The sequence below is a fragment of the Acetobacter pomorum genome (assembly GCF_002738225.1).
Taxonomy (GTDB): Bacteria; Pseudomonadota; Alphaproteobacteria; order Acetobacterales; family Acetobacteraceae; genus Acetobacter; species Acetobacter pomorum.
In genome coordinates this window covers 53,951-111,621 of record NZ_PEBQ01000093.1, presented here as the reverse complement: position 1 = coordinate 111,621, position 57,671 = coordinate 53,951, and the positions used below count along the sequence as shown (strand labels likewise).

Here is a 57,671-nt window from a genome sequence, read left to right as displayed (position 1 = left end):
CCCCCAGCAGGGCTAATGGCAGAAAAGCCAGCGGCTGACTTGGCCCATCCGATGCCCATGCAAACGTGCCATTAAATGCCCACAGCACAGCCCCCGCCAACACCACGCGCGCATCCATCCCCAGTTTACGCAACAGGGCGTACATGCAAAAACCTGCCAGAATTTGCAGCGCAATTTTAAGAAACAGCAGCCCACCGGGCAGCCCTAAAAGCAGCACAAAAGGCAGAAAGAACGCGCCGGGCTGATACTCCCCCGCAAGCGGCATGCCCACGCCGCTATACGGGTTCCACCACGGCAAAATGCCATGCCGCCAATCTGCCGCGGCCAAGTGCCCCAGCGCCTGCACAATCACACCCGCGCAGCCATCTATCCACCCCGGCAGGCCGGGCAGAATACCACCTTCCAGCCAGTTGCGCCGCGTTTGCGTACCTGCCGAAAGCACGGAAATGGGGTCTGACGTTGCACCACCCCACAGGGCCGGGCCCAGCAGTTCTGGCAGATGCACCAGCACAGGCAGCAGCACCAGCACAGCCATGTGCCACACAGGCCATTGTGAAAAAAACCGATGGCGGAGAGAAAAGAAAAAAGCGGGCATATGCCCGCCTTAGCAAAGGGGAGGCCGTATTCCTACACAATACGCCCCCTTGCATATGCGTTAATGTTGCAAAAACACGGGCACATCCGGGTGGGCCAGAATGTAATCCGTCGCACTACCCATAAGCCGGTTATACAACATGCTGTGCTGATACCCGCCCATTACCAGCAAATCGGCCCTTTGGGCATCTACGGCATCCAGAATGGCCTGTGCATCCGTATTGGCATCTCCGCGCGGGGTCAGTTCCAGCCGTTTGGGCGTAATGCCGGGCAGTATATCCATGGGCATGGGGGAATCCGGTGTTTGCAACACATCTACCTGCTTGGCCTGCGCCAGCAAAACCCGTGCGGAGGCAAACGCCTTGCGGCAGCCATCTGTATCCTTCCATGCCAGCAGAATATGGTCTCCGCTTGGGCGGTCCCAAAAAGGTGGCACAAACAGAACGGGGCGGCCTGTCTGAAAAATGGCCGAACGGGTGGCCAGTTTTTTCTGGTCACTGTCCCGGCTATCGGGAAAGTTCATAATCAGCAGATCGGCATCCTTGCCATAGCCGCTGATAATTCTGTCCACCGTAATTTCGGGGTCCAGCCAGTTTACTTCCACCTTGCTCAGCCGTTCTGCGCCAGAGCCATATTCCTCCGCCAGCCAGCGATGGAAGATGGTGTGCAGGTTATCGGCCCATTCGCGCTGGTTTGCACGCAGCACAGCGGCACTTTCATCTGTCAGGCCCATGTTGCCCAACACCTGTGTGGGTGGCTCCCGCGCGGCCAGCACATCCATACGGTTGCCGTTTACACGCGCCAGAAACTGTGCGGCCATGTTCAGCAGCACCTCTGCCTGATCCTGCTGGCTGAGAATAACAAGACATCTCTGCATTGCCTGCGCTCTCCCGTTTTTATCTGTGGCGTGTCACCACGCGCACTCATGGTGGGCCAGCGCCAGAAAGCATCGGAACCAAACGTGCCTGCCGGCTGAAAGATTGCCCATCCCCCCAACTGTGCCACGCCTACCCTCTCTCTGGAAGGTGAAGAAAAAACATGCCCTCCCCTCTCGCCTTTCGGGGCAAAGCGCGGCACAACCGGCAAAAGTACCTTGCCATGCCCAACATGTTAAAAACGCAGAAAAGGATACGGCCCCGTGTTGCTGAACGTGATTGAACGCGGCCCCGATGCCCCCTCTACCCTGCCACCGGTTGTGCTGCTGCACGGGCTGTTTGGCCGCGCGCGCAATTTGGGCTTTGTGCAACGCAAACTGGCCACCACCCGCAAAACGCTGGCAATGGATTTGCGCAACCACGGCAACAGCCCCCACGGCCCCATGAGCTACCCCGCCATGGCGCAGGATGTGCTGGAAACCATGCACCATTATGGGGTGGAAAAAGCTTTGGTGCTGGGCCATTCCATGGGGGGCAAAACCGCCATGATGCTCTCACTCATCACTCCAGAGGCCGTGCAGAGCCTGCTGGTGGTGGATATTGCCCCCGGCCAAGGCGGCTTTACACGCATGGATCTGCCCCCCGGACTGGACAAGCTGGCTTTTCCCCCACATCTGGATTTGCGCAGCGCAGATGAACTGCTGCGCCCGCTTATTCCCAACGATGCCGTGCGGCAGTTGATGGTGCAGAACATCAGGCTGGGAGATAACCCCGGCTGGGCCATTGGCATGCACGATATTCTGCAAGGTCTGCCCGCCATGATGGGCTGGCCCACCCTGCCTGCCAGCGCACAGTATAGCGGCCCCACCCTGTTTATCCGGGGGGAGGAATCCCCCTACATCCAGCCTACCAATTATCCGCAGATGCGCCATCTGTTTCCGCATTATCGGCTGGAAACCGTAAAGGGCGCAGGCCATTGGGTGCATGCAGATGCCCCCCGCCGGTTTATGGAACTGGTGGAAAACTTTGCCACCCAGACAGAAAACGCCTCCCCGGCCTGAAGGGCACAAAAGCTCACAAGGAACAGGCAGGGCAACCTAAGGGCAACAGGCGCATCTTTTTATACGCCTGTGCCCCGCCGGTTTTTAGCGTGGTGGCAGAATGGCCGGCTTGCCTGCCAGATTGAGCGCCACGGTCTCGGCAATGCGAATGCCATCCATGGAGGCAGAAAGAATGCCGCCCGCATATCCGGCCCCTTCACCCGCCGGATACAGGCCCGGCGTGTTGATGGATTGTCCGGCCTCATTACGCGGAATACGCAGGGGCGAGGACGTACGGGTTTCAACCCCCGTCATCACCGCATCTTCCATGGCAAAACCCCGGATCTTGCGGTCAAACTTTGGCAGGGCCTCACGCAGGGCCTCCACCACAAAATCCGGCAAGCATGTTGAAAGATCTGTTGGTGTAACGCCCGGTTTGTAAGAGGGCACCACATCCCCCAACGTGGTGGAGGGGCGGCCTGCCAGAAAATCTCCCACACGCTGGGCGGGGGCACGGTAATCTCCGCCACCGGCCTCAAACGCCTTGCGCTCCCACTTGCGCTGGAAAGCCATGCCTGCCAGCGGGTCATCGGGGTAATCCTCACCGGGGCGCAGTTCCACCACAATGCCGGAATTGGCGTTACGTTCGGCGCGGGAATACTGGCTCATGCCGTTGGTGACCACCTGCCCTTCTTCCGAGGTTGCCGCCACCACGGTGCCGCCGGGGCACATGCAAAAGGAATACACGCCTCGCCCGTTGCTGGCATGGTGCACCAGCCGATATTCCGCTGCTCCCAGCAGTTCGTTACCCGCGCTGGAGCCAAACTGCGCCACGTCTATAACAGATTGCGGGTGCTCTATGCGCACCCCAATGGAAAACGGCTTGGCCTGCATGGCCACATCTTCGGCCTGCAACATGGCAAACGTATCACGCGCACTGTGGCCCACGGCCAGAATAACGTGGTCGGAGTCTATAACCTCCCCATCAGCCGTGCGCACACCTTCCACCGCGCGGGTTTGCGGGTTGAGCACCAGCCCATCCACACGGGTTTGAAAACGGTATTCCCCACCCGCTTCCTCTACCTCACGCCGAATATGCTCCACCATGGAAACAAGGCGGAACGTGCCAATATGTGGGTGGGCCAGATACAGAATATCCTCCGGCGCGCCCGCCTTTACAAACTCCTCCAGCACCTTGCGGCCCAAAAAGCGCGGGTCCTTTACCTGGCTGTACAGCTTGCCGTCAGAAAAAGTACCGGCCCCGCCCTCACCAAACTGCACGTTGCTTTCTGGCGTCAGTTCAGAGCGGCGCCACAGGGCAAACGTATCCACCGTGCGTTCACGCACTACCTTGCCGCGTTCCAGCAGCAGCGGGCGCAGGCCCATGCGGGCCAGCACAAGGGCAGCCATAAACCCGCACGGCCCGGCACCTATAATAATGGGGCGCTTGTATCCGGGCTTTGCCGCCAGTTCCGCCCCATTGGTAATGGGGGGCACCCACTCCATGTTGGGGGAAGGCTGCACGTGGTTATCCTTGGGGTGGGCCGCGCGATAACGCGCCAGCACGGCGGCCTCGTCCTTCACGGTGCAATCCACGGCATATACCAGCTTGATGGCCACGCGCTTGCGGGCATCGTGCCCGCGTTTGAACACGCTGTAATGCTCTAGCGCATCTGGGCTGATGTTCAGCCGCTCACAAATGGCCTGTGCCAGTGCCTGTGGCGAATGGTCGAGCGGAAGCCGTAATTCGGTCAGTCGGAGCATGCGCTGTGCCCTTACCTTTCAAGCAGCCGTGAAAAAAATCTGTTCTTTCCCTAGGCCGCTCCGCCGTGTGGCGCAATATTGGCTTGGTGGGTCACAAAAAAGATGTTGCCCTTCCCTGCCATCCTCCGCAGACATAGATAAGACAGACCAGATTGGTACCCTTGCCGTGTGCCAGCCTGTGTTTCTATCGCCCTTTTCGTTCAGGAAAACGCCTTCCCATGCCTGCGCCGCACGATTCTACGCCCTCTTCCCAGCCTGCGGGTTCCGCCTGTGGTCATGCGCACCACACGCCGGGCCAGACAGACGGGCACAGCCATGCAGACACCTGCACCGCAGGGCATGATCACGCAGCAGATGCCCACGCCCACACGCATGCGTGCGGCACAGAAAAGCACGATCATCACCATGATGCGCATGATGACCATACCGGGCATGACCATGCAGCAGGCGGAAGCTGCGGGCACAGCCACGGTTTTGGGCACGCCCATGTGCATACTCCGGCCTCCTTCGGTAAGGCGTTTGCCATAGGTATTGCAGCCAACAGCCTTTATCTGGTGGCAGAGGCGCTGTGGGGCTTTTTCTCACACTCGCTCGCACTGCTGGCCGATGCGGGGCACAATCTTTCCGATGTGCTGGCGCTGGCCGCGGCATGGATGGCACAGCATCTTTCCCAACGCTCACCCTCTTTGCGGTTTACGTATGGGTTGCGCCGGTCTTCCATTCTGGCGGCGCTGGCCAATGCGCTGGTGCTTATGCTGGTAACAGGCGGCGTGGCGTGGGAAGCCATCACCCGGTTGTTTGACCCCGCCCCCGTGGCTGGCAAAACCATGATGGTTGTGGCCGCCCTTGGCATTGTGGTGAACGGCGCCACCGCCCTGCTTTTTGCCTCCGGGCAGAAGGGAGACCTCAACATTCGCGCGGCCTTCATGCACCTTATGGCAGATGCCGTTACCTCCCTTGCCGTGGTGATAGCGGGCGGGCTGGTGTTGCTGACAGGCCTGAACTGGATAGACCCTGCCATAAGCCTTGCCATTTCCGTTGTGGTAGTGGCCAGCACGTGGTCTTTGCTGCGCGATTCTCTGGATATGGCGCTGGATGCCGTGCCGCGCACGGTAGATGCCGGGGCCGTGGAAGGCTTTTTGCGCACGTTGCCCGGTGTAGCGGATTTGCATGACCTGCATATCTGGCCCATCAGCACCACGGAAACCGCGCTGACGGTGCATTTGGTGCGCACCTCCGCTCCGGCAACAGACAATGATACCGCGCTACTGGAAAAAGCCGCCGCCGCCCTGCGTGAACGGTTTGGCATTGTGCACCCCACCTTGCAGATAGAAGCCGCAGACTACGCCCCATCCTGCGCCTTAACAGACCCGCATACTGTCTGACACGCCAACCCACGCCCCCGCGCAGTTTACGCCGCCACGCCAGCCAGAGTTGTTTTTTACGTGCCAGAACTTCCCCTTCCCTCCAGCAATCGTGGCATTGCTGTTGTCAGCCTTGGTGTCAGCTTTGTTGCACTGGGGCTCAAATACGCCGCCTATGCCACCAGCGGCAGCATTGCCCTGTATGCCGATGCGCTAGAAACTATTATTAACGTGGTAGCCGCCGCCGGAGGGCTTTGGGCGCTCAGCGTGGCTGAAATGCCCGCAGATACCAACCACCCCTATGGCCACCACAAGGCGGAATATCTTTCTGCCGTGGCAGAAGGCGCGCTGGTGGTGGTGACAGCCTTTGTCATTGGGGATGAAGCCGTGCATGGCTGGCTGCACCCCAACCCACCCAAGGCCCCGTGGCTGGGGCTGGGGCTGAACGCGCTTGCCACCGTGGTGAATCTGGCATGGGGGCTGATTATGCTGCGGGTGGGGCAAAAGCGCCGCTCCCCCGCACTGGTGGCAGGCGGGCAGCATGTGCTTTCCGATGTATGGACAGGCGTTGCCCTTGTGGTGGGTGTGACCCTTATTCCGCTCACCGGCTGGGTGCGGCTGGATGCCATTCTGGCGGGGCTTTTGGCCATAAACGTGCTGCGCGTGGGCTGGGAAGTGATGCGCGAGTCTGTAGCCGGGCTGATGGATGAAGCCCCCGAACCTGAAACAATGGATGAAATTCGCGCCATTATTGCCGCCAACGGCAAAGGGGCGATTGAGGCGCACGATATCCGCACCCGCATTGTGGGGGCGGTGACGTTTTTGGAGTTCCATCTGGTTGTGCCCGGCACCATGAGCGTCAACACCGCCCATGATATCTGTGACCGCATAGAGGCCGCCCTGCGCGCCAGCATGGGCAGCACGCTGGTGCATATTCATGTTGAGCCAGACACGCACGCCAAGCGTGAGGGCATTGTATTCTGGAAAGGCCCGGCAGAAGCCTGCCCCACACCAGATACACCACCCCATAACAGCGTCAGCGCATAATAAAAGCGACCCGCGCCATAAATATTCGGCAATAAAGAACATCGCCTCTTTCATGTTGTGCATGAAATGCTACACTCGGTTGCATCCTTTTTTCCTGCCCTTATGCTTTTATGGATGCGTCCCATGCCCGCCAGCGTGTTCCCCACGACTGAATCCCTTCGTCATTTGCGAGAACATGCCAAAGCGGGCACCGTAAACTGGCGCAGAAAATTTATTTACTGGTCTGGCGCCATTATGGTGGGTGTGGTGGCCGTGGGTTTTGCCACACTGGCCGATGCCGCCGCCCATGTGCGTGACCACATTTTGAAAATAAGCCCGCTGCTGATGCTGCTGGTCACCCCCGGCGGGCTGGCACTTTCCACGTGGCTGACGCGCACATGGTTTAGGGGGGCGCAAGGCAGCGGTATTCCGCAAGCTATTGCGTGCATGCACCTCAACAACATTGCCATTGTGGATAAAGTGCTCTCGCTACGCATTGCCTTTGCCAAAATATTGCTCACCTGCCTTGGCCTGCTTTCTGGCGCCTCCATTGGGCGCGAGGGGCCAACCGTGCAGGTGGGAGCCTCCATTATGCATACGGTGGGGCATTACATGGGCATTACAGACCTTACCCGCCAACGTGCGCTTATCAAGGCTGGTGGGGCCGCAGGTGTGGCCGCCGCCTTTAACACCCCGCTGGCGGGCATTGTGTTTGGCATTGAGGAACTGGCCCATTCCTTCGAACAACGCACCAGCGGCACCATGCTGACCTGCGTGGTCATCTCCGGCGTTACGGCCATTGCCCTTGTGGGCAACTATACGTATTTCGGGCACACCTATTCCTCCGTGCCGGTGGGCACAAGCTGGCTGGCCGTGCTGGCCTGCGGCATTATGGGCGGGCTGTGCGGGGGTGGGTTTTCTGCCCTTTTGGTGCGTATGTCGCGCGGTATTCCAGGTGCTTTTGGCGCGTTTATTACACGCCACCCAGTGGCGTTTGCCGCCCTGTGCGGGCTGGTGCTGGCCTTTATCGGGCTGATTTCCGGCGGCATGACATACGGCACAGGCTATGTGCAGGCGCGCGACATCATTATGGGGTCAGACCAGTATCCGGCCTCGTTTTTTGTGCTCAAACTGCTGGCCACCATTGTGTCCTACTGTTCGGGCATTCCCGGCGGGCTGTTTGCGCCCTCGCTTTCCGTTGGGGCAGGCATGGGCGGCTGGGTGGCGCAGTTTTTGCCCCATACCGCACCGGGGGCCGTGGTGCTGCTGGGCACCGTGGCCTATTTTGCCGCCGTTACGCAGTCTCCCCTCACCGCCACGGTGATTGTGATGGAAATGTGCGATAACCAGCAGATCACCCTTGCCTTGCTGGCCAGCGCCTTTTTGGCCTTTGGGGTTTCACGCACTCTGTGCAGCCATGCCTTGTATGGCGCGCTGGCCGTGCGTTTTGTGCGCACCACTGCCCCCAAGCAGAACAGTGCATCCGTGGTAACGGCCACAGATACCGCACGCCACGCCGCACGTGGGCGCTCTTCCTCCTCAAAGCAGGGCTGATGCGCCGTTTGGCTTAGGTTCTGGCCTATGGCACTGTTGCACCCTATATGTTGCAACAGTTGTTTGTACTGGAAAGGTTATTACCCGATGTCCGACGCATCTTCAGCGCCTGCAAGTGCTGCCGCGCCCGATACCCGCATACCTGTAACCGTGCTGACCGGCTTTTTGGGCGCGGGCAAAACCACGCTGCTCAACCACATTCTTACCGCCGAGCATGGCCGCAAATACGCCGTGGTGATTAACGAGTTTGGCGAACTGGGCGTGGATAACGATCTGGTTGTGGATGCCGATGAAGAAGTGTTCGAAATGAACAATGGCTGCATCTGCTGCACCGTGCGCGGAGACCTGATCCGTATTTTGAACGGGCTGATGAAGCGGCGCGGCAAGTTTGATGGCATTATTGTAGAAACCACCGGTCTGGCAGACCCCGCCCCCGTGGCCCAGACCTTTTTTGCCGATGAAGATGTGCGCGCCAAAACCAAGCTGGATGCCGTGGTAACGGTGGTGGATGCCAGCAATTTTCTGGCCACCCTGAAGGACAGCCCCGAAGCGCGTGAGCAGGTGGCCTTTGCGGATGTGATTATCCTGAACAAGACAGACCTTGTGGATGCCGCCGAGCTGAAAACAGTGGAAGATGCCATCCGCAAGATCAACGCCGTAGCGCCCATCTACCCCGCCAAAAAAGGCAACGTGAAGCTGACAGACGTGATGGACCGTGGCGGGTTTGATCTGGAACGCGTTTTGGAAAACACCCCGGATTTTCTGGAACACACGCCCGAACACCATCATGAAGGAGACATCACCAGTGTCTCCCTTACCGTTAAAGAACCGCTGGATGCCGGGCGCTTTCAGGCATGGATTAGCGCCTTGTTGCAGGAAAAGGGTGGTGACATCCTGCGCACCAAGGGCATTCTGGACTTTGCAGGCCAGCCCGACCGCTTTGCCTTTCAGGCCGTGCACATGATGGCGGATGGAGACAACATCGGCCCGTGGAAGAAAGATGAACCGCGCGAAAGCCGCCTTGTGTTTATTGGTCGCAACCTCAACCGGCCCCAGCTGCGCCGCGGGCTTGAAAGCTGCATTGCCGCATGAGCACCGAGACACAGAGCCTGCGCGGCCTTATTGAAAAACGCGGTGCACACCGGCAGGTGGAAGGTGAAATTACCGCCTGTGCCGCCACGCGCGATAACAGCCGCTTTGCCTTTACCACTGGTGAAGGTGATGTGGTGGTAGTGCACCGTGAAGACCAGCTTACGCCAGAGGCATGGCACACCTATGCCGTGCATGATGGCCCCGCCCTTTCCCTTTCTGCCGATACGCTGCCCGATTGCTTTTTAACTGGCGGTGATGATGGCCGCCTGTGCCGGCTTGACCCATCGGGCGAGATTGAGGAGCTGGGCAAGGGCCGCCGCTGGGTGGAACATATTGCCACCTATGTGGATGCCAAATCTGCCATTATTGCCGCCGCCGCGGGCAAAAATGTGGAACTGCGCGATGCCACGGGCCGCACCGTAACCCGCACGCTGGAACACCCCACCACCGTAGGCGGCATTGTGTTTGACCCCAAAGGCAAGCGCATTGCGGTTTCGCACTACAACGGGGTTTCCGTGTGGTTCACCCAATCCAAGGATGGCAAGCCCCGCCAACTGGAATGGAAAGGCAGCCACCTTGATATTGCCATGCACCCGGCGGGAGAAGCCGTAGTAACCGCCATGCAGGATAATGACCTGCACGGCTGGCGCCTTTCTGATGGCCACAACATGCGCATGAGCGGCTACCCCACCAAGGTGCGCTCGCTCTCCTTTTCCAAAAACGGCAAATGGCTGGCCACCAGCGGTGCTGATATTGTTGTGATGTGGCCGTTCTTTGGGGGCGGCCCCATGGGCAAACCCCCAATGGAACTGCCGGGCGCGGGCGGTGCGCTGTGCACCCGCGTAGCGTTTCACCCCGAACAGGAGGTTGTAGCCGCTGGCTTTGCGGATGGGACCGTTGTAATGATGGAACCCTCCACCCAGCGGGTTCTGCCCGTATCACTGGGCAAGGCGGGGGCCATTACGGCGCTGGCCTATAGCCCGGATGGCTGCACGCTGGGTTTTGGCACAGAGGAAGGTGTAATTGGCGTGGTGGATCTGGCCGCTTCCTGATTACACCCGCCTCTGGTCATCAAAACTGCGCGTACCACGGTAGAACACAATAAACGGGTGCGTGAGATCAACAAGTAGTGGATTGCACGGCACGCCTCCGCACCGCATGGTGCGGGGCAAGGGGGATATTGTGGGATGAGTGATCGGTTTCGGGTGGTTATTGTTGGCGGCGGTGTTGCGGGCATGGCTATTGCAACGCGGCTGGGTAACAGCCTCGGGCGCTCTGGCAAGCTGGATATTACACTGGTGGACAAGGGCTTCAGCCATGTGTGGAAGCCCATGTTGCATTGCTTTGCGGCGGGCACGGCCAAAAACGAGAATGACCGCATCACCTTTATCTCTCATGCTGCGGCGCATGGGTTCCGCTTCTGCTATGGTGAGGTTGCGGGGATAGACCGCGCCAACAAGCGCCTGAAGCTGGCCCCGCTGGAAGAAGAAGACCACGAGGTGCTGCTGGATGAGCGGTATCTGGATTACAATGTGCTGATTTTTGCCATTGGCAGCCGCGCGAACGATTTTGGCACGCCGGGTGTGGTGGAAAACTGCATTTTTCTAGACAACATTGTAGAAGCCAACAACTTTAACGAGCGCTTCCGCCATGCGGTTATTCAGGCCTATGGGCGTGGCACGCCACTGGATATTGCCATTGTGGGTGGTGGCGCCACCGGCGTGCAGCTTGCGGCAGAACTGCACAAGGCACTAGATATTGGCTCGCTCTACAACTTCACGCCTGTTACGCCGGAAATGCGCGTAACATTGCTGGAGGCCGGGCCGCGTATTTTGCCCGCCTTCCCCGAAAACGTGTCGGCCGCAGCACAAAAGCAGCTTGAAGCGCTCAAGATCAAGGTGCTCACCAGCACCATGGTCAGCGGTGCGGATGAACACGGCTTTATGCTCAAGGATGGCAGCCGTGTGGATGCGCAGTTTCGCGTTTGGGCCGCAGGCGTAAAGGCCCCGGATGTTACCCGCCAGATGGATGGTCTGGAATGTGGGCGTGGGGGGCAGTTTTTGGTACGCCCCAATTTGCAAACCACGCTGGATGACAACATTTTTGCCGTGGGGGATTGCGCCTTTATCAGCGATAATCCGTTGGCCCCCACTGCGCAGGTGGCCCGCCAGCAGGCGCACCATCTGGCGCGTTACCTACCGGGCTTTATTTTTAACCAAAAGCCTGTGCCAGACTTTAAGTTTAGAAACCGCGGGGCCATTGTGGCCTTGGGGGACTATAACGGCTGGGGCGCGTTTGCAGATGGCAAAACCTTTGGCGGTGGCTTTATGCATGGCCTCAGCGCGCGGCTGGGCCATATGGCGCTGTATCGGCAACATCAGTTTGAACTGTATGGGCCCGTACGCGGCATGATTGCCTGTTTTACAGATTGGCTGGATGGCTTTGTACGCCCACCCGTGCGGATGGACTAAAAAATCCTAAAACCCAAATGCGGTTTAGGGGCAGTTTATAAAAAAGCATTCCCGCACCGGCCTGTTTGAAACATCAGCCAGTGCGGGAACCTGATAACGCTAACCTGCCACACAAGGGCTGGCCCACCCGTATAAGGGCCAGACCACAGGCAGGTTCACCGCATCCTGCCTGCCCTCTGTTTTTTAAAGCACCCGCCTGTGTGTTAAAATAAACCCCACAATGCGGGCCTTTACCTACCCTACCTTGCCAACAGCCAATTATCTGGCTTTCTGGTTTAGTCCAGATATTTGGCCTTGCCTTCATTCAGCAGGGTAATGAAGGAATCGCTGGTCATTTCTTCTACCGTGCCAGTGCTGTCCTTCAGGCGCACTTTGCTGTCACCATCATTAATAACACCCAGCATTTCGTATTTGGTGCTGCCAATCTGTACTGTTTTGTTTTTCGTGCTCATAAATCTTGTCTTTCCTGGCGGGGGAAAAACCCCCGCCTGTGTTTATCAGCCTGCCTTAACAGCAATCTGACGTTCTGCCGGTTTGGCTTCTGCCTTTTTAGGCATGGTGACTGTTAGCACACCATTTTTAATGCTGGCAGAGATTTTATCGACGTCCACATCTTCGGGAATAGCAAAGGAATCTTCAAACGCGGCAAACTGGCGGCCAGCAACGTGGTGCTTTGTGCCTTCTGCCAGTTCGGGCTTTTTCTTTTCCCCGCTAATGGTCAGCAGCCCGTTGGCTGTGCCCAGCTTGATATCATTTTCAGAACAACCCGGCACTTCTGTGGTCACCACATAGGCGCTGGCATTTTCTGTAATATCGGTTGCGCCCAGGCGGCTTGCAGCGGCGGCAGCCCCTTCTGGCGTTTTAAAATCTTCAAACAGACGGCTCATCTGCCGCTGCAGAACAGAAAACGGATCCGCCACCCGTACGGTGCCAACAGGAACACGCACAACGGGAGAGCGGCCTGTATTCACGTAACTGGTCATTTTATCCTCCTTGTTCTGGCACAAGGGCCCGGCACGCGGCGCCCTTGTGATCACGGTTTGGAGTATCACCGCTTTCTGATCGCCTCTCCCTTGATCCAGATCAATTTCACATGCCCTGATTCAGCGTGCCGGAAATGCGTGCATGTCATGACATGGCTTCCCATATCTAAAGAACAATGCAGCGTTTTTAACAAACAATATGCAGATGCCCTCTACACTTTATGTATAGAAGGCACCTGCATTGCGGGGCATATTAGGGCGGGTTTGGGGGCCTAGGCTGTGGCGTCCATCCGGGCCATGCTCAGCGCGGCTTCGGGGTCTTTTACAAATGTGGCAATTGCGGTGTTCACATCTGTTGCGCGTTCAAGCTGCGGCAGATGTCCTGTTTCTTCAAACACCTTTACGGGGATCATCTGTGGCAGGCCGGAGGCGTTGGAGACAGACAGGATTTCATCCTCCTTGCCCCAGAAAATCTGGGTCGGTGCGGCCCCTCCTGCCAGCACCGGGCGCAGATCATCTACCTGATGCCCATTGGGGAAGCACGCCTTGGCAATAACGCGCAGGGCATCACGCGCGCCATCCAGCCTGCGGGCGCGCAGCACGGCATCCACCATTCTGCGGCCCACAAGGGCCTTGTTATAAACCAGCATTTGCAAAACCGCCTTCATATCCCGGCTGCTTTCGCTCTCTACAAACGCGCTGATAAAATCTGCATTCACATCCTTGCCCAGCCCGGCGGGGGCCAGCAGGTTCAGGCTGGCTACCTGATCAGGGTGGTCACGCAGCAAAGTCAGCGCAATACCGCCCCCCAATGAATGGCCCACAATATGGGCTTTTTCTATCTTGAGCGTTTGCAGCAGATCACTCACCACACCAGCCAGAAAGGTCAGCGTGCCTGTGCCCACGTTTTTGGAGGAAGCCCCATGCCCCGGCAGGTCAAACGCTATTACGCGCCTGTCTGCGGCCAAGGCGTCCTGCGTAAGCAGCCAGTTGCTAATGTCTCCGCCAAAACCATGCACCAGCACAAGGGGGGTGCCTGCCTGTGTGCCCACATCACGCACATTCAGGGTGTGTTCCCCCACCGTTACCAGCTTGGGTTCCCCACTGTTGGCCTCTGGCGTGGCTGTGGCATCTGCTGGCGTGTCGGCATGAAAGTTCTTGATAAAGGCTTCAATATCCACATCTGGCGTATCAGCATCGGCCAGCACGCCTATCAGTGCGCCCACGGGCAGGGTTTCCCCCGCCTGCGCTACCTGCTTGCGCAGCACACCTGCGGCGGGGCTTTCATAACTGCTGGTAATTTTGGTGGTTTCAATATCCGCCAATTCATCACCCTGCTGCACGCTCTGGCCCACTTTGGCCGTCCATGATGCCAGCTTGCCTTCTGTCATGGCCAAGCCAAATTTGGGCATTGTCAGGGCTGTAATGGTATTGGGCATGGCTCATGCAACCTTCTGCTTCTGGCTGGAGGTAATGGAACGCACCGCGGCGGCAATTTTGGTGGCATCGGGCATGTACAGTTTTTCCAGCGGGGTGGAAAACGGCACAGGCGTATGCGGCGGCACCACACGGCGGATAGGCGCCTTGAGGCTGAAAAACGCCTTTTCCGCCACAAGGGCAGAAATATCACACGCCATGTTGCAGCGCGGGCTGGCCTCATCCACCACCACAAGGCGGCCTGTTTCTGAAACAGATTCCAAAATGGTTTCCTCATCCAGTGGGGATGTGGTGCGCGGGTCTATTACCGTGCAACCAATGCCCTGCTTTTCCAGCTCATCCGCTGCGGCGTTGGCCATATTTACCATGCGGCCAATGGCCACAATGGTCACATCATCTCCTTCACGCGTCACATTCGCTTCACCAAAGGGGATGGCGTAGGCTTCATCCGGCACGTCTTCCTCATCATCATACATCACTTTGTTTTCAAGGAAGATCACGGGGTCATTATCCCGTATGGCTTCTATCAGCAGGCCCTTGGCCTCATACGGGGAAGACGGAATCACCACCTTTAGCCCCGGAATATGCGTAAACAGCGGATACAACGCCTGGCTGTGCTGGGCGGCTGCACTAAATCCACCGCCATACATGGCGCGGATAACCAGCGGCGTGGTGGCCTTGCCGCCAAACATGTAGCGGAACTTGGCCGCCTGATTCATGATCTGGTCCAGACAGCAGCCCACAAAATCTACAAACATCAGCTCGGCCACGGGGCGCAGGCCGGTGGCAGCCGCACCTGCCGCAGCCCCAATATAAGAGGCCTCGGAAATGGGCGTGTCCAGCACACGGTCATCTCCAAACTCCTCCCACAGCCCTTTGGTCACACCCAGCACGCCACCCCAAGCATCCGTAATGCCCGCAGAGCCGCCACGGCCCCCGGCAATATCCTCACCCATCAGAATTACCCGTGGGTCTCGGCGCATTTCCTGCCGCAGGGCTTCGTTAATTGCCTGTCTAAAACTCTTTTTAGCCATTGTTCTGGTTTCCGTTTGCGTGTGTGGCTGAAAAATTGGTGAAAGGGTTAGTACCGCGCATACACATCGGCCATCAGGTCTTTATCCTGCGGCCACGGTGCCTGCTTGGCGGTTACAACCGCGCTTTCCACCTCGTCCGCCACGGCGGCGTCTATTTCATCCATATCGCCTTCTGGCAGCAGGTTTTCCGCCACCGCGCGGGCGCGAAACTTTTTGAGGCAATCATGGTCTTTCTTTTGCGCGGCCACTTCGCCCGCCTTGCGGTAGGTCATGGCATCGCCTTCAAAGTGCCCATACCAGCGGCTGAGCTGCACATGCAGCATCACCGGCCCCTTGCCGGAGCGTGCGTGATCTATGGCGTTGCGGGCGGTTTCATACACTTCAAAAAAATCATCTCCCGCGCAGGCAAAATACGGCAGGCCAAAGCCGGCGGCCCTGTCCTTTTGCGTGCCTGCACAGGCGTAGGCTGCCCCTGTGGCCTCGCCATACCCGTTGTCTTCCAGCACAAACACGGCGGGCAGATGCCATACGGAGGCAAGGTTCATGCTTTCCAGCGTTGTGCCCTCGTTAGAGGCGCCATCACCAAAAAACGCCACGGCCACACCGTTATCCTTGAGCGTTTTGTGTGAAAGGGCTGCCCCGCAAATCAGCGGTGGGCCGCCGCCCACAATGCCATTGGCCCCCAGCATACCCTTGGAAAGATCCGCAATGTGCATGGACCCTCCCTTGCCCCGGCACACGCCGGTATGGCGGCCGTAAATTTCGGCCATCATGCCGCCCACTTCCACACCCTTGGCAATGCAGTGCCCGTGGCCGCGATGGGTGCTGGCAATGGTATCGTTATCTGTAAGGTTGGCGCACACCCCCACGGCGGAGGCTTCCTCGCCACAATACAAGTGCACAAATCCGGGAATTTCCCCTGTGGCAAATTCCACGTGCAGGCGTTCTTCAAAAACGCGAATGGTACGCATGCTCCGATACGCACGCAGCAGGGCTTCTCTTGAAATCTGAACCGACATGTTCTGCCTGACCTTTCCATACATCTGCACAGCGTTACACGGGTGCCAACGTGGGGAGGAAAGGCGGCGTTCCGTGCCTGTGGCGGGCAATATATGCACTTAACGTATATGTGATATTGTTATATCAATATAATTCAGCGTTATCAGCCAGTTAGCATCACGGCTTTGCGAACCGTTCTCAGCGGTTGTCATGAAAGCGTCACGCACAATACGCCCGCAAGCGGCTAAAGGACTGCTCATCCTGTTTGGAGGAGAAGCAGACAATGTGTGCCGAACCCGTTATGGCCATGCAGCCCGATACACATAAGCCAAAGTGGCGTGAAGCCGTGCGTGAGCGCTGGCGCACCACCTTGTTATATGTGTGGGAACGCAACGGCACCCCGCACCCGTATGCCGCCCAGCCGCATACCGCACGCCGCAAGGCGTGTGCAGGTGCACGCCCTGCCTTGGCCGCCCATGGGGCCACCAAGCCGGCCCATGCCGTGTGAGCCCTGAGAGCAGGACGGGAAAAACATCTGCTTTTCCCCATAGAGTGAAATTGACAGTCAGGAAAAATCCATGTCCGGCACGTTGCTGAGCCCGGCTGCCGCACCACGCCCCAACATGAAGGGAGGCACCAACCAAGCCTTCCGCATGTTCTTTATGGGTGTAGTGACGGCAGCCCTTGTTTTTGTAGGATACAGTGTTCTGGGAGACCTGCGGTCTGCCGGGGAAAACGGCATGGCCGTTAGCGCTTTTGCGCTGCTGGCTCTGGCGCTACTGATTGCGCTGGGGTTTGAATTTGTAAACGGTTTTCATGATACGGCAAACGCCGTGGCCACCGTTATTTACACCAACAGCCTGCCCCCGCTGGTGGCGGTTGTGTGGTCTGGCATGTGGAACCTTGCTGGCGTTCTGGTTTCATCCGGGGCGGTGGCTTACAGTGTTGTCACACTTCTGCCGGTAGAGCTTATCCTGCAGGTTGGCAGCGGTGCCGGCCATGCCATGATTTTTGCCCTGCTGCTTTCCGCCATTATCTGGAACCTGGCCACATGGGCCTTTGGTATTCCCAACAGTTCCTCCCACGCGCTGGTGGGGTCCATCCTTGGTGTTGGGTTTGCCAACCAGCTGATGTCTCCTGCCGGTAGCGCCCTTTATGGGGTGGACTGGTCTCAGGTGCGCAAGGTGTTTTCCGCCCTGCTGTTCTCCCCCGTTTGCGGCTTTGTGCTGGCAGCGGGCATGTTGATCCTGATGCGTCTGGTTATCCGCAACGCGGCCCTGTATCGCGCGCCAGAGGGTGATGCCCCACCGCCGCTGTGGATCCGTGGTTTGCTGGTAGGCACCTGCACGGGTGTTTCCTTCTTCCACGGCAGTAACGATGGGCAGAAGGGCATGGGCCTTATCATGCTTATTCTTATTGGTGCGGCCCCCACCGCGTATGCGCTGAACCGCGCCATGCCAGATGACATGATGCCTGCCTTTGTGCAAACCGCGCAGCAGGCCGCCCATGTGTTTGAAGCGCATGGCTCTGCCGCCCCAAGCCTGCCAAATGCAGAAGAAGCCCGCGCACAGGTAACAGATGCGCTGCGCACCAAAACAGTGGCCCGCCCGGAAATCTATTCCGCCCTTGGCGTGCTGTCTGATGATATTGCACAGTCTGTTGGCAGCTATCATTCCCTGCAGGCCATTCCGGCTGCTGCTGTGCCCAACGTGCGCACAGACATGTATCTGGTGGCAGAAGCCGTGCGCAACATGGGCAAGGTTTCCGGCTTTACGGGTGATGAAACTGCCGAGCTGAGCAAGTTTATGGGCCAACTTAACGCAGGCACACGCTTTATTCCCACATGGGTTAAAATTGCCGTGGCGTTGGCTCTGGGCCTTGGCACCATGGTGGGCTGGAAGCGCATTGTGGTCACCGTTGGTGAAAAAATTGGCAAAACCCATCTGACCTACGCACAGGGTGCGGCGGCAGAACTGGTAGCTATGGGCACCATTGGCCTGGCAGAACGCTATGGCCTGCCGGTTTCCACCACGCACATTCTCTCCAGCGGTGTGGCTGGCACCATGGTTGCCGGTGGTGGTGGCCTGCAATGGACTACCCTGCGCGCCATGGCTATGGCGTGGGTAACAACCCTGCCCGCCGCTATGCTTATCAGCGGTGTGCTCTACTTCGTCTTCCGCCACATCTTCTAATAAATCAGAGCGGGGCACCCTAAAGTGCCCCGCTTTTTGCTTGAGGGCCTTGGATATGACAGATCAGGCAACAGATACCCTTCGCGCTGCAGAACACGAACGTGAGCGGATGCGCCAGGAAATTATTGATGACCTGGACGAAGAAATAGAACTGGAATTGCAAGAAGACGGGCTGGATGGCCACATTTCCGAATCTGAAAACGCCTTCCGCCGTGAGTATTTTCGTGAACTGGTGCGCCTGCAAACCGAGCTGGTGAAGTTGCAGGATTGGGTGCAGGCCACGGGTGAACGCATTGTGGTGTTGTTTGAAGGGCGCGATGCCGCAGGCAAAGGCGGCGTGATCAAACGCATTACCCAGCGGCTGAACCCCCGCATCTGCCGTGTGGCCGCCCTGCCCGCCCCAACAGACCGTGAAAAAACGCAGTGGTATTTCCAGCGCTATGTGGCGCATCTGCCTGCTGCGGGCGAGATCGTGCTGTTTGACCGCAGCTGGTATAACCGCGCCGGCGTGGAACACGTGATGGGCTTTTGCACCGATGAAGAATACGAAGAATTCTTCCGCTCTGTGCCGGAGTTTGAGCGCATGCTGGTGCGCAGCGGCATCAAGCTGGTGAAATACTGGTTCTCCATCACCGATGATGAGCAGGAAGCCCGCTTCCGCGCCCGTATGGAAGACCGGCTGAAACAGTGGAAGCTCAGCCCCATGGACCTTGAAAGCCGCCGCCGGTGGGAAGCCTATACAAAGGCCAAGGAAACCATGCTGGAAAAATCCAGCATTGAGGAAGCCCCTTGGTGGGTTGTGCAAGCCGTGGATAAAAAGCGCGCGCGGCTAAACTGCATTAACCACCTGCTCTCACTGGTGCCGTATCAGCCTGTGCCGCGCCCGGAGGTGGTTCTGCCCCCACGCGTGTATCATGCCGATTACGAACGCCAGCCCACGCCAGACGCCATGATTGTGCCGGAGATCTACTGATCTCCGGTTACCCGGCCCGGCACATTTGTGTTTGCAAAAAAGCTAGTTCAACACGTGGCCGTTTGCCACTTTGGCCACAAAGTCATTACCAATCTGGGCCACGGCTTTTTCACTGGCCTGCATCATGGCGCGTTTAAGCGCCCCGCAGCTTCCGGCTTCCGTGTTGCTGCCAAGCCCGGTAATGGGCACCACCTGCACAGGCTGGCCCTGTGCATCAAGCACCTGCACGGTGCCTTTAAGGGTGGTGTCCACCGTGTATCTATTATCCCACATGCCCGGTTTAACGGTCACCTGCTCATCCGCCATTTGCAGGGAAAAAGCCAGTGTATAGCCGTGTGAGGCAGCACTTTGCTGCTGTGCATGTGCAAAGCTGGAGCGAACGGCCTGCTGCAACCGTGCCTCTGCAGAGGGGCCCAGATCTGTGGTGTAGTTTATGCCAAGGCTGCACGCTATTTGCGCGTTCTGTTTTTCAAAACCCGGCGCAAAACGATAAACCACAGGTGTTTGCACCAGATGGTCGACCGGCAGATCCTGAATGGGGAAGGAGGCCTCGTTTAAGGGAATACGCGCGCTGCACGCCCCCAAAACCAACGCCAAAGCAATCAGGCACGCACCGTTTTTACCGGCCATAACCAGACCTCCATTTAAATAAAATAGGATTAGGAGGTCATACAAAGCAGTTATAACAACAAAGAAGAAATAGATTTTTAGTGACCAGTTCTGTCCTATTTCTCTCTAAAACGTGAATCACGTACTTGTTATACTTTGTGTTTTACCTCCATTTTCTACATTGCTGTTCCTGCATGTTTTGCACAGGCCAGAAACACCCTGCACAGATACATGTGCCGCATAATGATTTTAAAAAACAAAAGAGGTTTCAAAATCGAGAATAACTGCATTCGGATATTGCCGTGTGCCGCCCGGGCGCCAGATATATTGCATGCCCGGCCGCACAAGTAACCACGGAGAAGGCCGCCAGCCGTAGTTGATTTCAAACCCATGTTCAAATGTCGGAAGAGGCACCTTCTGCCCGGTAGAAGCAAGATAACGCGCGTAACGGGCAATACTTGAGTTCACTACCATGAACTTTCCGCCAATACTCAATGTATCATTGGGCCTTTTTGCAAATGTGCCCTTGCGGATAAACCCCCATGTTGCAAAATACGGAAAAGGTGCTGTTTGTGCATCTCCCCACACAAAACTGCCAAATGCAACAATGCCTCTTTCAGGGGTGCGCCTATCCCGCTCAATCATCTGGTCGCCTTCAAACCACACGCCATAACGGCCTTTAATGCTTTGGTCCGGCCAGTTCAGATACTGCGTACCCGCAGGTGCAAACATGGTAATTTTTTGTGCAGCGGTTTTAACCTTGGTGGTTTCCCAGTATCCGCCAATTCTGATATTTCCGGGGTATGCACCTTCTATATCTGTGCCCCCATGTTTCCAGCCCAACTGTACCGGAAAATAGGTGCCAACCGTATTATGTAACCACATTTTCCAGCCATTATGGCTGTTACCTATTGTATTATCCACATTGTAAACACCAAACGAAACCAGAATATCGTCTCTGCCCGTTGGATATAACTTGATATAGGCACCAGGATGGGCACTGGGGTAATACCCATAACCTGAGTTAAACGCGAGAGATTGCGGCATGCCACAAATGGCATTGCTCTGAAACTGACAATAGAGGGAAAAATTCCAGTGTGTTGTTGATTGTGCAAAATCATTTTCTGTATTCACCCACCCCAGTTCTGTATCAACATATTTTGTAAACTGATGTTCCAGAGAAAGGCGTGTCAGGCGCACCGTTTGCCCGGTGCCATAAATTTCCTGAACAGAGTTCAGGGCTGGCAAAACGGTATGCAGCCCCAAACCGGAACGTTGGGTGACCAAAAAATGCAGAATGCCAATGTTGTAGTGCACCAGTTTTCTAAAATCCATATCAACGCCCACGGCAACTTCATGGGCATAACGTACGGCCTGGGCCTTGCCTCCAACGGGGTTTCCCGCTGTATCCTGAAAATAATGCCCCGAAAACACAACACCACGGTGCGCCAGCCTGTTACGTAACCCCCACCAGTCTCCTGTCATATTGTCCTGATCAAACCAGCTTTTATGGGCAGATGTTTTTAAAACATGCTCAGGAGGTGGTTCTTGATATTCTATGGTGTTATTATTGAAGTCTGTTTCTTTTTTCTCAGCTTTTCCCATAATATCCGGGCTTGTAAAGTAAAGGGCTCTGGGCTCTTTTCCTGTACGGGAATGCCAAAGATATTCAGACAATTCAGGACGGCGGGAACGTGCTTCACCCATAGAAGGCATAAGCGCAAGGCACGCAAGTGCACCCACGGTAAGAGAGACTTCTCGCATAGCCGTTTCCTTGTTATTGTTATATTGGCTTTTAGTTACGCAAAAAGGTTATTTACTGCGATTTATGTAAGAAAAGACCCCAAAATAGATAACAACAAGATAGCAAAGGGCAGGTATGGCAAAAGCTATATTCAGGCTGCTGATATCTGCCAGACGCCCCGTTAGAACAGGCACAAGAGCCCCCCCTACAATAGCCATGCAAATAAGCCCCGAGCCTTCAGATGCACGTGCCCCCAGATTCATGGACGTGAGAGAAAAAATAAGCGGGAACATAACGGAATTGCACAGCCCAACAGCCAACATGGCCCAACCCGCTATACCGCCTGTTGTAAGAATGGAAAGAATAACAAGCAGACATGCGCCACTGCCATAAACTGCCAAAAGAACTGAAGGTGTTATGGCACGCAGGAAGAGAATGCCCAGCAACCGCCCGCATAGCAAACCACCCCAATAAAATGCCAGATGCTTGCCTGCCGCTTCTGCCGTAAGGTGCAATGTGCTTGGCAAAACCAGATAATTTACCAAAAGACTGCCAATGGTAACTTCTGCACCAATGTAGAAAAACATTGCGGCAACACCAAGAGCAAACTTTTTATCTCTAAACAGTTCAACGGCATTGAGAATACTTTCTTCCCTACAGTATTCTTCTTTCAATTTGTTGCGGTTAATCCATGTCAGAAAGGACCATACAGCAACAAGACTTGCCACAAGCCCATAACAGACACTGATATTGACTGCGCCTTCTGATACGTTTTCTTTGGAAAAATATGCACTTATCTGCCCTAGCACACTATCTGGGGAATGTTGTGTCAAAATAATCATGGCCCCCAGATAGGGTGCAACAACAGTACCCAAGGAATTGCATGCATGTGCAAAAGTAAGGCGTGTGGAAACATTTTTTATGGTACTTAATGAAATAACCAAAGGGTTTGCCGTAACCTGCACAATGGTTATTCCGGCGGCCACAACAAAAAGAGCCAGCAGAAAAACAACAAACCTGCCAGACCACGTTGCTGGTATAAAAGAGATACACCCCAACGCAATAAGGTTAAGGCCCAAAACCAGTGTTCTCATATAGCCATTTTTTTTGATCATATAAGATGCAGGAATGGAAACAAGAAAATAACTGGCAAAAAAACAGAATTGAACAGTCGTCATTTCTGTATAGTTCAGGTTGAATACGTCTTTGAGCTTAGGCATAACAATATCATTCAGACTTGTAATGCCTCCAAACAGAAAAAACATCGAAAACGGTAGGAACGTAAATATTCCCCTGTTTTCTGCCTCTATTTCTGTTGAATTGGTAATCGAACACTCCATAGCAGCGCTCCATAAACGGATATACGTTACCTGACAGTGGGCGCAAGAACGATGCTTTTACATCGCTCTTACGTGCCTTTATTTGTTGAGGGTTCAGGCAGCAGAAATCAGATCACTCGCACGTTCTGAAATCATAACTGTTACTGCATTTGTATTGGAACCAATAAGGCTTGGCAGAACAGATGAATCAGAAACACGCAAGCCTTCAATACCCCTTACTTTTAAAGCAGGGTCCACCACCGCCATGTCATCCACCCCCATTTTACATGTGCCATTGGGGTGGTAGGATGTACGCCCGTATCTGCGGGCATATTGAATCAGTTCTTCTCTTGTTTTTACAGAACTTTCCGGAAAATGTGCCCGCTTGACGTGCTTTTGCATACCCGGTTGATTCATAATTTCACGGCTGATATGAAGCCCCTCAACCGCACTTTTCACATCTTCTGGTTCAGCCAGAAAATTGGGGTCAATCAGCACAGCATCTTCCGGGTTGGCATTGCTTAACCGTACAGTCCCCCGGCTTTTGGGCCGCAAAACATAAGAGTTTAACGTACACCCAGAGCCAGACTGAATATTCGGCACGCCAGCCTCTACCCCGGCACCAGCCAGAAAATGAAACTGTAAATCCGGCACACTCTCCTGTTTGTCAGAATACCAGAACGCGCCCCCCTCAACCACATTGGATGAAACAGGTCCTGATTTGAACAGAAGATATTCCAATCCGGCCCATAGCATCATATGTGGTTTGTTGTAGTGGTCCAGACTAATAGGTTTTTTAAGTTCGTAAACAATATCAATCCCGTAATGGTCGCTCAAATTACTACCAACACCCGGCAGATCTGTAACAACGGGAATACCATGTTTTTTTAAATGCTCGGCAGGCCCTATGCCTGAAAGCATTAAAACTTTAGGAGAACCAATGGCCCCTGCCGTTACAATTACTTCCGCATCAGCATAGGCTGTGTGTTTCTTGCCTTTTTGAACATATTCCACACCCCGCGCACGGCTGTTTTCTATAATAATGCGTGTTGTCAAACAGCCCGTTTCAACTTGCAGGTTAGAACGCTGCATAACCGGGCGCAAATACCCCACAGCTGTGGAACACCGGCGCGAATGGCGGGTAGTTGTTTGATATACGCCCGCACCTTCCTGCACTGCACCGTTAAAATCCGGGTTATATGGTATGCCATACTGCTGGCAGGCTTGTACAAAAGCCTTTGTTACCGGCATGGGGTTTAATAAACTGGAAACACCAAGTGGCCCTTCTGTACCATGATATTCCGTTGCAAAAATTTCATTGCCTTCAGAACGCAAAAAATATGGTTGCACATCCTTAAAGCCCCAGCCCTGACACCCCTCTTCATTTGCCCAGCGATCATAATCCTGCGCAACACCGCGTGTAAAAACCTCTGCATTTATGGAGCTTCCGCCCCCCAGAACACGCGCCTGAACATAAGGGATCCTACGGTTTTCTGCATGAATTTGCGGCACTGTATGAAACCCCCATGTGTAGGGTCCGCCAGTCATTTTTGCAAAACCGATGGGCATGTGAATAAAAGGATGTTTATCTGCCTTTCCGGCTTCCAGCACCAAAACACGTGCATTGGCATTGCTGCTCAGGCGGTTGGCCAGCACGCATCCAGCTGTGCCGCCACCCACAATAATGTAATCATACCCGCGTGACATTATGACACCCAATGGGTACGAGGCCCCAGCGCAATATGTGTGGACTTGATTTCCGTATACTCTTCCACACCGTAAAGGCCGGTTTCCCGACCAATACCAGACTGTTTGAACCCACCGGATGGCATTTCCGGGCCACCGGAAATTGTGGTGTTAACCCACACACGCCCCGCCCGAATAGACCTTACGGCACGCATGGCAATTGAGAGATTTTGCGTCCAGATTGTTGCGGAAAGACCGTAAATTGTATCATTGGCAATCCGAATGGCTTCTTCCTCTGTTTCAAAAGGCAGAATGGCCAGAACTGGTCCAAAAATTTCGTCGGTGGCAATATCCATATCAGATGTGACATCTGAAAAAACTGTTGGTTGAATAAACAGACCTTCAGCAGATGCATGAACGTTGCCCTGCGTTACCAGCCGCGCATTTTGCTTTACGCCACGCGCAATATAATCACTGATAGTCTGGTGCTGTTTTTCATTCACAATGGCCCCCACCTGTGTTTGTGGATTTAGCGGGTCCCCCACCCGAAGGCGAGAAAGCTTTTGGGCCAGAAGCTGTTCAAACTTTGGCAAAATGGATTTTTCAACCAGCAGGCGGCTCCCACCCACGCAACATTGGCCCGCATTAAAGCAGAAGCCAAAAATAACACCATCCACGGCATCTTCCAGCTGTGCATCAGCAAAAACCAGATGTGGGTTTTTGCCACCAAGCTCAAGGCTCAGTTTTTTAAAATTACTGGCAGATGCAGCTAGAACACGTTTTCCGATGTCTGTTGAACCCGTAAAAGACAGCATATCAATATCAGGATGATGAGAGAGCACCTCACCAACCGTACTGCCACTTCCTGTTACAACATTAAAAACACCATCTGGCAGCCCAGCCTTGGTTAAAATTTCAGCCATTATCAGAGTTGTAGCCGATGTCAGATCACTTGGTTTTGCAACAACGGTGCAGCCAGATGCCAAAATAAATGGCAGGCGCTCTGCTAAAATAAAAAATGGAAAATTCCATGGTGTAATCAGCCCAACAACACCAATAGGCTCGCGCGTAACAAGCCCGAACATTTCATCACCAAGGTTATTGAACGTATCACCGTGCAACATTCTGGCTGCACCAGCAGCATATTCATAAATACCTGCACTGGCCAGCACTTCCCCGCGTGATTGGCTAATGGGCTTTCCCGTCTCAAACGTTTCCAGCACCGCCAGTTCTTCCGCCCGTTCCCGGATCAGGGCTGCGGCCTTTAACAGCACATCCCCACGTTGCTGGCCCGAAAGACCTGCCCATCTTCTTTTTTCAAAAGCTGTTTTGGCAGCAGCAACGGCCGTGTTCACATCTGCTTCCGTGCCAACTATTGTGCGCGTTACAGGCACACCATGCGCCGGACTACACCGTTCAAACAGCTTGTGCCCTTGGGCGGCAACCCATTTACCGTTGATGTACAGACCAAATTCACGCGGAGCTGTGGGCAAAGTAATTGTCTTGGTCATATTTGTCATTGCACCGTCCTGTTTTTGATTATGAGTTATTATACTTGGAAAGCGGTGTTACTAACTGGTTAGTGCGTTATGGTTTTTGCATCAACCGAATATAACTCTAACGCACGAAGCCCCAGAGTGTTCTATCACATTTCAATGGGTTTTCATGATAAACAGGAAAAACCTGCCTTTTTCCTCAGTATGTTTGAAAAAATACAAGACACAAGACCAATTTTTCTTTGGCTTGTGTCTTGTTTGCCACTCTACGCAATAAATGTGTTAAAAAGTTTTATACCTTTTCTGTCAGTTCAGGCAGAATTTTAAACAGATCACCTACCAGGCCATAATCGGCAACCTGAAAAATAGGTGCATCTTCATCTTTGTTGATAGCCACAATAACCTTGGAATCTTTCATACCGGCAAGATGCTGAATAGCCCCAGAAATACCTATGGCCACATAAAGCTCTGGCGCAACAATCTTACCGGTTTGCCCAACTTGCCAATCATTTGGCGCATATCCCGCATCTACCGCAGCACGGCTGGCCCCTATGGCCGCGCCCACCTTATCTGCCAAAGCTGTAATCTGGTGGAAATTATCCTTTGACCCCAAACCCCTGCCCCCTGAAATAATGATTTTTGCAGAGGTAAGCTCCGGCCGTTCCGAAATGGCTGTCTGATCCTCAACCCAAATAGAAAGCTCTGGCGTAACTGGCACAGTGACAGGCTCAATACATGCTGTGGGCGTGTTAACCTTGCCTATTGGTGTAAACCCCGCCGTACGAATGGTGCAAATTTTTATCGGATCTCCAGACCGAACCGTCTGCACGGCATTGCCAGCATAAACCGGCCTTTCAAATGTTTCAGTATCTTTAATGCATGTCACATCGGCCAATATCATAACATCCAACAACATTGCTGCACGGGGCAGAATGTTGCGGGAAAAGGTTGTGGCGCCCGCAACAATGTGCGTGTAGGAGGCACCAAGTGTTTGCAACAAAATGGCATGGGGTTCGGCCAATCCATGTGCAAGCGCAGCATCATCTGCCACAAGAACCTTGTTGACACCTCTCAATTGTGCAGCAGTTTCAGCAGCCCCCTAGCAATTCTGGCCGGTTACCAGAACATCAGCTCCTCCCAAGGGTTCTATTGCCGTCAACGTGCGGGCCAGCAGGTCTGTCAGCAGGTTTCCATTATGGGTTTCAGCCAAAAGCAGAACAGACATTTACAGAACTCCCGCTTCAGTTTTCAATTTAGAAAGAAGTTCATCAACAGAATGCACTTTCACACCCGCCTGCCGTGTAGGCGGTTCAACAGTTTTTAAAATCTCCAGCCTTGGCGTTATATCTATGCCCAATGTTTCCAGAGGTATGTCCTCAATCGTTTTTTTCTTGGCTTTCATAATTGCTGGCAACGCAACATAACGTGGCTGGTTAAGACGTAAATCTGTTGTAATAACAGCAGGTATTTTAAGGCGCAGTGTTTGCAAGCCCCCATCAACCTCGCGGGTTACCTGCACCGAGCCCTCTGCCACATCCACGGCCGAGGCATAAGTGCCCTGCCCCCACCCCAACGCGGCAGCCAGCATCTGGCCGGTGGCATTCATATCATTATCAATGGCCTGTTTGCCTGCAATAACCAGATCTACCTTTTCTGAATCTGCAATTTTTGCCAAAATACGGGCAACGCAAAGAGGTTCCAGATCCTGTTCTGCATCTTGTGGTAGCGCAACCAGCAATGCCCGGTCCGCCCCCATGGCCAAAGCTGTACGCAATGTATCCCGTGTTTGAGGCACACCAATGGAAACAGCCAGAACTTCGGTTGCTATGCCTTTTTCCTTAAGTCTGACTGCTTCTTCCAAGGCAATTTCATCAAAAGGGTTCATGGACATTTTGACATTGCCTGTTTCAATGCCAGATCCATCTGCACGCACCCTTACGCGCACATTGTAATCAACAACACGTTTGACAGGAACGAGAATTTTCATTTTATGCTCCAGGCTTCAGCATACTGTCCGGAAACGTTCCACCATGATATCAAGCACGTCTGCGGGGTCTCGTTTCCACCAGTTTTGTGCAGAAAAAACCTCAACTTCACAAAAACCATCATATCCGGCAGATTCAACACATGCGCGCAGGCTTTTAATGTCTGCCACGCCGTCTCCCATCATGCCACGATCAAGCAAAAAATCTGTTGTATGGGCTAACCAGTCACACAGATGAAAACCAAAAATACGGCCTTGTGCACGCCTTAACTGCCGTGGCAAATCTGTATCCCACCAGACATGATACACATCAATCGCCACACCTAGCCATGCAGAGGCAAGCGCGTCACATATATCAAGCGCATCACGCGTTGTGGTCAGGCATGACCGGTCTCCCCCATACATGGGGTGCAAAGGTTCCAGAGCAAGACGAACACCGTTGCTTGCGGCATAATCAAGCACGTCTGCCACACGTTCCGTTACGTATTTCAGGCTTTCATGCACCCCTTTTGTGCCTGCCTCTACGCCGCCGACAACAATTGTTAAAACATCTGCACCTAACAGAGATGTTTCATCAATTGACTTTCGGAAGTCATCCTTGATTTTACCGGAATCCTGAAAAGAGAGTGGCCCGGTTAGAAAGGGTGCGCGGCATAATCCAACAACCTTAACCCCAACCTGTTGTGCATATTGCCCAATCTGGGCTGCACGTGTGCCTATTTCTGGCCGCCAGAACACAATGCCGCCAATGCCACGCTGGGCACAGGCATCCAATGTCTGCTCTGCAGACCAACCCGCTCCCGCACCTGGCATATTGTGGCCAAGTGTGGCTGTGTTTAATGCCAGTGCTGCAGTTGAAAGGCTGAAATCACGCATCAGTCTGCACCATATAACGCCAACAGGTTGCGCATCCGCTGCACGGCCAGATCAGGTTTCTGCAACAGCCCACATTTATCAGCATGGCAAAAAATGTTTGTAAAATAGGATAAGGGGCGCATGGATTGTGCCCCATTCAACATGATGCAATGGTTCTGAAAGCCATTTAACCATGCCAGAAAAACAACACCAGTTTTGTAATATTGTGTTGGGGCCTCAAACATCAGCCGGGCCAGCGGCACTGTAGGGTCCAGCAGGGCATGAAACCCCTTTGTATCTCCTTCTCCCAAACAGGTAATGGCCGTTGCTGCCAAAGGTGCAATAGGGTCAAAAATGCCCAGCAGCGCATGGCTATAGCCCTGATCATCCCCCGCTATCAGTTCTGGATAATTGAAGTCATCCCCAGTGTACATTTTTACACCATGCGGAAGACGCCGCCGCATGATAATCTCTTTTTCCTTGTCTAGAAGAGAGATTTTAATACCATCAATTTTTGCGCTGTTGTTTTCTATAATCTCCAGAACTGTTTCCAGCGTGCTTTCAAAGTTCTCCTCTCCCCAGTATCCATGCAGAGCCGGATCAAAAGCACTGCCCAGCCAATGCAATATTACGGGCTGGTCACACCCGGCCAGCACGCGGGCATAAACTTTTTTATAATCCTCTGCGCTGTTGGCCACGCGCACCAAAGCGCGGCTGGCCATAAGAATAATACGCGCGCCCACAGCCTGAATGGCCTCAACCTGTTCCATGTAAGCGCGCACAATATCGTCTATTGTACGGGCATTTTCCGGATTCAGATGGTCCGTGCCGCATCCATTCACCACGCGGGCTTCTGGCAGTTCCGATCTGGTGCGCCTGATCAGTTTCAGGGCATTGGGCCAATCCAGCCCCATGCCACGTTGTGCGGTATCCATTGCCTCGGCAATGCCAAGCCCCAACCCCGCCAGATGGTGGCGAAAAGCCATTGTGGCCTGCCAATCAATAGCGGCAGGGCCTGATGGCGCTGTGGGGCTGAAAGGATCTGCTGTAACATGTGCCGCAGAATACACAATACGTGCTGGATTAGCCGGCAGGCTTTTGGCGGGTGTATATTTGCCACTTAACTGATAGGCCGTTTTAACACCTTTGCTATCGGGAAGAAATATTTTCATGGTCATTCTCAAAAGCGGGGCACAAGCATTCCAGCATCTGCTGAGATAACCTGACCAGTTGTATAAGGGAGATCACCACGTGCCAGAGTGGCCACAATGCGCCCGATTTCGGCAGGTTCGCCCACACGGGGAAACAGGGTAAGCCCCTGTTCTGCCCGTGCCCGATACTGCGCAATAACGGGCTGCGTCATTTCCGTGGCAATCAGGCCGGGCTGCACATCGTAAACAGCAATATTTTCTGCCCCCAGCCTTACGGAAAATGCTTTTGACACCATTGCAGCCGCAGCCTTGGAGGCACAATATTCCGAACGGGCTGTTGCCACCGCCACAGCATTGGATGAGGTAATATTTACAAGAGCGTAAAAGACATTCTGCAAGCGCGTTTGTGAAAGAAGATGTTTTGCAAAAGCCTGAGACAGAAAAAACATGCCACGTGCATTCACCGCAAAACAGCGATCCCAGCTTTCTGGCGTGACATCCAACAGGTCTCCACGATGCAGCACGCCTACGCCGGCATTGTTGACCAATGTTGTCAACGCCCCTAACTTGGCTTCAATACTGGAAAATATGGTGTGGTAATCATTGTTTTTTGAAACATCAAAAGGAACGGGCAGAACAGGCACACCAAAAGATGAAAGATGCCGGCAGGCAGATGCAAGCTCCGCATCATCTGCCAGACCGTTTACAGCAACGGAAAAACCATTTTTTGCCAGAGCCTCTGCTATGGCAAGGCCGATCCCGCGGGATGCCCCCGTAACAAGCGCAACCTGTGTCATGCAGTTGCGCCTTTCTTAAGCAGTTCGCGCGCAATAATCATGCGCTGTATTTGGTTTGTGCCTTCATAAATCTGGGTGATTTTGGCATCACGATACAAGCGTTCAACTTCAAAACCACGAATATAGCCAGACCCACCAAAAACCTGCACCGCATCGGCCGTGCGCGCCACGGCCATATCTCCGGCAAAACATTTGGCCATGGAGCACGAACGCGTTGCATCCAGCCCGTGGTCAATTTTCATGGCTGCGGCGTAAACCAGAAGGCGCGCGGCTTCAATATCTTTGGCCATATCCGCCAAAAGCCACTGCACGCCCTGAAATTCGGAAATATGTTTGCCAAACTGCTTGCGTGTGCCTGCATATTCCACTGCGGCTTCCAGCCCGGCCTGTGCAATGCCAACCGCCAGAGAGGCAATGCCAACGCGGCCTTTATCCAGCACGCTCATCATCATATGAAAGCCGCGGTTCATCTCTCCCAGCAGCGCATTTGGGCCAAGGCGCACATCCTGAAAATCCAGCGCGCCCACCTGGCTGGCACGCTGCCCCATTTTGTGTTCCTTTGGCCCGCGCTCTACACCTTTTGCGTGCAGGTCCACAATAAAGATAGACATGCCACGGTTGCCTGCCTCCTTATCCGTGCGGGCCAGTACAAAGCCCAGATCTGCAACCGGTGCATTATGAATCCAAATTTTTCCACCATTCAGCACCCAGCCCTCTCCATCCTTTACGGCAGTGGTGCGAATGCCAGAAACATCCGTGCCGGCTTCTGGCTCGGTAATACAGTAGGCAACCTTTTGCTGCATGGACATGATAGAGGGCAGAAGTTTTTGCTGTTCTGGCGTGCCATGCCGCACAAGCAACGTTGTAATCAGCTCCACCAGGCCACACTGATCTGCCACACTGGCATACCCGCGGGAAAGTTCTTCCATCACCACGGCATAGGTAAGTGTATCAAAACCGGGGCCGCCCAATTCTTCTGGAACAGCAATACCAAACAGGCCAAGTTTGCCCATTTCTTCATAAATTTCAGCCGGAAACCGCTCTTCACGGTCTAAAGCCTCTGCGGCCGGACGCACAACGGCATTTACAAAAGAACGTGTTGTTGCGCGGACTTCTTCTTGTGTTTCATTCAGAAACATGACCGACTCCTTATTTTTATAACCAGATGGTTACTTATTGCGAACACAAAAACCAGAAGTTTTTACAAAAATGCATATCAAGTCTTTTTGAAAAAACTGTTTATGAACAAATTACTTTAAAAATATTTGTTGTTTTTCTACCGTACAATCATGGCACGAAAATCATTGATATTTGTGCCGGTTGGCCCTGTTATGTACATGTCACCCAACGCATTAAAGGCGGTATAGGCATCATTCTCTACCAACAAAGATGCTGGCAGGTAGCCATCCTTTCGCAAGCGTGCTGCTGTGTTGCCATCTGCAAAGGCACCGGCATTGTTTTCTGATCCATCAATGCCATCTGTATCTGCGGCCAGTGCTGTAAACGGCAGGCCCTCTGCCGCAATGGCCAACGCCAACAAAAATTCCGTATTTCTGCCGCCGCGGCCTTTTCCCTTCAGGGTTACTGTCGTTTCTCCACCAGAAAGAATAACGCAGGGACGTTGGAAAGGGCGGTTACGCAAAATAACCTCACGCAGTAAGGCTGCATGCACTTTTGCCACTTCTCGCGCCTCACCTTCCATGGCATCTGACAGAATAAAAGGTGTTAGCCCCTTCTGGCGGGCCAATTGAGCTGCGGCTTCCAACGCAGCATGTGCAGAAGCCACAATGCGCACAGTGTTCCGGCTAAAAACCGGGTTTGTGGCCAAAGGAGCCTCCTCCTTATCGCTTTCAAGCCATGCCTGTATTTTGGGTGGCAGCTCAATTTTCCATGTCCGGGCAAGATTTCTGGCATCTGCTCGGCCAGAGCAATCAGGCACTGTGGGGCCAGATGCAACCTGTGCGGGGTCATCCCCCGGCACATCGGATACCACAAGCGTTACCACGCGCGCGGGCCATGCAGCCTGTGCCAGCCGCCCCCCTTTAATGCCCGAAACCTGTTTGCGCAGCGTGTTCATAACAGAAATGGGGGCGCCAGATGCCAGTAGAACCTGGTTGAGGGCAATCTCATCCTGTAATGTCAGATCTCCCGCGGGACATGGCAAAAGTGATGATCCACCGCCACACACAAGGGCAACAACAAGATCTTCCGGCCCAAGGTCTTTGACGGCATCAAACAATGCCTGTGATGCCGCCATGCCTGCGGCATCGGGAACAGGATGCGCGGCTTCCATTACACGGATGGAGCGTGTAGGGCATGTATCTCCATAACGTGTGACCACCACGCCTTCCAACGGCCCATCCCACAATGCCTCAAACGCGGCGGCCATGTGCGCAGCACCTTTTCCTGCGCCAATAACCACCGTGCGGCCACGGGGGCGTTCAGGCAGATGTGCTGCCAACACATATTCGGGCTTGGCTGCGGCTATAGCGGCATCAAACAGCGCGGACAGACATGTACGATCATCTTGTATCATGGCGTTTTCCGCCTTTTCTTGTTTTTATTGGGCGGTAATGTGTTAGAGTTTCAAACTCATCGGGCCATCATGAAACAGAGCTGCATCCATTGTCTTGAGTTTGGGGGCAACATGTAGCGTGCCAGAGGCTTGGGCAATAATATCGCGCTGCAAGTCAATTCCTGGGGCTATTTCTGTAACTGTCAATTTGCCATCAAGGAGTTTCATCACGCAGCGTTCTGTTACATACGTAATATCCTGCCCTGTTTGCGCAGCTTTACGGCCAGAAAAACTGACCTGAGAAACCTGAGGCACAATTTTTGCAATCTTGCCTTCCTTGTCTATAACAAGCTGGCCGTTTTCGATGTGCATTTTTGCACCGGCATTAAAATTACCTGAAAAAATAATCCGTTTTGCGCGGCTTGTAATATCCACAAACCCACCTGCCCCCGCTGTGCGATGCGGCGTGGCGGCCAATCGGCTCACATTCACGGAGCCATCCTGCCCAATTTCAAGGAAAGACAGCAAGGAACAATCAAAACCACCGGCCTGAAAATAGGAAAACTGATGGGGGGAAGCCACAAAAGCCTCGGCATTACTGGCACACCCAAATTTGAAATCCAGCAACGGCACACCACCAACGGCCCCCTGCTCAATCACCCACGTAACGGCACCATGCTGCCCTTCTTCCAAAAGAATACGCGGTACATTGGCAGAAATGCCAAAACCTATGTTAACGGCCCAGCCCTTTTGCAAATCTTGCGCCACGCGCCGTGCCATAACTTTGGCAGGCCCAAATGCCGGAAGCTCAAAACTGGATAACGGGCGAAAAATCTCGCCCGAAATGGCGGGATCATAAAATGTGGCTGTGGTTTGAAGCTGCTCTGGCGCTTCCACCACCACATCCACCAAAATGCCTGGCACTTTAACATTATGGGGTTTTAGCGTGCCCTGGGCTGCAACACGGCGCACCTGGGCAATAACCAGCCCACCATTATTATGCGCAGCCAGCGCCATTTCCATAGCGCCCAGGGTTGCGCCTTCCTGCTCAAAGGTCAGGTTACCCTTTTCATCTGCGGTACTCGCACGAATAATGGCAACATCGGGCTTCAGGGCCGAGAAATACAACCATTCCTCGCCTTCAAACTGCATTGTTTTCACAATAGGCTGCTGGCGCGCCGTTTCGTTCATGGCGCATCCTTCCAGCCGTGGGTCTGCAAAGGTATCAATCCCCACTTTTGTCAGCACACCGGGCCTGCACGCAGCGCCCTCACGCAGCATGTCAAAAATAATGCCAGATGGCACATTATATGCTGCCAGATTCTCGCCCAGAATACGCTGCCAAATAAGTGGCGGCGCCGCATTGGTGGGGCCAGAGGGGTAAGACCCCCCAATAATGCGGCGGATCATGCCCGGATAGGCAATATGGTCCACCCCTTTAGTGCCAAACATATCTCCCGCGCAGATGGGGTGAATTGTTGTAAGCTGGCCGGGGGCACCTTCTGCTGCAAAGCGCTGGCCCAAAGCTTCCAGCACAGCATCTGGGCACAGCAGGCCAGAGGATGAATTTACCGCAATGGTGGCGCCATTTTTTATAAGACTTACAGCCTGTGCAGCCGTTTTAACTTTTGTCATGGATTCTGGTCCATTTTTTTATTATATAACCATCTAGTTACTTACATGTGGAGTGAATATGAAATCCGGATTTCTTGCAAGAGCAATTTTGTCATCTGGACTTTTTTATCTGGGGCCGGTGCACATGATATAAAAAATAAACAGTGATATTTTGGCCAGATACCGGCCACTGCCCCAAAATGAATAGTGTTGTGAGCAAACGCGGCCTCAGCTAAATATGATCATGCTCCTTCCCTGCACCTAACAGGTTCACCCATTGACACAGCCCCCCACCCCCCGCCGCACAGCCTCCTCCCGGCCGCGTATCCGAGATGCCGAGGCCACACGACAACGTATTCTTGAAGCTGCAAAAAAAGAATTTGCACAAAATGGGCTGGAAGGTGCGCGCGTTGATACCATTGCGCTGGAAGCGCAAGCCAACAAGCGCATGCTGTACCATTACTTTGAAAGCAAAGAAAATCTGTTCAGGATTATTATTGAACAGGCCTATATTGATATACGCTCCCAGGAAGCCCGGTTAAATCTTGAAAAACTTCCGCCCAAGGAGGCGATGATAAAGTTTGTAAAATTCACATGGGATTATTATTTGAAAAACCCCGAATTTATCACACTTGTTAACAACGAAAACCTGAACAGGGCGCGCCATATCAGCCAATCTGTAGTGCTGCGTGACATAAGCCAGAAGTTTGTAAACCGTATTCAGGCTATTCTTGACCAAGGCGCCAAAGAGGGTGTGTTCCGTAAAGGGCTGGATGCCGTGCAGGTTAACATTACCATTGCATCCATAGGGTATTACTATCTTACCAACTGCTATACGGGCTCTGTTATTTTTGAGCGTGATTTTCTTTCCCGCAAGGCGCTGCAAGATCGTCTGGACTTTAATATAGACACGGTCTTACGGATATTGTGTGTTGAAAAAACAGTTTAACACAACCGCTTTCCATACTTTCTGCCGCAATGCGGTTGTGGCACACAGTGCTTAATGGCGTAAGAACGCAACGCTATCGTGCTTTATCTCATATTCATAGTCACTTCGGGGCTGGTCCCGATATGTGTCATCCACTTGTTGCTCATCAAAATAAATCACGGTCCAGTCTGGCAGTTCTGCCTTAATGGCACAGGCTATTGCCAAACCTTCAGTTGCAAATGCTTCCATATCAAATGGCGGGCTTGTAGGCTCTGGCGGAACATCGTACGCATTATAGCGCTCTGCCCATGCCAGCAACCGCTGCCGCAACTCTGCTGAAATGGGCAGATCATCCGCACAGGCCGGGCATCCATCCTGCTGCCAGAGTCCATCGCACACATACTCCCCCATCACCCGAACCCATTTCTGCCGCAACAATTCTGATTCTTCAGCCACATCGTCTCCAGCGCCGCGAGGGCATGGCAAAAAACCTGAGCGAAATTCACTGACAGGAAAATACGCTTAAAACCCGCAGGAAACACGGCCACCAATAAAGCGCGGCTCACCGGGAATATAGAAATACGTGGTAGTGGCCATGCCGCCACTTTCGGCATAGCGTTTGTCCAGAATATTGCGGGCGTACAGCGTGGCCTCCCACTTGCCAGAAGGCGGGCGGAACGTCACATGCGCGCCCAGCAGAAAATATGATGGCAGGCGCTGATACCCCGTGCCACCCACCACAATGGCCTGGCTACCGCGATATTGCCAATCCGGCCCAAAATCCAGCCGGTAGCCGTTGCCCAGCGGCTGCCGCCACATGGCCTCCCCATTCAGGGTAAGTTTGGGGGAGCCGTTATCCACCCCGGCAAAATTGCGCTCTATCGCCTTCCATGTGCCGTGCTGGGCATAATAGGCGTTGGTGGCGGAGCGGTCCACATTGGGGAAGTTCTGAAAATCCCCACGCTGCCAGCCAATATTTTGCATAATGTGCAAACGGCTTATGGGGTTGGCCTCCAGCGTGGCCTCAAACCCCCAGCTTTCAGATTTGGGGGCGTTTGTAATCTCGCTTAACGGGCCGTAATCGGGAATCAGCACCGTGCCCACAACCTGCTGGTTATGGTAATCATTATAAAACGCCGCACCGTTAATGCGCAGGCGGTTGGGTATGGGGTCTGATTTAAAGCCCAGCTCGTATGTCAGCACCGTTTCGGGGTGGAAGGGGTCTAGCTGCGCCTGCACCTGCGTGTTGTTGGCCGTAAAGCCGCCGGGCTTAAAGCCTTTGCTCATTTTATAGTACAGCATGGCATTGGGCACGAACTGCCATGAAACACCCACCTGCCCCGCAAACTGGTTGGAGGCCGTGCTTTCTGCGTGGAAGTTATGCGTAGCCCCGCCAAATATCTGCGATGTCAGGCCCGTAATGCTGCGGTCATCCAGTTCATGCAAAAGTCCCGCCCAGATGGTGACGTTATGCGGCAGCCGGTAGCTGACATGCCCGAATTCTGAAACACTCTGCTGGTTCTGCCCGAAGGAGGTGGACATCATGTATCCACGCGCGGCGTAGTCTGTATAGTTAAAGAAGAAGCGCTGGTTCATCTGGCTGCGCTGATAATAGCCACCCACAACCCAGTTCAGCCGCCCACCAAGGGCAGAACCATTCAGCCGCGCCTCCTGCGTAAACACGTTGCCATCTATGGTGCGGTAGGTATCGGCCTCCTGCCGTGCTGTGCCGTCCTGATCTGTGTATTCGCCGCGCCGTTCGGTTTCAAACGCGCTGACGGATGTGAACGTCACCGGCCCGAAATCGTGGATGATGTGCACATCCGCACCCCAGTACTGGTTATGCTCACTGGGTTTTAACCCATCACGCCGGCCGATCAGCTTGTCGAATGTGGAATTGGAAGACCACTGCGCATCTGTGCCCATGCCATAATCGGGCAGCGGAGTGGAGCCGATAATGCGGTGCACGGCTTGCGGGGTGACAACCTCGCTGTTGTCCTGCACAAAATGGCCGCCAAGCTGAATGGTGGTTTTATCATCCGGCCGCCAGCGCAGCTTGCCGCGCAGGGCCCATAAATCGGCATCGCCTAAATGATCACCATTTTCGGGGTCTCGCTGCCAGCCACCACCTTGGCGTGTCTGCCCCGCCAGCCGAAAATCCAGCCCCTTGGCCAATGGGCCAGAAACATAGGCCTCGCTCCGGCTGCGGGCATAGGAAGCGATATCCTGCGATGCCCCAAAATGCCACGTATCTGTTGGGTCTGCCGTGCGCAAATGCACTTCCCCACCCGTGGTGGACTGGCCGTGCTCCGTGCCCACCGGGCCGGGGGTTACGCTGGCGCTGGCCAGATCAAACATCATGCCGTCTGTCATGGCGGCGTAGGGGTAGGCTACATCGTCCACATAGGTCAGCACGGTGGGCATGTTGTTCTGGGTAAAGTCATTAAACCCGGAACCACGCAGATAAAAATTGGTGGAGGCCGTGCCGTTAATGCTCTGCATCGTTAAGTTGGGGGCCACGTGCTCCAGCCCGCGCAGGGTGGTCACATCGCGGTTGCGCAGGAACTCGGCTGTCAGATGTGTGGTGGCGTCTGGCTCATGCTGGGCAGATTGAAACATGTAGTCATACCGGTGGGCGTTCACCTGTACGGATGCCTTGCTGCGCGCCTCTACCGTGGCGGGTGCACCCGCATGCCGCCCTTTGCTGCCCGCATGGATGCGCGTATGGGCTGGCAGATGTTGCGTGGCTGCCGGCGCGGCAACAGGGGCTTGCACCGGTGCGGCCTGCGCCATAATGGGCCACAAACCCAGGGCCACCACCCCCACATATTGCACAACACGGCACACACCCTGCCCCGCGGCATGGCTTTGCCGTGGCCCCAGCCAAATGGCTGCGTAATGCCTGTATTTTGCTCGGCCAGAAATAACACTTCACCCCTTGATTGTACAGTTGCGGGCCGCCGCATAACGCGCAACGCATAACATATATGTGTATGTGCCCCTAATGCGGTGGATGCGATCAAGATGCAAGTGCACAAACCACAATGGTTGCAAAAATTCATACACATACAGCCCCGCCTTGTCCTCCGCACACACGGGGTAGGCAGGTCTGTGCACCGTGGTTAAGATGGGGCCGATATTTTTGGTTTCCGATACATAAAGATGGATAGGGGCCCACCCCTGCACATCAGACCCGGAAAAAAGAAGGCGGAGACTCCATTGCCCAAATCTCTCTCCCGTTTCTCCCTGCGTGGTGCCTTGCTCCTTTCCGCAACTCTTGTTGCGGGCACGCTAGGCCAGTATGCCCCGGCCCCGGCACAGGCAGCAACACCATCTGCCCCCGCGCCACAGCCCGCCGCCAGCTTTGGCCCGTGGGGGGTGGATCTGGCTGGCCGGGACCTGAGCGTAAAACCGGGGAATGACTTTTTCCGCTACGCCAACGGCACCTATCTGGACCATCTGCAAATTCCCGCAGACATGACAAGCTATGGCCCCTTTAACGCGCTGGCCGAGCTTTCCCGCACACGGGTGCAGGGGATTCTGAACGATCTTTCCGCCCATCCGGTGGAAAACCCGCGCAGCATTGAAGAAAAGCTGGGCACGTTTTACGCCTCCTATATGGATGAGGCGGCGGTGGAAAGCCTTGGCACCCGCCCGCTCAAGGAAGATCTGGACGCCATTCGCGCCATTAAAACGCCTTCTGATCTGGCGGCCCTTACGGGCTCCTGCCCTGGTAACTTCCAGTTCTCGCCGTTCTCTCTGGGCATCAACCCGGATGCCAAGGACCCCACGCGCTATGCGCTCAATCTGGATCAGGCCGGGCTGGGCCTGCCAGACCGCGACTATTACTTAAAGCCGGAATTCGCCAGCAAGAAAAAGGCCTATCAGGCCTATGTGGAAAAGGCGCTGACACTGGCAGACTGGCCAGAACCCGCAAAAGCCGCCACAGCCATTGTAACGTTTGAAACACGCCTGGCCAAAGCCCACTGGGCGCGTGAAACCCTGCGCGACCCGCAAAAAACCTACAACCCGATGACGGTGGCTGATCTGGCCAAAAACGCACCGGGGTTTGAATGGTCTGTCTGGCTGGCAGCGGCGGGCCTGCCCGAACAGGGGCTGGACAAGCGCGTGCTGATTGTGGGCGAACCCTCCGCCATTACGGAAGAAGCCCGCGTGGTGGCCGATACGGATATGGACACACTGCGCGCATGGCTGGCGGTGCATCTGGTAGAAAACGCCACATCCTACCTGCCAGACCGGTTTGAGCAGGCACGTTTTGCGCTAACAAAATCCCTCACTGGCCAGCCCTCCCTGCCCGCACGCTGGAAGCGCGGCGTGCAGGCCACCAGCTCCGCCATGGGCATGGCGCTGGGCAAGGTATATGTGCAGCGTTACTTCCCGCCAGAAAACCGCACCACCATGCAAAAGCTGACCACGGACCTGAAGGATGCCTTCCGTATCCGCCTGCGCAACAATACGTGGATGAGCCCCGCCACCAAGCAGGCCGCGCTGCGCAAGCTTGAAAACTTTGAAATTCAGGTGGGCTACCCCAACAAATGGCGCGATTACACCAGCCTTGAAGTGCATAAGGGCGATGTATACGGCAATGCCCGCAACGGCGTGGGGTATGAATGGCGCTACTGGCTGGCACGGCTGGACCAGCCCGTGGACCGTGATGAATGGGACATGACACCCCAGACCGTAAACGCCTACAACAACCCGCTGTTTGATCAGGTTGTGTTCCCGGCCGCCATTCTGCAACCGCCGTTCTTTAACCCCAAGGCGGATATGGCCGTAAACTACGGAGCCATTGGCGGCGTGATCGGCCATGAAATGACCCACTCCTTTGATGATGAAGGCCGCCAGTTTGATGAACATGGCCGCCTGCATGACTGGTGGACAAAGGAGGATGCCGCCCGGTTCCAGAAACTGGCAGACCGGCTTGGCGCGCAGTTTGATGCGTTTGAGGTGCTGCCCGGTGTGCACGTAAACGGCAAGCTGACAATGGGGGAAAACATTGCAGATCTGGGCGGGCTCACGCTGGCGCTGGATGCCTACCATGCAGCACTCAAAGGCAAGCCCGCGCCAGAGCTGGATGGCCTGACGGGAGACCAGCGCGTGTTCCTTGGCTGGGCACAGGTGTGGCGTGAAAAACTGCGTGAAGAAACCATCCGCCGCTTGGTGGTGACAGACCCGCATTCCCCACCGCAGGCACGTGTGAACATGCCCATGCACAATATTGATGCCTGGTACGATGCCTGGAAGGTGCAGCCCACAGATAAGCTCTACCTTGCGCCAGATCAGCGCGTAAAAATCTGGTAACGCACCGCGTTTGCCACCCCCGCACCGTATGGCCCGTGCGCCTGCATGGCCCTGCGGTGGGGGATCTTCTGCCGTTTTGTTCATGCCCATGCCGCAGGGCTGTAGCGTGGGCGTTTTTGGAGGTGGCGCGGCCACTCCAAACTTCATGCAACTTCCCTCTGGCACCACAGCAGCAGCCATGACACAATACGTATCACACTGGCATGGGGCCGGTATGCGTAAACCCTGCGGAACAGGTGGAGAATAACGGGCGGGTCATGATCGACAGGTTCAGTTCTTCCCGCCATCCTGCCAGACAGGAACCCCGGCTGCTGCCCGACAGCAGCACAAACGCGCCCCAAAACACCGCAAGCACCCGCACATCCCAGCCAGATACAGAAGATGTGCGTGCACGCCTTTTTCCCGCCGTGCCCGTGCCCCGCACGCGCGGCGCCAATGTGCGCGGCACCTCCACCCCGCTGATCCGCAAGGAAATTTACGCAGAACCCACGCTGGGGCCTGTGCTTACGGCCTCGTTTTTGGCGCATATTCTGCTGCTGGCCGCCCTGCTGTATCAGGCCACGCACCACCAGCCCCAAGGCTCCCCCGATGCCGCACAGCAATCCGCCGGGGTGGAAATGGTGTTCTCCCAGCCAGAAGCCTCCAGCGGCATGGTGGGCGCACAATCCCCCGATGCTGGCGGCGGGAACGAGGCCAAACACGCCGCACAGGCCAGCAGCGAACCGCCCACCCCCGCAGAGGCCGAACCCACGCCCACACCTCCGGCAGAGGAAACACCCTCCGCCCCTATTCTGCCGCCATCGGATGATGGGCTGCCCAAGCCGGAGGAAAACAAGACAGAAACCAAGCCATCGCACCCGGTTACGGGCCACAAGCCCAAAACGCCGCAAGCTGCGCGCCCCACACTGCACGCCAAGCCCACACAACGGCCCAGCCACCACAAGCCTTCCCCGCTGGACCACCCGATGGATATGTCCTTTAACGAGGCCCCGGCCCCACGCCGCAAGCTGCGTGGCCGCCCCGGTGGCTCCAGCGCGCCCATTGATCTTTCCATTGGCCCGATGGTGGAAAATGGTGAGCTGAACGCCCATTACGCATCGCGCACCACAGTGCATGGTGTGAGCAGTGATTACGCGGCGGAAATTGATGAATGGATCCAGCGCCACCTATACTATCCGCCAGAAGCGGCGGAACGGGGGGATGAAGGCCCCTCTTCCGTACATGTTATTCTGGACCGCACGGGGCGCGTGTTTAAGGTGTTCCTCACCAATGGATCCGGCTCGTCCGATCTGGATTCCGCAACCGTGGGCATGTTCCATGGCGCGCAACTGCCGCCCGTGCCACCCGATATGAAAGACAAGTTCATCAACTTTGATGTGACGGTGAACTACATGCTCATCCGCAACTAAAGCGGCCGCATATGCGGGGCCAGCGCGCCATGCCCCACACCAAAAACGGGGTGCCGGCGTGCAAAAAAGCTGCCAGCACCCCGTTTTTAACCTTTTTTAAACGTTACCCCTTACGCACTTTTAGCAAGCTGCGGGGCTTGTGTGTCTGATGCCAGATACGGGCCTGCCGCCACCACCTGCACACCCAGTATCCGTATGCCGGAAACGGGGCGTACATCCAGCTTCAGCGTGGCGTTGCCATCTGTCCAGCGGGTTTTGCCGCCCTGCTCCAGCGCATGCCAGCCCGGCAGGTTCTCATTTTGCAAATGCGCTTTTATTTCCAGCACATTCCGGGCATCGCGCAGGGTAATCTGGCCTACGGCCACCCCAAGGTAGCGCCTGTCATCTACAAACGGGCCCTGCACATCACACGGGCGGCTGGCGCGGGAGACAATCTGCACATCCTGCACGCCGGAGGGCAGCATAAAAGTATAATGCCCGTTTTGCGCCTTTATGGCGCGGATACGCTTGCCACTTTCGGTTTGCAGGCAGATATCCGGGTTTGTCAGCAGATCACGCGGGGCTGGCTGTGCCACCGCATGGCCTTGGGCGCTGTGCCTGTTTGCAATTTTCTCATATAGTGGCTTTACAAACTGTTTTTGCGTGCACAAAGGCGCTGCCGCATCAACAGCCCAATCCCGCACCTTGCCACCAATGCTGGCCACCACAACACCCGTGCTGCGGAAGGTCGCGCGGTTGCCGGTATCCAGATAACTTTCGCTGAGCATACCATCGGCCATAATAACGGAATGTTCGGGCGTTTCTATGTGGTAGTAGGTGTAGGCGGTAAATGTGCGATCGTAAAAAATGCTGCTGCCATTTACCAACATGCGCACCGGCACAAAGCGCCCTTCAAAATACAGGCTGTGTTCGGCTGTTACCAGCATATCCTTGTAGGGCACGCCATCGGCTATGGCATCTTTTAAAATACGCACCGGGTATCCGGCCAGATCATCCGGCAGAGCGGGGTTTACCTTGGCCTGCGCATGGCCTGCCCATACAATCTGGCGGGGCTCTGCCTTGCCGTTTACATAAGCCTGCACACTATCGCCCACATGCAGGTCTTCCACCGCCACATCACCCTTGGGGGTGCGGATCATGCTGCCTGCCAGATAGCAGATAAGAATACCATGGCCGCTATCTGGGTTGGAGGTGTTTGTCCATGTTTTCAACTCCCCCCAATCCAGCCCAAACGGGTTGCCACGTATTGTAATGCTTGGCCCGGCCGAAAGGTGAACCACATCGAGGATGTTCAGATCCAGCCCCACCGTTGTTGTGTTGCTGAGCGGATCATAATACCCCACCACGGATTTGGAATCGGGAAAATCCACCGTAAAGTTGCTGGGGATGGTATCTGTTGCATTGCCATCTGCATCAACAAACGTCACCCGGTTGGAAAGCACACCAACGCCAATGCCGGAGCTATCTACCTTGATGTTGCCGCCATCCGGCCCAACGTTAATGGAGCTCAGCACATTGGCGGAAATAACATTCCCTGCCAGTTCCAGCGTGCCGCCATCTACCGTAATGTTCTTGATAGCCCCAACAGAGGCCAGGCCACCCCCAGCTATAGCTGTGGCATCGTTTTCCACCACAATCCTGCTGAGTGCTTGCACATCGGCAATGTTGCTCAGGTTCACCACCACGGGGTCACCCGGCGGGGTATCGGCATCCCGCGTAATCAGAATGTTACCGGCAACGTTCAGGTTAATCAGATCATCTACCGAATGATCTATTACCTGGTCAAAAAGTAGATTGATGGCCATGGCAATTGGCACCCTTTATCTGGAATAAAATTGCCCCCGTTAACCAATTGTTAAGTATTTGGTGGGGTGCTTTTCTTTTTTATTTTGAATTTATTTAAAAATAGTAAACGTTTGGAAAATAATAAACGTTTTAAAAATATTTACTTTATTCCCACGCCCACAAAGGCCCGCGCCACCTGTGCACTCTCCTCAAGGCAGGATTGATCACGAAAAACTGAAGCTGCATCCCGCCATATTTAGGCGCTATCCTGCCTTCAATGCTTTTCATGCAGGGCGGTTTTCCCTGCATGTCAGAAACATATGGCACCGGCCAGAAGGAACAGCACTGCATGCCCCGCTCAGAAAATTCCCAAGCCCCAACCGATATCCCCACCATCCGCGTGGTGGCCATGCCCACAGACACCAACCCGGCGGGAGACGTGTTTGGCGGGTGGATTGTTTCTCAGATGGATCTTGCAGCCGGCACCACGGCGGCGTTTCGAGCCAATGGCCGGTGCGCCACCATTGCCATTAACAGCCTTGTGTTTATGGAACCCGTGATGGTGGGGGATGAAGTGAGCATCTACACCCGCATTTTGCGCGCGGGGCGTACATCGCTCACCATTCATGTTGAAACATGGCGCCGGGCCCGCCACACGCATCTGACATCCAAGGTGACGGAAGGCGAGTTTATTTTTGTGGCGCTGGATGAAAACCGCCGCCCCCGCCAGCTGCCACCCCCGCAGCCGGGTGATGAACTGCCAGAAATTGTACCCCCCAACGCACGCTAGAGCGCACATTCGTACCTTTTGTGCCATCTGCCGCGTTATGGCCCTACTGCCACACCCTAGCCTTGTGCTATGTGGCGGCAGGGCCTTTTTTTTCAGCTTTCCACGCCATGGTCAGATGGTCTAGAAACCCGGCCAACGGGTTTTTTCATGCGCTGGCACTGGCACAAACACAGCCTACACGGCATATAAAGCCCGCATACGCACACATAAAGGCAGGAAAGGGAGGCCCGGGCTTATGAAACACTGGCAGATCGACCAACTGCCTTGGGATCAGTTTGATCCCTCCAAGGTAGATCCGCAACTGGTGCCTGCCATCAAGGCGGCTTCGGTGGTGGAACGCAATAGCGTGGACTACGCACTGTATCTGAACAATGTGTTCCGCGATGACCCGGACTTTCGGGAAGCCGCAGACCACTGGGCCATAGAGGAAGTGCAGCATGGGGATGCACTGGGCCGCTGGGCCATGCTGGCAGACCCCACGTGGGATTATCACGCCGCCTTTGAGCGTTACCGGGATTTCTACCATATTCCGCTGGAAGTGGAGCAATCTGTCCGCGGGTCTCGCACGGGGGAGCTGATTGCCCGATGTATGGTGGAAACCGGCACCTCCTCCTTTTATTCCGCACTGGCCGATGCCACGGAAGAACCTGTGCTAAAGGCCCTATGCAAGCAGATTGCGGCGGATGAGTTCCGCCACTTCAAACTGTTTTATGACCACATGAACCGCTATCTGGAGCGCGAAAACATAGGCACCCTGCAACGCGCGCGCATTGCCCTTGGCCGCGTGACGGAAAGCGAGGATGATGAGCTGGCATCCGCCTACCACACCACCAATGAACCGGCGAATATGCCCTATGACCACACGCGCTGCATAGCGGCGTATATGTCTCGCGCCATGAAGAACTATAAGCCCCAGCATCTGCGGCGGGTTACCAACATGGTGTTCAAAACCATTGGCGTTACCCCCCACGGCAAATGGCAGAGCGTTGTGTTCTGGATTGCAGAAAAACTGTTTTTTAGCCGCCAGCGCAAGTTTGCGCGCATTGCGGGCATAAGCTAGGCGCGCTTTCCCTCCTGGGCAGAGGCGCGTAAGCTCGCTCCGTCATAACAGACGGAGATTTACATCTGATGTTTACGCATATTGTGGTGGGCAGCAACGATATTGCCCGTTCCAAAAAATTCTACGATGCCATTTTTGAAGCCATGGATATTCCCCCTTCAGAAGTCCACGCCAATGGCCGCCTGATTTACGCCAAGCATGGCCAGCGTTTTGTGGTCACCAAGCCGATCGATGGCAAGCCCGCCACCCCCGCCAATGGCGGCACCATTGGGCTGGAAGCCGCCACAACAGCCATGGCCGATGCATGGCACAAGGCTGGCGTTGCCAATGGCGGACAGGCCATTGAAAACCCGCCCGGCATCCGCCAGACCCCCATGGGCCCGCTGTATCTGGCCTATCTGCGTGACCCGGATGGCAACAAGCTGTGCATTGGCTGCAAGGTTCCGGCCTAAGGCTTGGCACGTTGTGTTTTACCCTTGGCGGAACACCCTTCCGCCGGGGGATGCACGCACAAAAAAAGCTGCGTTCCGTTTTGCGGGCCGCAGCTTTTTTGTGCCTGATGTTTGAAGGCAGAAAAGCCTTACACTTCTTCTTCCGTGTTGGTTTGCGCCACCAGAATGGCATGAGAGTTCATGCGTGATGCCAGCATGTGCCCCATGGCCACTGCCCCAACGGAAAGCACTACCGAGAGCACCACATTCACCAACGCGCGGCCCCAGCCCCCAACGCGGATAAGATCCAGCGTTTGCAGGCTGAAGGAAGAAAACGTGGTGTAGCCGCCGCATATGCCCAGCATAACAAACAGCCGTGTGGTTTCCGATACCGGGTAGCGGCCCGATGCCAGCGTAAGCGTGCCAAAAAAGCCAATAACAAAGGAACCCACCATGTTGACACCAATAATGGTGCCCCACGGAATATACCGGCTGATGGGTGCCGTTAGAACAGAAACAAAATAGCGCGCCAGAGTGCCCAAAGCTCCGCCGAGCATAACAATCAGGCAAGAATAAAAAGACATAAAGGAAACCTTAGTCCGCCATTGTGCGATCTACCGCCAAACCGGCAGAGGCCTGGCAGGTGGGCATCATTTCCACATGGTTGATGTTCACATGCGCGGGCAGGCTTAACACCCACGCCACTGTCTGGGCAATATCTTCGGGCAAAAGCGGGTGCGTGCCTTTGTAAACATCCTCCGCCTTGGTGGCATCTCCCAACCGCACCTGGCTGAACTCGCTGCCGCCACACAGGCCGGGGGCAATGGTGGTGGCCCGCACCTGCTTGCCCAGCAGATCGCTGCGCAAATTGCGCATGAACTGCGCAACAAACGCCTTGGTGGCCCCATATACGTTAGAACCGGGGTAAGGGTACGTGCCCGCCGTGCTGCCAAGGGTGACAACATGCCCCCAGTTGCGCGCCACCATACCCGGCAGCAATGCGTGCGTTATTTCCACCATGCCGGTTACGTTGGTGGCAATCATGCGCTGCCAGTCTTCCAGCTTGGTTTCCCATGCTTTTTCCAGCCCCCGCGCCAGCCCGGCATTGTTCACCAGCACATCCACCTCCTGCCAGCCTGCAGGCAGGCTTTGTGGCAGGGCGGCAAGGGCCGCGGCATCTGTCATATCCAGTTTAAAAGGCAGGATCTCGCCCTTGGCCTGAGCAGCCAGTGCCTCCAGCCGTTCCTGCCGGCGGCCGGTGGCAATAACGCGGTAGCCCTGCTGGGCCAAAAGCAGGGCAATGGCATGGCCAAACCCCGCTGTTGCCCCTGTTACCAAAACCGTTTGTGGTTGCTTGCGTGTCATACCCGTAGCCTTTTTTTGTGCATGAAACGGGGCGCGCCCCAAAGCAGAAAAGCCGCCGGCATGGGCAGGCGTGCGTTACTTTCCGCAGTGCGTGCAATGTAGGGCAAGGTGGCGCAAGTTTCAAAACACCATCCCGCGTGGGTGGGGTTTAGGGGGTGTTGGGCGGGTTCTGGCTGGCTTCGGCCTGTTGCAGAATCTGGCGTTCTGGCGTGTGCAGCATGTCTGCCAGTGTGCGGCTATCCAGCACCGCCATAAACGCATCCAGCGCCGCACCCAACGCGCCGCGCAAATGGCACGCACGGGCCAGCAGGCATTCCGAACTGCCCGGCACACCGGGGGAAGGCGGCATGCAGCTTACCAGCGCCATGTCATCCTCCGTATGGCGCACCACATCGCCTATGCGAATATCCTGCGGGGGCCGCGCCAGCATCAGCCCCCCGCCCCGGCCACGCAGCGTATCTATAAACCCGCCCCGGCCCAGATGATGAATGATCTTGACCAGATGGTTTTCTGAAATGCCATACACCCGCGCAATCTCCTTAATGGAAACACGGCGGTTGGTGTGCACGGCCAGATAGAGCAGCGTGCGCAGGGCGTAATCTGTGTGCAGTGTCAGACGCATAAGGGCCTTTTACACCATGAAGGGCTGGTATGCCCATTGATCTCTTTAAGGTGCATAAAAAATACACCTTAAATACACACCCAAAACCCATGCCTTACCCCCAGCAGGAGGCCCCAATGCCCCACCAGCCCGATATCCGCATCCGCCGTGTGTATGAAGACGCCCTGCCTGATGATGGCGCCCGCGTGCTGGTGGACAGGCTATGGCCACGCGGCATCAGCAAGGAACGCGCAGCCCTGACCCTGTGGCTAAAGGACATTGCCCCTGCCACCACCCTGCGCCAGTGGTTTGCGCATGATCCCGCCAAGTGGGAGGGCTTTTGCCAGCGCTATACGGCAGAGCTGAACGCCAACCCGCAGGCCGTGCACACTCTGGCCGATCTGGCCTGCAAAGGCCGCGTGACCCTGCTGTTTGGCGCGCGCGATGTGGCGCATAACGAGGCCGTGGTGCTGGCCAGCTATATGGCCGCCCATCTGGCCCATAGCGCCTGAAAAAAACCACCACACCCGGTGTTGGAGAACAAAGCACGAAACGCGAAAAAACTCTACGCGCCTGTTGCCTTCCACAAATCTATCCACAGGCTTTTCCCGTGTTCTCTCCCGCTTTTCTGTGGATAAGATCTGGCGCGCGGGTGGAGAACAAACGTTCAGAATCGGCTGTTTTCCGCGTTTTTTAGAGATTCGTTGCAATGCAAGGCCAGATTGGGCTTGACCACAAAAAAACAGGACGATTCGGGCTTGCCACGATTCATCCACAGGCCATCCACACAATTTGCCCAACGCCCCACCGGTTATAAACAGGCGGTAACACAAGCTATTGCGCCGCCCCCTGTGCGCTGGCACAAGATGAGGCCCATTGCGCGCCCCGCGCCCTCTATCAGGCCCAAGCAGAAGAACAAAGGAGCATACGCCAGCGCATGCAGTTTATTCTTACTTTTTCCTGCCCGGATCAGCCCGGCATTGTTGCGGCTGTGACATCCGTTCTGGCAGAGCGAGGTGCGGACATAACCGAAACCCACCAGTTCAGCAACCGGGAATCTGGCACATTGTTCATGCGGCTGGCTTTTCAGGCCCCTGCACCGGGGAGTGTGGCAGAAATAAATGCCATTCTGGCCCCCGTGGCCAAACACTTTGGCATGAAAATGCGCCTGCATGATGCCGCCTTGCTGCCACGCATGATTATTATGGTCTCCCGCTTTGATCATGCGCTGCTTAACCTGCTGTATCAGGTGCGTGTGGGCTGGCTTAAGGCGGATATTGTGGCCATTGTTTCCAACCATACCGATAGTGCTGCTACGGCGGAACAAGCCGGTATTCCCTATTACTGCTGGCCCGTAAACAAGCAGAACAAGGCCGAGCAGGAAGACAAGCTGCGCGCCCTTATAAAGGAAACAAAGGCAGATTTAGTGGTGCTGGCCCGCTACATGCAGGTGCTTTCCGATTCGCTCAGTGCGGAACTGAGCGGCCGGGTGATCAACATTCACCATTCCTTCCTGCCCTCCTTCAAAGGGGCCAAGCCGTATCATCAGGCTTACGCGCGGGGGGTGAAGCTGATAGGCGCCACCGCCCATTACGTGACGGCAGACTTGGATGAAGGCCCGATTATTGAGCAGGAAACCGCACGGGTCACCCACAACCTCTCGGTGGAAGATTACATTGCCACGGGCCGGGGTGTGGAATCGCAAGTATTGGCGCGGGCGGTGAAGATGCATGTGGAACACCGCGTTATGATCAACGGCCACCGCACTGTGGTGTTTGCCTGATACGGGCATAAAAAAAGGCGCCCCGTAAGGAGCGCCTTTTTCCGTATCAACCCCAGTGGGGCTGCAACAACCTCTATTAGTTGTTGTTGTTGTTATTGTTTTCGCCGCCGTTCGGGCCGCCGTGTTCACCACCCGGGCCGCCATGTTCGCCGTTCGGGCCACCGTGTTCACCACCGAAACCACCGTGTTCGCCGCCGCGGTCACCATGTTCGCCACCACGGTCATCACGGTGTTCGTCACCGCCGCGCTGGTCATCACGGTGTTCATCACCACGGCCGTTCTGGTTGTCACCCTGCTGGCCGTGCTTATGTTCGTGCTTGTGGTGGTGGCTTTCTGCATGAGAAGCAACCGGCATAGCAACGCCCAGAGCAGCAAGCAGGAAAAGAGCTTTTTTCATCGTAAAATACTTTCATTCAATCTATATGGCACCGCACTGTGGCAGTGCGTGTCAGATGGGCAAGCTAGGCAACAATTAAGACAAAATAAAGGCTGCCACGCATACATTATGTTAATTTGATTTATGCCGCTTTTTGGACACGCCCAAAACAATTTGCCCATCATTTTTATATATGTCTTTGAAAGCAGGAACGTAATTCCGCCACAAGCGTATGTGAAAAATAGAGGCATTATAGAACAGAGGTTTGACATGAAATTCCAATACCTTGCTGCCGCTGCCATGATGGGTGTGATATGCGCATCTGCCCCCCTTCATGCCGAACCGCAGTTTAACGGCCCCGGTGGCCGTGGTGGCCCATCTGGTGGCCCCGGCGCCATGCACGGTGGCCCACGCGGCCCGGGGCCAGCCATGCACAACAACCGCCCCGGCCGTGGCGGCCCCCCCATGCGCGGGAATGACAATTTTGACATGAACCGCACATGGCGCAAGGGAGACCGCTACGATGGCCCCCGCAATGACCGCTGGATTGTACGCAACTGGCAAAGCCAGCGTGGCCTGTATGCCCCGCCATCGGGCTATTACTGGATGCGCTATGGCAACCAGTTCCTGCTAACATCTCTCACCACAGGCATTATTGCCGGTGTTGTTAGCGCCACCATTGGGGCCGTTGCCACACCTGCCGTGCCAACCTATGCAACCCCCGGTTATGCTGCACCGGGTTACGCGGCACCCGGATACGCCGCACCGGGCTATGCCGTGCCGGGCGGATACTAAAAACCGCCCCCATAGCATTATACCATTGCAAAAGGCCGCTGCCCCCTTGCCGGGGCGCGGCTTTTTGCTTTTTAACCTGTTTTTACGGGGTGCGTGCGGGCTTATCCCGCCATTGCCGCCAGCCCTGTATAGCAAGGCCCACAAATGCGGCGTAAAGCAGAGCAGTTACAAACAGGCGGCGTTGCACAAACAGCAGCGTGTAAAGCACATCCACCACAATCCACAACACCCAGCAGGCACGGTAGCGCTTGGCTGTCCAGATCTGCCCCAGCACGCTATAGGCACTCAACGAGGCATCAGAAAGAGGCATGGGGTCATCCGTCATGGCGCGCAGGGCCAGCCCCATCGCCAAACCAGCCACGGCTGTTATGCCGGTATCTCGCCACAGGGTTTGCGCGGTGGGCATGGCAATGCGCACCTGCCCGCTATGTTGCACCCCGCGCCACCAGCACCACAGGCCATACAGCGCCAAAAGCGCAAACACGGCCTGCAAGGCGGCATCTGCATATAAATGGTCTTGCGCAAACACCACGCCATACAGCACCGAGGCCAGCAGCATAACCGGCCAGCCCCACATTGTTCTGCGCCCCATAAGCCACACGCCCAGCGCACTGGTAAGGGCTGCCAGCCATTCCACCAACCCGGACATTACGCCTGCTCCGCCAGCAAGGCAGGCAAACGGGCCAGCAGTTCCCGCCCCTCCTGCGCCTGTGCAAACCACCGGGCATGGCCGAGCAGATACTCGGTATAGGCCACCTCGGCCGAGGCTTTATCTTGCAGCAGCGTTCCAAAATATGCTGTTTCAGACAGCGCAAATTCCACATGCACCAATGGCAGAAACGCCACCACCTGCGCACGCTCTGCCGCACTTAAAGGCCGAATGCGCTGATACCCCGCCACAAACGCGGCAAGCTGATCCCACACCACCAAATGCCGGGCCTGCTGCGCTGTTGCGCCACAGCTTGGCAAGGCCAGCCAATCCACCAAAGCGCGCTCTATGGCCACAGCCACATCAAACGCGGCGCAGGTGCGGTCTGCCATGCCAAAATCCAGCACGGTAACAGGTATGTTTACATGCCAGAACAGGTTGGACGGGTGCCAGTCTCCATGCCCCCAAGCGGGTTTTATGCCGGGCAGTAACGGGCGTAGACGGTTATGAAACGGCAGAACATCCCGCGCCACATCCTGCTGCCACGGGCGGTTGGCCAATGCCGCCACCAGCCCCGGCTGCCGTGCCACCCACTGTTGTAGTGCAATTGTAAAATCTGCTTGCCCCACCACACACATGCTGGAAACCAACGGCACTACAGGGGCAGTTTTATCCACTGTATGCGCGCTGCGTTCCGGGGCTGTGTAATCCGCCGCAGCCTTGTGCAGTTGCGCCAGCGCTGCCCCCGCCGCATGCGCCTGCGCGGTGGAAAAATACGGCTTCCAAGACATCACATCCCGGTAGGTGTCTTCCCCCTTGGCGGGGAGGAAAACCTCGTACGTCCAGTTGCCAAGTTCCAGCGCGGTGTGCCCGTCATGCAGGGCCAATGCGGGGCATACGGGCAACCCCTTGCTGGCCAGATGGCGGATAAAGGCGTGTTCCTGCTCCAGCATGGTGGCACTGCGCAGGGCACGCGCATGGCGTTTGAGCACACAACTTGTCGCCCGTGCTATCTGCCCGCCTGTGTTGGCACCTCCGGCGCTGGCAGAAACCTCCCCCGCAAGCTGCACCACGCAGGCGGCAGAAAACGGGCGCATGCTGTGCCATACAACATCCCGCGCAGGCGGCATGTTGGCAAAATGCGCGAGCACATCAGAAACTTCATCAAGCGTCAGGCATGGCCAATCCCGCTTTTCCTGCACGCCGTGCACGCCAAACTGCGCCGTGTTCTGGGGGGAAATATCTGCCACGCCTAAAACCCGGTGGAGGCTGTAAACAGAGCCGCAAACCCGCCGCCAATGTAATAGTCCGGAGCCTGCCCGGCTATGGTGGTGCCATAGCGGCCCTGCGTATCATGCGCGTTCATGGTGGGGTCTGCCACGCCGGAAAGATAATGCTGGTTGGTGATGTTGATAAAGTTCATGCGGAACTCCGGCCGATGCAGCACGGATACATCATTCATCCGGTACCCCAATGCCAGATTGCCCGTAACATGGCTGGGCATGCGCTCATCATTCATGAAAGTTGCGTATTGGTGGCCGGTGTATTTTACGGTCATCACGCCAAAAAAGTGCCCGTCATCATAGGTCAGGCCCGCGGCGGCCTGTAGCGTGGGGCTACGCACGGCGCGCTTGCCACGTGTGGGCAGCAGGTCTCCGCCCGAATACAGGTCATTATCAATGGTGGCGTGCAGATATTCGCCGGAAAGATAGGGGCTGATATGGTGCCACGGGCGCAAGCCTATTTCCACATCCACCCCGCGAGATGTCTGCCCGCCCGCGTTGATGGTGGAGTTCACCGGGGCGCCATTTATCATGGCTAACGTGGCAATCTGGCGGTTTGTGAAGTTATAGTTAAATAATGTCAGGCTGCCCACAACGCGGCTGCCTGCGTAACGGTAGCCCAGTTCCTCGGCTATGGAATATTCGTTTTTCAGGCTGGATGTGCCTTTTTGCGTTACCGCGCCGGATGTGGGGTCATACGCATCATACAAGGCGGGTTCTGCCGGGGTGCGGAAGTTGGTGGTGGCATTAAAAAACACCTGATGTTCCGGCGTAATCTGAAAACGCACGCCAAAGCGCGGCAGGGGCACGGCGGTGTTCATGTTGGCATGGTAGGGCGCGCCCGGCACGGCGTTTGTGCCTGTGCGCGAGAACATCACTTCCTTAAAACCTGCTGTTAGCAACAGCCGATCATGCAACAGCGAAACCCGATCCCCCACAAACAGCGCATTGGTTTGCGAGATGGTGTGGTTGGCAGCCCCCAGCAGCATGTTGCCATCGGCCAGCGTAATGGGCCGCCCGCCCCATATGCTGCCCGCATTGCCGCTGCCATTTACGGCGGCAAAGGTTTCGCGCTCGGTGTCATCACCGTAATCATACCAGTAGCCCAGAACCAGATCATTCACGCCGCGCTTCCATTCCAGCGCAGATGTAAAGCCGGAGCGAAAGCTGCGCTGTGTGTAATCTGCCCGCACGGTGCCGTAGCCATCTGCCGTTACGGGCAAATCCAGCACATCGGGCACGGCCTGCGTGCCATTATACAGGCCAGATGTAGGCAACTGCGTGCCGCCTGCGGCATTGCCATACGCACCTTGCGCATAAGGTGTAACATGCAGGCTTAGCCCCTCCGCCAATGTAAACTGCAAGGGCGCGGCCAGATACAGCGTGCGTTCCGGCTGGCGGGAAAGCCGCCAGTAGTCCGACCCGCCGTAATCATCATCAGCATGGAAGTGCCGGTCCAGATTATTGGGGCCGCCAATGCCGTAGCTGCGCCAGTCATCCTTGCTTACCTGCGGGTAATAGCTGTCCACCGCCTGGTTCCAAGATCCTAACAGCCCCGCGCTGTTGCCTTGGCCCCATGTTTTTTCCAGCTTGAAATCAACGTGCTGGCGCTCATCCCGCCCGGCCCCGCGCCAGTTGTCTGAAGCACTGTGAGAATACGATACAAAGCCCCGCAGGCCGGTATTATGCCCGATCTCGCCCGTATCCAGCCGCAGGAACTCGCGGTTAGTATCGTAAGAGCCATAGGAGGCGCTGAACTGCCCGCCCGCCTTTTCTGCCGGTGTGCGAAAACGCAGCTTCATCAACCCGCCAGCGGCGTTCATCACCGGGCTGTCCAGATCGGGAGATCCCTGTTGCAGGGCAATGCTTTCGTAATTCTCGCTATCTGCAAACTGGCTGGGGTAGCCGGTGTAATAGGCAATATCGTTCAGCGGCATGCCTTCCAGCACGTAGCCTATGGCATCTCCATTCATGCCGCGCACGCTGATATTGGTTTGCGGTGAAAACCCAAACGGGTCTGACCCACTTACATTCGCGCCGGGTAATTGAGACACCAGCTCAAACGCCGTGGCGGTGGGCGCTTGCAGGCGAATATACTCCTGCCCCACCATGCTTTGGGCCTGTGGTTCGGACTGCGGATGTATCAGCCCGCCTCCAGCGCTGGCGTGTAAGGGATTGGCCCTTACAATCACCACCTGCGGGCGGGCAGAAGCCTGCACCACGCCCCCCTGTGCCTTTTGGGGGCCCGTAGCTGCTGCATGGCCCGCCGGTGCCCCTGTGTGCCGCACCGCCTGCCCGGATGATGCTGAAGGCTCCGCAGATACACCCCCAGCGGCACAAACAGGCCGCGCCATACCACACAGCAACGCACCAGAAAGCAAAGTACCAGACACCAGCGCACAGGCCCGGCCACCACGCTGGCGGCGTGGCCCCATCATACGCTGGCCCATACGCCAACACACAGCATGTTGTAAAAGGGCGGACGACATGCGGTTTTTATCCTTCTGCCGCGCCAAGGCGCACCTGCCGCACTACGCGCTCCATAGTTAACCCCTGCACTAAAATAGTGAACACAACCACCGCATAACACACTGCAAGCAGCACATCACGCATAGGCCCGTGTTCCAGGCTTAACGCAAGGGCAATGGAAATACCGCCCCGCAGGCCGCCCCATGTCATGATGGAAAGCACACGCCAGCGCTGGGCATCGCGTAGATAAGCCGGCAGCATGGCCAGCAGCACGCTTAGCGCACGCACGGCAATGGAAAGCGGAATGGCCAGCACCGCCGCCAGCAGCACCGCGCCATGTATGGGCACGCTGAGCACATAAAACCCTATCAGCACAAACAGGCAGGCGTTCAGCACCTCATCCACCATCATCCAGAAATTGCGGATTTCGCGCTGCCCATGCTGGCTCAGCGCCCCCAGCGCCCGCGGCATGCCCAGCGCAAGCCCCGCCGTAACAGCCGATACGGGGCCAGAAACCTCCAGCATTTTGGCAAGGCTATACACCCCGCTGGCAAGGCAAATGGAAATCAACAGTTCAAGATGTGCGTCTGTTACCAGCCGAATGCACCATACCGCCAGGCACCCGCATAAAAACCCCAGCAGCAGGCCGCCGCCCACCTCCTGCACCATCTGCCACACCAGGTCTCCCAACGGGTCAATGGTGCCAGCAGCGGCCAGTTGCACCGCCACGGCAAACACCACCACGCCCACGCCATCGTTAAACAGGCTTTCTCCTGCAAAAATGGCCTGCACCTTGGGCGGCAAGCCAAGGCGGCGCAACATGCCCACAACAGAAACGGGGTCTGTGGGTGCCAGCATAGCCCCCAGCACCACGCACCACGGCAGGGAAATGGCCAGCCCCACCAGCGGAAACGCCATCCACATGCCCACGGCAAACAGGGCCACGGCCAGCATTGTGCCCAAAAGTGCCAGTGCCAGAATGGAAAAACGGTTCTGCCACAGCTCACGCTGATCAACCGATTGCGCGCCCGCAAACAGCAGGAATGATAAAGCCCCATCCAGCAGGGTGGCGGGCAGGTTTATGCTATCCAGCACCGCACGGGCGGCATCCATGCGGGGCATGGGCACGGCCTGCTCCAAAAAGAGCAGCACCGTGGCCACCCCCAGAGCCTGCGCTGTAATGCCAATAGTGGTGGGCAGGTGCAAATAACGATGGTTGATAATGGCAAAAGCGGTTGCCAGTGTGATCACAATGGCAAACAGCGCCAGAGGATTGAAAAATGGCGGCATGAGCGGTTTTCCAGTCTGATCAAACAGGCCAATTGCAGGCACGCACCAGAAAACCGCAAAACCGGAAGCAGATCAGGCGTTGGTTTGCGGCTGCTCTGCATCTCCCATATTCACGATCGTCTGATCCGAAATGGAAACGTCTGTCAGTTCGGGACGTTGCAGGGCCT

52 protein-coding genes and 1 pseudogene (2 of these 53 running past the window's edge) are annotated in these 57,671 nt (G+C 55.6%); 21 read left to right on the top strand and 32 right to left on the bottom strand.

All coding sequences use genetic code 11. From position 1 onward, the window contains the following. Positions 1-595: the 5' portion of a hypothetical protein gene (locus CSR02_RS06465; RefSeq protein ID WP_099540980.1), read on the bottom strand. The gene continues 1,760 nt to the left of window position 1, outside the view; only the first 595 of its 2,355 coding nucleotides appear in the window; its start codon is at positions 593-595; its stop codon lies off the left edge, out of view. Positions 596-655: 60 nt separating this feature from the next. Then, positions 656-1,471 (bottom strand): universal stress protein, encoded by an 816-nt coding sequence (locus CSR02_RS06460; protein WP_042788685.1) that lies wholly within the window; start codon positions 1,469-1,471, stop codon positions 656-658. Positions 1,472-1,732: 261 nt separating this feature from the next. Between CSR02_RS06460 and CSR02_RS06455 the strand changes: the two genes are divergently transcribed. Beyond that, on the top strand, positions 1,733-2,530 hold the full coding sequence (locus tag CSR02_RS06455) for an alpha/beta fold hydrolase (RefSeq protein ID WP_099540979.1): 798 nt from the start codon (positions 1,733-1,735) through the stop codon (positions 2,528-2,530). An 84-nt stretch (positions 2,531-2,614) separates the two neighbouring features. Here CSR02_RS06455 and CSR02_RS06450 read toward each other — a convergent pair whose 3' ends face one another. Then, a complete protein-coding gene (locus tag CSR02_RS06450; protein ID WP_099540978.1) occupies positions 2,615-4,273 on the bottom strand; it encodes an NAD(P)/FAD-dependent oxidoreductase in 1,659 nt (552 codons plus the stop codon). Positions 4,274-4,491: 218 nt separating this feature from the next. Between CSR02_RS06450 and CSR02_RS06445 the strand changes: the two genes are divergently transcribed. The 6 genes from CSR02_RS06445 (at position 4,492) to CSR02_RS06420 (ending at position 11,780) form a co-directional block, all read left to right on the top strand. Further along, a complete protein-coding gene (locus CSR02_RS06445; protein ID WP_099540977.1) occupies positions 4,492-5,658 on the top strand; it encodes a cation diffusion facilitator family transporter in 1,167 nt (388 codons plus the stop codon). 60 nt (positions 5,659-5,718) lie between these two features. Then, on the top strand, positions 5,719-6,684 hold the full coding sequence (locus CSR02_RS06440; protein ID WP_099540976.1) for a cation diffusion facilitator family transporter: 966 nt from the start codon (positions 5,719-5,721) through the stop codon (positions 6,682-6,684). A 123-nt stretch (positions 6,685-6,807) separates the two neighbouring features. Continuing rightward, positions 6,808-8,217 carry a chloride channel protein gene (locus CSR02_RS06435; protein WP_244176846.1) on the top strand — a complete coding sequence of 470 codons (1,410 nt, stop codon included), beginning with the start codon at positions 6,808-6,810 and terminating at the stop codon, positions 8,215-8,217. Positions 8,218-8,304: 87 nt separating this feature from the next. Beyond that, positions 8,305-9,309 carry a CobW family GTP-binding protein gene (locus CSR02_RS06430; protein ID WP_099540975.1) on the top strand — a complete coding sequence of 335 codons (1,005 nt, stop codon included), beginning with the start codon at positions 8,305-8,307 and terminating at the stop codon, positions 9,307-9,309. Beyond that, the gene (locus CSR02_RS06425; protein WP_042788691.1) at positions 9,306-10,361 is read left to right on the top strand and encodes a WD40 repeat domain-containing protein; all 1,056 of its coding nucleotides are present in this window, start codon (positions 9,306-9,308) and stop codon (positions 10,359-10,361) included. The genes CSR02_RS06430 and CSR02_RS06425 overlap by 4 nt, the downstream gene beginning before the upstream one ends. Before the next feature lie 135 nt (positions 10,362-10,496). Then, positions 10,497-11,780 (top strand): NAD(P)/FAD-dependent oxidoreductase, encoded by a 1,284-nt coding sequence (locus CSR02_RS06420; protein ID WP_099540974.1) that lies wholly within the window; start codon positions 10,497-10,499, stop codon positions 11,778-11,780. 275 nt (positions 11,781-12,055) lie between these two features. Here the strand turns inward: CSR02_RS06420 and CSR02_RS16580 are convergent, their stop codons facing one another. From CSR02_RS16580 to CSR02_RS06400, 5 genes are all read right to left on the bottom strand, one after another. Next, the gene (locus CSR02_RS16580) at positions 12,056-12,232 is read right to left on the bottom strand and encodes a hypothetical protein (RefSeq protein ID WP_167384108.1); all 177 of its coding nucleotides are present in this window, start codon (positions 12,230-12,232) and stop codon (positions 12,056-12,058) included. Between the two features lie 45 nt (positions 12,233-12,277). Next, positions 12,278-12,832, bottom strand: a complete 555-nt coding sequence (locus tag CSR02_RS06415; RefSeq protein WP_183172577.1) for an Hsp20/alpha crystallin family protein — start codon at positions 12,830-12,832, stop codon at positions 12,278-12,280. Positions 12,833-13,035: 203 nt separating this feature from the next. Then, positions 13,036-14,202, bottom strand: coding sequence for an acetoin dehydrogenase dihydrolipoyllysine-residue acetyltransferase subunit (locus CSR02_RS06410; RefSeq protein WP_099540973.1), 1,167 nt, complete (start codon positions 14,200-14,202; stop codon positions 13,036-13,038). 3 nt (positions 14,203-14,205) lie between these two features. After that, on the bottom strand, positions 14,206-15,234 hold the full coding sequence (locus CSR02_RS06405; protein ID WP_099540972.1) for an alpha-ketoacid dehydrogenase subunit beta: 1,029 nt from the start codon (positions 15,232-15,234) through the stop codon (positions 14,206-14,208). Positions 15,235-15,281: 47 nt separating this feature from the next. Next, positions 15,282-16,277, bottom strand: a complete 996-nt coding sequence (locus CSR02_RS06400) for a thiamine pyrophosphate-dependent dehydrogenase E1 component subunit alpha (protein ID WP_099541124.1) — start codon at positions 16,275-16,277, stop codon at positions 15,282-15,284. Positions 16,278-16,516: 239 nt separating this feature from the next. Here CSR02_RS06400 and CSR02_RS06395 point away from each other — a divergent pair, with 239 nt between their 5' ends. The 3 genes from CSR02_RS06395 (at position 16,517) to ppk2 (ending at position 19,398) form a co-directional block, all read left to right on the top strand. Next, positions 16,517-16,741 (top strand): hypothetical protein, encoded by a 225-nt coding sequence (locus CSR02_RS06395; RefSeq protein ID WP_183172579.1) that lies wholly within the window; start codon positions 16,517-16,519, stop codon positions 16,739-16,741. Positions 16,742-16,811: 70 nt separating this feature from the next. Continuing rightward, on the top strand, positions 16,812-18,425 hold the full coding sequence (locus CSR02_RS06390) for an inorganic phosphate transporter (protein WP_099540971.1): 1,614 nt from the start codon (positions 16,812-16,814) through the stop codon (positions 18,423-18,425). A 55-nt stretch (positions 18,426-18,480) separates the two neighbouring features. Further along, on the top strand, positions 18,481-19,398 hold the full coding sequence (gene ppk2 / locus CSR02_RS06385; protein WP_042788696.1) for a polyphosphate kinase 2: 918 nt from the start codon (positions 18,481-18,483) through the stop codon (positions 19,396-19,398). A gap of 42 nt (positions 19,399-19,440) precedes the next feature. Here the strand turns inward: ppk2 and CSR02_RS06380 are convergent, their stop codons facing one another. The 13 genes and pseudogenes from CSR02_RS06380 to CSR02_RS06320 form a co-directional block, all read right to left on the bottom strand. Further along, a complete protein-coding gene (locus tag CSR02_RS06380; RefSeq protein WP_099540970.1) occupies positions 19,441-20,028 on the bottom strand; it encodes a hypothetical protein in 588 nt (195 codons plus the stop codon). 228 nt (positions 20,029-20,256) lie between these two features. After that, the gene (locus tag CSR02_RS06375) at positions 20,257-21,771 is read right to left on the bottom strand and encodes a carbohydrate porin (protein ID WP_244176845.1); all 1,515 of its coding nucleotides are present in this window, start codon (positions 21,769-21,771) and stop codon (positions 20,257-20,259) included. Between the two features lie 48 nt (positions 21,772-21,819). After that, positions 21,820-23,091: a glucose/galactose MFS transporter gene (gene gluP, locus CSR02_RS06370; RefSeq protein WP_099540969.1), complete on the bottom strand. Its 1,272-nt coding sequence runs from the start codon at positions 23,089-23,091 to the stop codon at positions 21,820-21,822. A 93-nt stretch (positions 23,092-23,184) separates the two neighbouring features. After that, positions 23,185-24,777 (bottom strand): GMC family oxidoreductase, encoded by a 1,593-nt coding sequence (locus CSR02_RS06365; RefSeq protein WP_099540968.1) that lies wholly within the window; start codon positions 24,775-24,777, stop codon positions 23,185-23,187. After that, a complete protein-coding gene (locus tag CSR02_RS06360; protein ID WP_099540967.1) occupies positions 24,777-26,276 on the bottom strand; it encodes an aldehyde dehydrogenase family protein in 1,500 nt (499 codons plus the stop codon). Before CSR02_RS06360 ends, CSR02_RS06365 begins: the two co-directional genes overlap by 1 nt. Before the next feature lie 268 nt (positions 26,277-26,544). Further along, positions 26,545-27,411 (bottom strand): annotated as a pseudogene (locus tag CSR02_RS06355) (electron transfer flavoprotein subunit alpha/FixB family protein). A 66-nt stretch (positions 27,412-27,477) separates the two neighbouring features. Next, the gene (locus CSR02_RS06350) at positions 27,478-28,239 is read right to left on the bottom strand and encodes an electron transfer flavoprotein subunit beta/FixA family protein (protein WP_099540966.1); all 762 of its coding nucleotides are present in this window, start codon (positions 28,237-28,239) and stop codon (positions 27,478-27,480) included. A 15-nt stretch (positions 28,240-28,254) separates the two neighbouring features. Further along, entirely contained in the window at positions 28,255-29,112 is an 858-nt protein-coding gene (locus tag CSR02_RS06345) for a sugar phosphate isomerase/epimerase family protein (protein ID WP_042788703.1), read from the bottom strand. Continuing rightward, positions 29,112-30,269 (bottom strand): dihydrodipicolinate synthase family protein, encoded by a 1,158-nt coding sequence (locus tag CSR02_RS06340; RefSeq protein ID WP_099540965.1) that lies wholly within the window; start codon positions 30,267-30,269, stop codon positions 29,112-29,114. Before CSR02_RS06340 ends, CSR02_RS06345 begins: the two co-directional genes overlap by 1 nt. A gap of 2 nt (positions 30,270-30,271) precedes the next feature. Next, on the bottom strand, positions 30,272-31,039 hold the full coding sequence (locus CSR02_RS06335) for a 3-ketoacyl-ACP reductase (RefSeq protein WP_099540964.1): 768 nt from the start codon (positions 31,037-31,039) through the stop codon (positions 30,272-30,274). Next, positions 31,036-32,178, bottom strand: a complete 1,143-nt coding sequence (locus CSR02_RS06330; protein WP_099540963.1) for an acyl-CoA dehydrogenase family protein — start codon at positions 32,176-32,178, stop codon at positions 31,036-31,038. Before CSR02_RS06330 ends, CSR02_RS06335 begins: the two co-directional genes overlap by 4 nt. A gap of 137 nt (positions 32,179-32,315) precedes the next feature. Beyond that, positions 32,316-33,575, bottom strand: coding sequence for a glycerate kinase type-2 family protein (locus tag CSR02_RS06325; RefSeq protein ID WP_099540962.1), 1,260 nt, complete (start codon positions 33,573-33,575; stop codon positions 32,316-32,318). 42 nt (positions 33,576-33,617) lie between these two features. Beyond that, entirely contained in the window at positions 33,618-35,189 is a 1,572-nt protein-coding gene (locus CSR02_RS06320) for an acyl CoA:acetate/3-ketoacid CoA transferase (RefSeq protein ID WP_099540961.1), read from the bottom strand. 256 nt (positions 35,190-35,445) lie between these two features. Between CSR02_RS06320 and CSR02_RS06315 the strand changes: the two genes are divergently transcribed. Continuing rightward, a complete protein-coding gene (locus tag CSR02_RS06315) occupies positions 35,446-36,117 on the top strand; it encodes a TetR/AcrR family transcriptional regulator (protein WP_042786864.1) in 672 nt (223 codons plus the stop codon). A gap of 51 nt (positions 36,118-36,168) precedes the next feature. Here the strand turns inward: CSR02_RS06315 and CSR02_RS06310 are convergent, their stop codons facing one another. Then, complete coding sequence (locus tag CSR02_RS06310; protein WP_099540960.1) at positions 36,169-36,552, bottom strand: hypothetical protein; 384 nt, start codon at positions 36,550-36,552, stop codon at positions 36,169-36,171. 66 nt (positions 36,553-36,618) lie between these two features. Continuing rightward, positions 36,619-38,889: a TonB-dependent receptor gene (locus CSR02_RS06305; RefSeq protein WP_244176860.1), complete on the bottom strand. Its 2,271-nt coding sequence runs from the start codon at positions 38,887-38,889 to the stop codon at positions 36,619-36,621. A gap of 426 nt (positions 38,890-39,315) precedes the next feature. Between CSR02_RS06305 and CSR02_RS06300 the strand changes: the two genes are divergently transcribed. Genes CSR02_RS06300 through CSR02_RS06290 form a run of 3 tightly spaced genes read left to right on the top strand, consistent with a single transcriptional unit; the run spans position 39,316 to position 42,827 of the window. Continuing rightward, positions 39,316-41,418 carry a M13 family metallopeptidase gene (locus CSR02_RS06300; RefSeq protein ID WP_244176843.1) on the top strand — a complete coding sequence of 701 codons (2,103 nt, stop codon included), beginning with the start codon at positions 39,316-39,318 and terminating at the stop codon, positions 41,416-41,418. A gap of 10 nt (positions 41,419-41,428) precedes the next feature. Further along, positions 41,429-41,665 carry a hypothetical protein gene (locus CSR02_RS06295; RefSeq protein WP_099540959.1) on the top strand — a complete coding sequence of 79 codons (237 nt, stop codon included), beginning with the start codon at positions 41,429-41,431 and terminating at the stop codon, positions 41,663-41,665. Then, complete coding sequence (locus tag CSR02_RS06290) at positions 41,622-42,827, top strand: energy transducer TonB (RefSeq protein WP_099540958.1); 1,206 nt, start codon at positions 41,622-41,624, stop codon at positions 42,825-42,827. Before CSR02_RS06295 ends, CSR02_RS06290 begins: the two co-directional genes overlap by 44 nt. 110 nt (positions 42,828-42,937) lie before the next feature. Here the strand turns inward: CSR02_RS06290 and CSR02_RS06285 are convergent, their stop codons facing one another. After that, positions 42,938-44,632, bottom strand: coding sequence for a Hint domain-containing protein (locus tag CSR02_RS06285; protein WP_099540957.1), 1,695 nt, complete (start codon positions 44,630-44,632; stop codon positions 42,938-42,940). Positions 44,633-44,961: 329 nt separating this feature from the next. Between CSR02_RS06285 and CSR02_RS06275 the strand changes: the two genes are divergently transcribed. The 3 genes from CSR02_RS06275 to CSR02_RS06265 all read left to right on the top strand — a co-directional run bounded on the left by CSR02_RS06275 (position 44,962) and on the right by CSR02_RS06265 (position 46,914). Next, positions 44,962-45,402 (top strand): acyl-CoA thioesterase, encoded by a 441-nt coding sequence (locus CSR02_RS06275; RefSeq protein ID WP_042787148.1) that lies wholly within the window; start codon positions 44,962-44,964, stop codon positions 45,400-45,402. A 235-nt stretch (positions 45,403-45,637) separates the two neighbouring features. Further along, positions 45,638-46,462, top strand: coding sequence for a ferritin-like domain-containing protein (locus CSR02_RS06270; RefSeq protein ID WP_042786868.1), 825 nt, complete (start codon positions 45,638-45,640; stop codon positions 46,460-46,462). Between the two features lie 68 nt (positions 46,463-46,530). Next, on the top strand, positions 46,531-46,914 hold the full coding sequence (locus tag CSR02_RS06265; protein WP_042786869.1) for a VOC family protein: 384 nt from the start codon (positions 46,531-46,533) through the stop codon (positions 46,912-46,914). A gap of 128 nt (positions 46,915-47,042) precedes the next feature. Here CSR02_RS06265 and crcB read toward each other — a convergent pair whose 3' ends face one another. The 3 genes from crcB to CSR02_RS06250 all read right to left on the bottom strand — a co-directional run bounded on the left by crcB (position 47,043) and on the right by CSR02_RS06250 (position 48,880). Beyond that, positions 47,043-47,477: a fluoride efflux transporter CrcB gene (gene crcB, locus CSR02_RS06260; protein WP_099540955.1), complete on the bottom strand. Its 435-nt coding sequence runs from the start codon at positions 47,475-47,477 to the stop codon at positions 47,043-47,045. Between the two features lie 10 nt (positions 47,478-47,487). Then, positions 47,488-48,258, bottom strand: coding sequence for an SDR family NAD(P)-dependent oxidoreductase (locus CSR02_RS06255; protein ID WP_099540954.1), 771 nt, complete (start codon positions 48,256-48,258; stop codon positions 47,488-47,490). Positions 48,259-48,406: 148 nt separating this feature from the next. Further along, a complete protein-coding gene (locus tag CSR02_RS06250) occupies positions 48,407-48,880 on the bottom strand; it encodes an RrF2 family transcriptional regulator (protein WP_052013491.1) in 474 nt (157 codons plus the stop codon). 116 nt (positions 48,881-48,996) lie between these two features. Between CSR02_RS06250 and CSR02_RS06245 the strand changes: the two genes are divergently transcribed. From CSR02_RS06245 to CSR02_RS06230, 4 genes are all read left to right on the top strand, one after another. Next, positions 48,997-49,371 carry a DUF488 domain-containing protein gene (locus tag CSR02_RS06245; protein WP_099541121.1) on the top strand — a complete coding sequence of 125 codons (375 nt, stop codon included), beginning with the start codon at positions 48,997-48,999 and terminating at the stop codon, positions 49,369-49,371. 425 nt (positions 49,372-49,796) lie between these two features. Next, complete coding sequence (purU, locus tag CSR02_RS06240) at positions 49,797-50,642, top strand: formyltetrahydrofolate deformylase (protein ID WP_099540953.1); 846 nt, start codon at positions 49,797-49,799, stop codon at positions 50,640-50,642. A gap of 55 nt (positions 50,643-50,697) precedes the next feature. Next, a complete protein-coding gene (locus CSR02_RS16570; protein ID WP_167384107.1) occupies positions 50,698-51,159 on the top strand; it encodes a hypothetical protein in 462 nt (153 codons plus the stop codon). Positions 51,160-51,288: 129 nt separating this feature from the next. Beyond that, positions 51,289-51,813 (top strand): RcnB family protein, encoded by a 525-nt coding sequence (locus CSR02_RS06230; RefSeq protein WP_099541120.1) that lies wholly within the window; start codon positions 51,289-51,291, stop codon positions 51,811-51,813. 82 nt (positions 51,814-51,895) lie between these two features. Here CSR02_RS06230 and pnuC read toward each other — a convergent pair whose 3' ends face one another. From pnuC to CSR02_RS06205, 5 genes are all read right to left on the bottom strand, one after another. Further along, positions 51,896-52,462: a nicotinamide riboside transporter PnuC gene (gene pnuC / locus CSR02_RS06225; RefSeq protein WP_099540951.1), complete on the bottom strand. Its 567-nt coding sequence runs from the start codon at positions 52,460-52,462 to the stop codon at positions 51,896-51,898. Continuing rightward, the gene (locus tag CSR02_RS06220) at positions 52,462-53,712 is read right to left on the bottom strand and encodes a phosphotransferase enzyme family protein (RefSeq protein WP_099540950.1); all 1,251 of its coding nucleotides are present in this window, start codon (positions 53,710-53,712) and stop codon (positions 52,462-52,464) included. The genes pnuC and CSR02_RS06220 overlap by 1 nt, the downstream gene beginning before the upstream one ends. 2 nt (positions 53,713-53,714) lie before the next feature. Continuing rightward, a complete protein-coding gene (locus tag CSR02_RS06215; RefSeq protein ID WP_373319842.1) occupies positions 53,715-56,183 on the bottom strand; it encodes a TonB-dependent receptor in 2,469 nt (822 codons plus the stop codon). A gap of 58 nt (positions 56,184-56,241) precedes the next feature. Next, positions 56,242-57,504, bottom strand: a complete 1,263-nt coding sequence (locus tag CSR02_RS06210; protein ID WP_099540948.1) for a cation:proton antiporter — start codon at positions 57,502-57,504, stop codon at positions 56,242-56,244. A gap of 72 nt (positions 57,505-57,576) precedes the next feature. After that, positions 57,577-57,671 carry the 3' end of a hypothetical protein gene (locus CSR02_RS06205; protein ID WP_099540947.1) on the bottom strand. Its footprint extends 352 nt past the window's final position, so 95 of the gene's 447 nt are visible here — the last part of the coding sequence; its start codon lies off the right edge, out of view — the gene reads right to left on this strand; its stop codon occupies positions 57,577-57,579.

What these genes read in the sequence shown, in the direction of transcription:
- CSR02_RS06460 (WP_042788685.1), bottom strand. Translation starts at nt 1,471, where the DNA reads ATGCAGAGATGTCTTGTTATTCTCAGCCAGCAGGATCAGGCAGAGGTG.
- CSR02_RS06450 (WP_099540978.1), bottom strand. Translation starts at nt 4,273, where the DNA reads ATGCTCCGACTGACCGAATTACGGCTTCCGCTCGACCATTCGCCACAG.
- CSR02_RS06445 (WP_099540977.1), top strand. Translation starts at nt 4,492, where the DNA reads ATGCCTGCGCCGCACGATTCTACGCCCTCTTCCCAGCCTGCGGGTTCC.
- CSR02_RS06435 (WP_244176846.1), top strand. Translation starts at nt 6,808, where the DNA reads ATGCCCGCCAGCGTGTTCCCCACGACTGAATCCCTTCGTCATTTGCGA.
- CSR02_RS06430 (WP_099540975.1), top strand. Translation starts at nt 8,305, where the DNA reads ATGTCCGACGCATCTTCAGCGCCTGCAAGTGCTGCCGCGCCCGATACC.
- CSR02_RS06425 (WP_042788691.1), top strand. Translation starts at nt 9,306, where the DNA reads ATGAGCACCGAGACACAGAGCCTGCGCGGCCTTATTGAAAAACGCGGT.
- CSR02_RS06420 (WP_099540974.1), top strand. Translation starts at nt 10,497, where the DNA reads ATGAGTGATCGGTTTCGGGTGGTTATTGTTGGCGGCGGTGTTGCGGGC.
- CSR02_RS16580 (WP_167384108.1), bottom strand. Translation starts at nt 12,232, where the DNA reads ATGAGCACGAAAAACAAAACAGTACAGATTGGCAGCACCAAATACGAA.
- CSR02_RS06410 (WP_099540973.1), bottom strand. Translation starts at nt 14,202, where the DNA reads ATGCCCAATACCATTACAGCCCTGACAATGCCCAAATTTGGCTTGGCC.
- CSR02_RS06405 (WP_099540972.1), bottom strand. Translation starts at nt 15,234, where the DNA reads ATGGCTAAAAAGAGTTTTAGACAGGCAATTAACGAAGCCCTGCGGCAG.
- CSR02_RS06400 (WP_099541124.1), bottom strand. Translation starts at nt 16,277, where the DNA reads ATGTATGGAAAGGTCAGGCAGAACATGTCGGTTCAGATTTCAAGAGAA.
- CSR02_RS06395 (WP_183172579.1), top strand. Translation starts at nt 16,517, where the DNA reads ATGTGTGCCGAACCCGTTATGGCCATGCAGCCCGATACACATAAGCCA.
- CSR02_RS06390 (WP_099540971.1), top strand. Translation starts at nt 16,812, where the DNA reads ATGTCCGGCACGTTGCTGAGCCCGGCTGCCGCACCACGCCCCAACATG.
- ppk2 (WP_042788696.1), top strand. Translation starts at nt 18,481, where the DNA reads ATGACAGATCAGGCAACAGATACCCTTCGCGCTGCAGAACACGAACGT.
- CSR02_RS06380 (WP_099540970.1), bottom strand. Translation starts at nt 20,028, where the DNA reads ATGGCCGGTAAAAACGGTGCGTGCCTGATTGCTTTGGCGTTGGTTTTG.
- CSR02_RS06375 (WP_244176845.1), bottom strand. Translation starts at nt 21,771, where the DNA reads ATGCGAGAAGTCTCTCTTACCGTGGGTGCACTTGCGTGCCTTGCGCTT.
- gluP (WP_099540969.1), bottom strand. Translation starts at nt 23,091, where the DNA reads ATGGAGTGTTCGATTACCAATTCAACAGAAATAGAGGCAGAAAACAGG.
- CSR02_RS06365 (WP_099540968.1), bottom strand. Translation starts at nt 24,777, where the DNA reads ATGTCACGCGGGTATGATTACATTATTGTGGGTGGCGGCACAGCTGGA.
- CSR02_RS06360 (WP_099540967.1), bottom strand. Translation starts at nt 26,276, where the DNA reads ATGACAAATATGACCAAGACAATTACTTTGCCCACAGCTCCGCGTGAA.
- CSR02_RS06350 (WP_099540966.1), bottom strand. Translation starts at nt 28,239, where the DNA reads ATGAAAATTCTCGTTCCTGTCAAACGTGTTGTTGATTACAATGTGCGC.
- CSR02_RS06345 (WP_042788703.1), bottom strand. Translation starts at nt 29,112, where the DNA reads ATGCGTGATTTCAGCCTTTCAACTGCAGCACTGGCATTAAACACAGCC.
- CSR02_RS06340 (WP_099540965.1), bottom strand. Translation starts at nt 30,269, where the DNA reads ATGACCATGAAAATATTTCTTCCCGATAGCAAAGGTGTTAAAACGGCC.
- CSR02_RS06335 (WP_099540964.1), bottom strand. Translation starts at nt 31,039, where the DNA reads ATGACACAGGTTGCGCTTGTTACGGGGGCATCCCGCGGGATCGGCCTT.
- CSR02_RS06330 (WP_099540963.1), bottom strand. Translation starts at nt 32,178, where the DNA reads ATGTTTCTGAATGAAACACAAGAAGAAGTCCGCGCAACAACACGTTCT.
- CSR02_RS06325 (WP_099540962.1), bottom strand. Translation starts at nt 33,575, where the DNA reads ATGATACAAGATGATCGTACATGTCTGTCCGCGCTGTTTGATGCCGCT.
- CSR02_RS06320 (WP_099540961.1), bottom strand. Translation starts at nt 35,189, where the DNA reads ATGACAAAAGTTAAAACGGCTGCACAGGCTGTAAGTCTTATAAAAAAT.
- CSR02_RS06305 (WP_244176860.1), bottom strand. Translation starts at nt 38,889, where the DNA reads ATGGCGCAGGCCGCACCGGTGCAAGCCCCTGTTGCCGCGCCGGCAGCC.
- CSR02_RS06290 (WP_099540958.1), top strand. Translation starts at nt 41,622, where the DNA reads ATGGGGCCGGTATGCGTAAACCCTGCGGAACAGGTGGAGAATAACGGG.
- CSR02_RS06285 (WP_099540957.1), bottom strand. Translation starts at nt 44,632, where the DNA reads ATGGCCATCAATCTACTTTTTGACCAGGTAATAGATCATTCGGTAGAT.
- CSR02_RS06275 (WP_042787148.1), top strand. Translation starts at nt 44,962, where the DNA reads ATGCCCCGCTCAGAAAATTCCCAAGCCCCAACCGATATCCCCACCATC.
- CSR02_RS06270 (WP_042786868.1), top strand. Translation starts at nt 45,638, where the DNA reads ATGAAACACTGGCAGATCGACCAACTGCCTTGGGATCAGTTTGATCCC.
- CSR02_RS06265 (WP_042786869.1), top strand. Translation starts at nt 46,531, where the DNA reads ATGTTTACGCATATTGTGGTGGGCAGCAACGATATTGCCCGTTCCAAA.
- crcB (WP_099540955.1), bottom strand. Translation starts at nt 47,477, where the DNA reads ATGTCTTTTTATTCTTGCCTGATTGTTATGCTCGGCGGAGCTTTGGGC.
- CSR02_RS06255 (WP_099540954.1), bottom strand. Translation starts at nt 48,258, where the DNA reads ATGACACGCAAGCAACCACAAACGGTTTTGGTAACAGGGGCAACAGCG.
- CSR02_RS06250 (WP_052013491.1), bottom strand. Translation starts at nt 48,880, where the DNA reads ATGCGTCTGACACTGCACACAGATTACGCCCTGCGCACGCTGCTCTAT.
- CSR02_RS06245 (WP_099541121.1), top strand. Translation starts at nt 48,997, where the DNA reads ATGCCCCACCAGCCCGATATCCGCATCCGCCGTGTGTATGAAGACGCC.
- purU (WP_099540953.1), top strand. Translation starts at nt 49,797, where the DNA reads ATGCAGTTTATTCTTACTTTTTCCTGCCCGGATCAGCCCGGCATTGTT.
- CSR02_RS06230 (WP_099541120.1), top strand. Translation starts at nt 51,289, where the DNA reads ATGAAATTCCAATACCTTGCTGCCGCTGCCATGATGGGTGTGATATGC.
- pnuC (WP_099540951.1), bottom strand. Translation starts at nt 52,462, where the DNA reads ATGTCCGGGTTGGTGGAATGGCTGGCAGCCCTTACCAGTGCGCTGGGC.
- CSR02_RS06215 (WP_373319842.1), bottom strand. Translation starts at nt 56,183, where the DNA reads ATGATGGGGCCACGCCGCCAGCGTGGTGGCCGGGCCTGTGCGCTGGTG.
- CSR02_RS06210 (WP_099540948.1), bottom strand. Translation starts at nt 57,504, where the DNA reads ATGCCGCCATTTTTCAATCCTCTGGCGCTGTTTGCCATTGTGATCACA.